This is a genomic window from Erythrobacter sp. 'gip.4 top 5' (assembly GCF_056495765.1).
Genome location: NZ_CP200270.1, coordinates 450,738 through 507,446, shown reverse-complemented (window position 1 = coordinate 507,446; position 56,709 = coordinate 450,738). Strand labels below are relative to the sequence as shown.

Here is a 56,709-nt window from a genome sequence, read left to right as displayed (position 1 = left end):
CTACACCGGCGATGGCAGCATGAACGCCGCGATCAGCCAATTGGAAGGCTGGGGCGGGCAGGTGCTGGTGCTGCCTGGCGGAACGATGAACCTGTTGCCGCTGCGGCTGCACCGATCGATCAATGTCGGCACTATTCTTGATGTCGTGGCCGGCGGCGGGGCGCGCCCGCTGCGGCCTCATTGCGTGCGGTGTGACGCCGGCATAGCGCTGGCGGGATTGCTCGTCGGGCCCGGAACCGCATGGAGCCGCGTCCGCGAATCGATGCGCAAGCTCGATCTGGCCGACATGGCCAAGGAAACGCTCGACGCGATCCGCACGACCAGCGGGGGGCCTAGCGTGCTTCTGCCGGACAATCGCCTGATGCGTGACGGGGGCTATCCGCTGGTTGAGCTGACGCCGGGTGAACATGGCGTGCAGATCGACGGGTATTTTGCCGCAGATGCAGCCGACTATGCCGGGCAGGCCTGGGCGCTGATGCGGCGCCGCTTTCGCGAAGGCCCGCATGACCGGTTGGGAATCGCGGACAGCACCGTTCTGACTACGGCCGACGGCAGCCCTCTTCCCTGTCTGCTTGACGGGGAACCGGCGGAATGTGCGTCAGGCTCGCGCTTTGTGGTGGCGCCGTGCGGCGTGGATTTGCTGGCAACGGCGCATGATGACTGAACTGCTGCGCCTGTTTCATCTGTCCGACATTCACTTCGGCCTTGAAGACCAGACCGCGATCGACTGGGTGCGGACCGAAATTGCCACGCGGCGGCCCGATGCGGTGGTGATCACCGGCGATCACACCATGCGTGCGCGCCACCACGAATTTGCCGCTGCCACCCGCTGGATCACCGCGCTGGATGCGCCGGTGACGATCAGCATCGGCAACCACGACATGCCCTATTTCAACCTGATCGCGCGGTTCTTCGATCCCTATGCCCGGTTCGAGGGGATGAAGTCATTGGTTGAGCGCAAGATTGATCTACCCGGTCTGGCGATCGTGCCGCTCAAGACGGTGCGGCGCTGGCAGCCGCGGCTGAACTGGTCGAAAGGCTGGGTGACAAAGCCCGCGTTGGACCGGTGTCTTGCCGCGCTCGACCGGCTGCCTGCCGGGACGCAGGCACTGGTTGCGGTCCACCACCCTCTGCGTGAAGCGGGGACGCAAGGCACGGCGCTGACCCGTGGCGGCACCAACGCCTTGCGCGAACTGGCGCGGCGCGGGGTGCTGGGGGTGTTGTCGGGCCATGTCCACGATGCCTTCGATATTGCCGAACCCACGCTCGATGGCACGGTGCGCATGATCGGGGCAGGCACCTTGTCCGAACGCACCCGCTCAACCCCACCCAGCTTCAACGAATTGACGTGGGACGGCGCCCGGCTGGAGGTTATCGTGCGCAACCTTGAAAACGTCCCGACGCCGGACATGATGATCGATGACGTGCCCGAAGATGCCATGCCGCCGCGTTCAGAAGGCGAGCCTGTCGCACCGGTTGACCGCGTGCCGCCGATCGATCCGCCGGTGTATTGATCGGCGCGACCAGCACCCGCAAAAGTAAAGGGCGGCACCCTTGCGGGGCCGCCCTTTGTTCGTATCCCTTGCAGGAAGGTTTAGCGCTTCGAGAACTGGAAGCTGCGACGGGCCTTGGCCTTGCCGTACTTCTTGCGCTCCACCACGCGGCTGTCGCGGGTGAGGAAGCCTTCTGCCTTCACGGCCGAACGCAGTTCCGGCTCATACCGGGTCAGCGCCTGCGCGATGCCGTGCTTCACCGCGCCGGCCTGGCCTGACAGGCCGCCACCGCGCACGGTGCAGATCACGTCATACTGACCGGCACGATCAGTGATCGTGAAGGGCTGGTTGATCACCAGACGCAAGGTCGGACGCGCGAAATAGGTTTCCTGATCGCGGCCGTTGATGGTGATCTTGCCGGTACCGGGCTTGACCCAGACACGCGCAACCGCGTCCTTGCGGCGGCCGGTGGCGTAGGAACGGCCCTGCGGATCGATTTCACGGTCGCGCAGCGGCATGGCAACGCGAGCGATTTCAGCAGCGTCGCCCTGCGGCACGCCAGCGGCGATGTCCTTCAGATCAGCCAGATCGGAGACGGTGGTGGTTTCGCCGGAGTTTTCAGGAGTCATTATGCAACGACCTTGTTCTTGCGGTTCATGGAAGCAACGTCGAGCACGGTCGGCTTCTGGCCGTCATGCGGATGCTCGGTACCGACATAGAGGTGCAGCGCACGCATCTGATCACGACCCAACGGGCCGCGCGGGATCATGCGCTCAACAGCCTTTTCCAGCACGCGTTCGGGGAAACGACCGCCCAGCACCTTGGCCGGGGTGGTTTCCTTGATGCCGCCGGGGTGACCGGTGTGCTTGTAATAGATCTTGTCGCCCATCTTGTTGCCGGTGAACTTCACCTTCTCAACATTGATGACGATCACGTGATCGCCGCAATCGACGTGCGGGGTGTAAATCGGCTTGGTCTTGCCGCGCAGAATGTTGGCGATGATCGAGGCGAGACGCCCTACCACGAGGCCGTCGGCATCGATGATGTGCCAGTTCTTCTCGACCTCGGCCGGTTTGATCGACCGGGTCTGCTTGCTGAGTGCCTTCATGGCATGTGTCCTTGGTTCAAAACTGTCCTGCCAGAAAATATCTGGCAAGAATCGCCGCCGACCATCACTGATCGGAGAGGAAGTGGGCGGCAAATGTCGCCGACCCCCGCGAAAGTCAAGCAAAAGCGCGGTTTACAGATAGGGTAAAATGATACCGTACGGGGTGACGGGCGCGATTCAGGCAGATTTCGGCACTACCGGGGTCAGGCGTTCGCCTGCCGCGAAGGCCCACGGCTGTGCCCTAAACTGTGCCCTAAACTGTGCATCGCCCAGACGGTTGCGGCGACGGTCAACGCGCCGACCAGCTGGTGCGCTGCGGCGATCCACAGGGACACGCCGCTCATCACGGTGGCGATTCCCAGCAGGACCATCGTGCCGATCGCGGCGTTGACGGCGATGCTGGCGAAGCGATCCGCCGTACGCACGATGCGCGCCAGCCACACCAGCGCCGCGACCGCGATCCAGGCCCACCAACGGTGCAGGAAGTGCAGCAAGAAAGGATCATGAGTCAGCGTCCAGATCGCGCCTAGGGCCCAGTCCATTTCGGGCACCAGACGCCCGTTCATCAGCGGCCAGTCGCTGGCGGCATGGCCTGCATTGAGGCCCGCCACCCAGGCGCCCAGCAGCAGCTGCACAAATAATATGCCCGCCACCACCGCTGCGCTCCGCGACAGGCGTGCGGGGCGCGCTGCAGAATCGCGGGCTTGCTTGCGCAGATCGCGTGCGGTCCACACCAGCCCTGCCAGCAGGAACAGCGCGGTCAGCAGGTGCGCAGAAAGCCGGAAATGGTTCACATCGGTGAGATCGGTTTCGCCGACGCCCGATGACACCATGAACCATCCCAGCGCGCCTTGCCCAAGGATCAGACTGAACATCGCCACCAGCCGCAGGCCATATCCTGCCGGGATCGCGCGGCGCGCTGCGAACACGATCAGCGGCAGCAGAAACGCAAGCCCGATAACGCGCCCCAGGATGCGGTGGAACCATTCCCAGAAGAAGATGAACTTGAATGCGGCCAGATCCATGCCCGCTGGGCCACTCTCAATCTGGTATTCGGCGGTCAGCCGGTATTTGGCGAATTCGGCCTGCCACGCGGCATCTGTCAGGGGCGGGAGGATACCGCTGACGACGTTCCATTCGGTGATTGAAAGGCCGCTTTCCGTGAGGCGGGTGATGCCACCGACGAGTACGATCCCCACCACCAGCAGCGCAACGATTTCCAGCCAGCGCGCAACTGCCAGCGGCCGGGCGCGGGTTTGCAGCGCGGACTGTGCCGGAGGCGAGACAGAGGAGTGCATGGGAGCGGAGGTGGCCATGATAGGTGGTTCCTTGTGCCGCAGCGCCGCCGAGTGCAAGCCTGTTTGCTGCAAAGCCCCGTGCGGACGGCGCAAGCCGGCAGCACAAACGCAAGGCGTGCGGGCGGTGCAAGGTGATCGTACCGTCTGCCGGATGCAACCGGGCTTGCAAGATGTAACAACATAACATACATCGCCAACAGATCATGCCCCAAAACGCTCTCCCTCCCGCGAGTCCGACCTCGCTGCGTCGCCGACTCGATCAGCTGGGAATCGGGCTGGCAGGTGTGTGTGCGGTGCATTGTCTGGCGACCTTGCTGCTGGTCTCGGCGCTGGGGCTGGGCGGGCATTTTCTGCTGGAAGAGAATATCCACCGCGTTGGCCTTGCATTGGCGTTGCTGGTGGCAGGCGGTGCCATCGGTTGGGGCTATATGCGGCACGGACGGCTGCTGCCGTTCCTGGTCGCACTGGTCGGTCTGGCGCTGATGGCGGCGGCTCTGGTAGTGCCGCACGGCGCCAACGAGTTTCTGCTGACACTGGTCGGCGTCGCACTGGTTTCAGGCGGCCATCTGCTCAACCTGCGCGCCGCAGGCTAATCCGCGCCAAACACGCAGGTTGCAGCCTCGGCGCGAGCGCCTATGTCCGCTGCCATGACCAAAAGCATCTTCCTGAACGGCGCCCCGCACCGCACCGCCGCCGCGACCATCGCTGATCTTGTGCGCGAGCTCGACCTCGTCCCTGAAAAGGTTGCGGTGGAGAGGAATGGCGAAATCGTGCCGCGTTCGACTTTGGGCGAAGCGTCGCTGACCGACGAAGACCGGCTCGAAATCGTGCATTTCGTCGGCGGGGGCGACCATCAGTCCGATACCTGGACGGTCGCAGGCCGCACCTTCCGGTCGCGCCTGATCGTGGGCACGGGCAAGTACAAAAGCTTTGAACAGAACGCGGCGGCGGTAGCGGCGTCGGGGGCGGACATCGTCACCGTGGCTGTGCGGCGCGTGAATGTCAGCGACCCCAAGGCGCCGATGCTGACCGACTTTATCGACCCCAGGAAAGTGACCTATCTGCCCAACACCGCCGGGTGCTTCACTGGCGAGGACGCGGTGCGCACGCTGCGCCTGGCACGCGAGGCTGGCGGATGGGATCTGGTGAAGCTGGAAGTGCTGGGCGAAGCGCGCACGCTCTACCCCGACATGCGCGAAACGCTGAAGGCGACCGAGGTGCTGGCCAAAGAGGGCTTCTTGCCGATGGTCTACTGCGCCGATGATCCGATTGCCGCCAAGCAATTGGAAGACGCTGGCGCGGTGGCGATCATGCCGCTGGGCGCGCCGATCGGGTCGGGCCTCGGCATCCAGAACCGCGTGATGATCCGGCTCATTGTGGAAGGCGCCAAGGTGCCGGTGCTGGTCGATGCGGGCGTCGGAACAGCCTCGGACGCAGCGGTGGGCATGGAACTGGGCTGCGACGGGATCCTGATGAACACCGCGATTGCCGAAGCCAAAGACCCGATTCGCATGGCCCGCGCGATGAAACTGGCGGTCGAGGCCGGGCGCGAGGCGTACCTCGCGGGCCGCATGGCGCGGCGGATGTATGCTGATCCGTCCTCGCCCTTGGCGGGATTGATTTGAGAAAACACGAGCGTGGCGCGCTGATCCGGCTGCGTAGCAGCCGCAAGCGCGACCGCGCGCCCGCAGCGAAGCGAGGATACCGCGCGCCGCAGGCGTGCGCACAAGAAAGCACCTAACCCTAAATTAACCACGCTGTGCGACGTTCTCCTTGTCGAAGGAGACACGCCATGATGATGCCGATTGCCGAAATGCGGGAATTCGCCGGGTTCGCCCCCGCAGAGCAGCGCTACATCAAGCGCAGTCTCGATATTGGCCTGGCGCGCACCGATGCCTTCCGGCGCTGGGGCCGCAGCGAAACCGAAAACACTGCGATCCGCCGGCAATATGTGGCCTATCAGGATCTCAAGACATTGCGCGCGCTGATCCCGCAGGATGGCACGCCGCACGAGGTCGAACGTTTCCTCGGCAAGCTGGTGCGTGTGGCGGCTTTTGATCTGGAACAGGAGCGGCTGGGATGCTTTTCAGCGTTCCGGTTCCTATACGAACGCCTGCTGGGTGCGGGCGCTCGGCCCTATCTTCCAGCGGCCTTCTGCGCTGCGAGCGCGCTTCCCTCGATCCGCCCCGAACGCCGCAAGCTGCTGTTGCAAAGCTTAAGCGAAGCCGCCGCCACCGCGCCCGGCTGGTCGCCCCGCGCACCGGGCTTCTATCCTGAATATGTGGACGACTTCGAAGCGGCTTAATACGGATGGGGGGATGGACACGCCCTCGCCCTATCACCCCCCGGTCAAACGCTCGCTGAGCATCGCGGGCCACGCAACCTCGATCAGCCTGGAACCGCTGTTTTGGGAGATGCTGCGCGCCGCCGCCAAAGCGGAAGGGCTGGCCATCGCGGCGCTGGTCGCCCGGATTGACGCTGAGCGGATCAAGTCATCCACCCCGCCGGGTTTGGCGAGCGCGATCCGGGTGTGGCTGGTGGTGAACAGGGTTTAGCGCAATGTTTCACGTGAAACATTGCTGCGAGGCATGGCATGGCAGGGCAAGCAGGGGGCTAAACCGATCTAACAAGGGTCTAACCCGCGCAAGCCAGGCTCTAATCATCCACCCGTTCGATATCCGCGCCGACCAGCTGGAGCTTCTCCTCCAATCGCTCGTAGCCGCGATCAAGGTGATACAGCCGCCGCACGGTCGTCTCACCTTCAGCGGCCAGCGCCGCGATGACGAGGCTCATCGAAGCGCGCAGGTCAGTCGCCATGACCTCCGCGCCGGTTAGACCGCTGACGCCCTTGACGATCGCGGTGCGTCCCTCGGTGGTGATGTCCGCGCCCATGCGCGCCAGTTCCGGCACGTGCATGAAGCGGTTTTCGAAGATCGTTTCCTTCAGCACGCTCGCGCCCTCGGCCCGCGCCAGCAGCGCCATCAATTGCGCCTGCATATCGGTGGCAAGGCCGGGATAGGGCGCGGTGGTGAGGTTCGTCGCCTTCAGCGCGCCGTTGGCGCGCACGTTGATGCCCTTCGCATCCCAATCGACGTGAACGCCGATGGATTGCAGCGCATGGATCGTCGCCATCATGTCATCGGCCTTGGCGCCTTCCAACCGCACTTCGCCCCCGGTGATCGCGGCGGCGCAGGCATAGGAGCCCGCTTCGATCCGGTCGGGCATGACACGGTAGGTCGCGCCGTGGAGTCGCTTGACGCCGTGAATGGTCAGGTTCGACGTGCCGATGCCTTCGATCTCGGCGCCCATGGCGACCAGCATATTGCACAAGTCGACAATTTCCGGTTCGCGCGCGGCGTTGAACAACCGGCTGGTGCCGTTCGCGAGCGACGCGGCCATCAGCGCGTTCTCGGTCGCGCCAACGCTGACCACCGGGAAATCAAAGTCCCCGCCCGGCATTCCGCCATCGGGCTGTATGGCCTTCACATAGCCCTGCGCCAGTTCGATCCGCGCACCGAAGGCTTCCAGCGCTTTCAGGTGCAGGTCGATCGGACGGTTGCCGATTGCGCAGCCGCCGGGCATCGAGACGGTCGCCTCGCCGCTGCGCGCCAGCATCGGGCCGAGCACCAGAATCGAAGCGCGCATCTTGCGCACCAGATCATAGGGCGCGACGTTGGATGTGATGCGGGTCGCCTCCATGCTCATCACCCGGCCGAAATCTTCCGGGCGCGTGCCCTGGATCACGGTGGTGACGCCGAACTGGTTCATCAGATGCTGAAACCCGTCAATATCCGCCAGCCGTGGCAGGTTGCGCAGAGTCAGCGGTTCCTCGGTCAAGAGCGCGCAAGGGATCAGCGTGAGCGCGGCGTTCTTGGCGCCGGAAATGGGAATAGTGCCGGAAAGGCGATTGCCGCCGCGAATAGTGAGTTTGTCCATCCCCGCAGCCTTAGCGAAAAGTGCTTTTGGCGCAACATGCGGTGCAGGCCCGGGATGAATGATTGACCTGGGTTGTGGCGCGAGGCACGGCATCGCACGATACGCGACAGACGATATCTGCCACGAAGGGTGACCCATGCCTCCCAAGCCGATCCGCAAAGCCGTTTTTCCTGTCGCCGGGCTTGGCACCCGTTTTCTGCCCGCCACCAAGGTGGTTCCCAAGGAACTGCTGCCGGTGGTGGACCGTCCGCTGATCCAATACGCCGTGGACGAAGCGCGTGAAGCGGGGATCGAGCAGATGATCTTCGTCACCGGGCGCGGCAAGACCGGGATCGTCGAACATTTCGACATCGCGTTCGAGCTGGAACAGACCATGACGGAGCGGGGCAAGGATCTGTCCGTGTTGGAATGTACCCGCGCTACGCCCGGCGATGTGATCGCGGTGCGCCAGCAGGTGCCGCTGGGCCTGGGCCACGCGATCTGGTGCGCGCGCGCAATTGTGGGAGACGAGCCTTTCGCCATCTTCCTGCCTGATGAGCTTATGGTGGCACGCGAAGGCGGCACCGGCTGCATGGCGCAGATGGTGGAAGCCTATAACGCGGTCGGCGGAAACCTGATTTCGGTCCTCGAAGTGCCGATGAAGCAGGTTTCCAGTTACGGGGTGATTGATCCGGGGGAAGCGCGCGGCGCGCTGACCGAAGTGCGCGGGCTGGTGGAAAAGCCTGCCGTGGCCGATGCCCCGTCGAACAAGATCGTCTCGGGTCGCTATATCCTCCAGCCCGAGGTTATGCGGGTGCTGGAAAGCCAGAGCGCGGGCGCAGGCGGAGAAATCCAACTGACCGATGCGATGGCCAAGATGATTGGCCAGCAGCCCTTCCACGCAGTGACGTTCGATGGCGCCCGCTATGATTGTGGCAGCAAGGTCGGCTTTGTTGAAGCGACGCTGGCCATCGCGCTGACGCGCCCCGACATGGGCGCCGAAGTGCGCGCGATCGCGCTGGATTTGCTGAAGTAGCACGCGAGGGGCCGCACTGCTGCCCCTCGCGCCACATGCCTATTCTGCCGCTTCGCCGGCCGGGACATCATCCGCATCGTTGTCGCGGGCAATCGCCTTTTGCTTGGCGGGCTTGGCTGCCGTGGGGGCCGGCGCGGGTGCAGGCGTTTCCGCCTCAGCCTCGGCCGCGCCTTTGACCAGGCCGGACAGCGACGAGCCATCCAGCCCCAGTTCCTTCATCAGTCCGTCGAGCACTGGCGCCTGAGCGCGGTAGGCAAGCGCGGCGGACACGGCATCGCTGGCAAGGTTGCCCGAACCGCTGCCACCGCCCGAACCGCCGGAGCCATTGCCATCATTGGCTGAGCGCCCGCCATTGGTGAGCCCGTCGACCTGCACGATCTTGATCGAATCGATAGCCTCCATCGGCTTGGCGCTTTCGCGGATGACTTCGGGCAGCACCTTGAGCAGTGCCATCTTGGTCTGGAGCGAAATCTGGTCGTTCGAGAGGATGTTGGCCGCCTCGTTGATTGCGCGTTGGCCGGCGGCTTCCACTTCGAACCGCACCCGCGCCGCTTCAGCGCGCAGCTTTTCGGCATCGGCTTCGCCCATCGCTTCCAGCTTCAGCGCTTCGGCGCGGTTGCTGGCCGCGTCCTTTTCGGCCTCGGCCTGCACCTTCACGCCGATGGCTTCGCGCTCGGCCTGCTTGGCGGCTTCGATCAGTTCGATCTTCTTTTGCCGCTCGGCGATTTCGCTTTCGCGGGCTGTGGCAACGCGCTCCTCGGCCTCTACCGCCTTGGCGCGGGCACCATCGGCTTCGGCCTTCGCCTGGCTCTCCTCGCGGGACTTGTTCTGCACCGCGATCTGCTGTTCCTGCCGGGCGATTTCGAGCGCGCGCTGCTGATCGATGCGGGCTTCCTCGACCAACCGGTCGGCCTCGATCTGCTGGGCATCGACCTGCTTCTTCGCTTCGATCCGGGCGGCGTCCGCCTCACGGTTGCGCTCGGCCTGCTCGCGCGCGATTTCGGCGGTTTGCCCTGCACGCCGCACTTCGACCTCGCGCTCCTGCTCCAGCCGCGCATATTCCTGATCGCGCGCAATTTCGAAGCTGCGTTGGCTGGCTTCGAGATTTTTGGTTTCGATCTGGACGCGGGTGTCCTGCTCGATATCGTTGCGCAGCTTCTTGCGCGCTTCGATCTGCTCGGTCAGCTTGGTCAGACCCTCGGCGTCGAAGGCGTTGTTGGCGTTGAAGTGTTCGATGGAGGTCTGGTCGAGCCCGGTGAGCGACACCGATTCCAGCTCAAGCCCGTTCATGGCAAGATCGTTGGAGCTGACCTGCTGCACCTTCTGCACGAAGTCGGCGCGCTGTTCATGCAGCTCGTTCATGGTCATGCCCGCCGCGACCGAACGCAGTGCGTCAACGAACTTGCCTTCGACCAGATCTTTCAGCGCATCGGGCTGCATGGTGCGCTGGCCCAGCGTCTGCGCTGCCATCGCGATGGCGTTGGCATCGGGGCGAACGCGGACGTAGAATTCGGCCTTCACATCGATCCGCAACCGGTCGAGCGTGATCAGCGCCTCGGCGTCACGGCGCACCACCGGCAACACCAGCGTGTTCATGTTGACCGGCATGGCTTCGTGGAACACCGGGAACACCAGCGCCCCGCCGTTCATCACGACCTTTTCGCCGCCCATGCCGGTCCGCACGAAGGCGGTTTCCTTCGATGCGCGGCGGTACATCCGGATCAGGACCACCAGCATGATGACAACGACAAGCAAGAAGATGCCGCCGATGATCCCGTAGCTGATCAGATCGCCCCCGGATGACACCAGATCGATGGATGTGGTTTCCGGTGTGGTTAAAGCCATGTGCGTTCCCTTTTTATTGGCCCAGCCCCAGCAGCGGGCTTTCATAGTGCACGCCGTAGAAGGTCTGCCCTTCGCGGCGCACCAGCAGGACAGTATCGCCTGCGTTCAATGCGAGTGTCTGGTCATGCGGTTCGACCATGACGAAATGGGCCTGCCCATGCCGGTCCACCACCTTCGCGCGCGCAGGGGACCCCGCACGGGCCGTGCCGATCTGGATTTCGGCATCGCGCCGCACCAGATCGTCGATGGCGATGGCGGTGGTTTCATCCTTGGGCAGGATCGCCGCCAGCGGGCGCATCGCCAGGCTGTTGAGCGGCAGCGCCGTCCCGCCGGCGGCCAGCGCGGCCCATCCGGCGGACAGCGGCGCGCCAAAGAGGCTCTCCAGCACCGTCTGCCCGATCACGCCGACGCAAGCGAACACGAACAGCAGCGCCGCGAGCCAGATCAGCAGCGGGACGCGGCCCAGCCCCAGCAACGTGGACAGCGCTTCGCCAAATCCGCCCGATTCAAGCCCGTCAGGCGCGTCGAATTCGCCCGCGCCTTCCAGCACTTCGCCCACGCCGGTGACTTGCAACAGGGCAATTAGCCCCAGCACCCCGAAGGCGATCAGGAACGGCAGGTTATGCGGCTCAAACAGGTTCACGCCGCAAACCCTGTAATGGCAAGGCGAACTTTGAATCCCATGATCTGAAAACTAGGGGAAAGACCCTTGAAGACAAAGCAGAATCGGACGCAGCTCGGTCGATTTTTCAGCCCGGCGTTACCCGCAGCGGCAAGGTCTTGAGACCGCCCACAAAGGTGCTGCTGGCGCGCTGGGCTACGCCCGCCGGTTCGACGCAAGCGACCCGGTCGAGGATCGCTTCGAACAGGATCCGCATCTCCAGCCGCGCCAGATGCAGCCCCAGGCACTGGTGCGCGCCGGCCCCGAAGGCGAGGTGCCGGTTGGGGAAGCGTGCAGCATCGAAGCGGCGCGGATCGGGGAATTGCGCCGGATCGTGATTGGCGGCGACATAATTGAGCATCAGCCAGTCACCTTTGGCGATGCGCTGCCCGCCAAGCTCGCAATCCTGCGCCGCGGTGCGCATGAAGTGCTGCACGGGGCTGGTCCAGCGAATCGCTTCCTCGACGATGCCCGGCAGGAGTGAACGGTCTGCTTTGACCCGTGCCCATTGCGCTGGATCACGTGCCAGCGCCTGCATCGCGCCCGCCGTGCTGGCGCTGGTAGTGTCATGTCCGGCCGTGGCGACGATGATGTAATACCCCGCCATGTCGCGCGGCGGCAGCGGCTGGCCGTCGACCGTCGCATTGGCGATGACGCTGGCGACATCGTCGGTCGGATTGGCCCGCCGTGCCTCGGCCAGCGCACCGAAATAATCCTCAAAGGTTTTCACCGCGCCCGCGACGATCTGCACCACCTGTTCGGGCGTCATCTGGTCGAGACCGCTGCCCGATAGGTCCTTGTCCTGCCCACCGAACAATTGCTGGGTCAGCATCTGCATCCGCGGCTCATCTTCGGGCGGCACGCCAAGGATCTGCATGACAACGCGCAAGGGGTAAGGGCCGGCGACCTCTTTTACGAAGTCGATCTCCCCACCCTGGCCGATCATCCGGTCCACCGTCGCTGCCGCCAGTGTGCGCAACTCGCCTTCCAGTTTGCCGAGGTTCCTCGGCATGAACCATTCCTGCGTCAGCTTGCGATATTTGGGGTGGATCGGCGCGTCGAACACCACCAGCGAATCGAACAGCCCCGGCGTATCGGGCTGCACTTTGGCTACCGGCGTTGTCGCGCGGATGTGATCAAAGGTGTCGAGCAGCCCGTCCCACCCGGCATAGGCATGGGGATCGATCACCGCCCGCGCCAGATCGCCGGGGAGGATGGCTGCCCCCCCATTTTGGGCTTCGCTCACGCGGCGGCTTCTTTCGCGGCGGCGGCGTATTCATCGCGCAATTCGCGCTTGTAGAGCTTGCCATTGGCCTCGCGGGGGAGATCGGGGCGGAAATCGAACAGCTTGGGCATTTTGATCTTGGACAGGCTGGCGGCAAGAAAGCTGCGCAGTTCCGCTTCCAGCGCGGCGCTGGCGTCTGCCCCTAGGTCCGCAGCGTGTTTGGGCTGCACCACCGCAACCACCTTCTCGCCCAGATCCGGGCAGGGCGCGCCAATCACCGCGGCGTCCATCACCCTGGGGTGCGTGACCAGCAGATTCTCGATTTCCTGCGGGTAGATATTCACGCCGCCCGAAATGATCATGTGGCTTTTGCGGTCGGTGAGAAACAGGAAGCCGTCGCTGTCCAGATGGCCGATATCGCCCAGCGTCATCCAGCCTTTCGGGTGCATCGCTTCAGCAGTCTTGGCCGGGTCGTTGTGATAGGTGGGCAGATTGTCGTTTTCAAAGAAGATAAGGCCATCGCCGTCCGGCCCCAGCTCTTCATTGTCCGGCCCGCAGACGTGCACCTTGCCATGCACCGCCACGCCGACCGTGCCAGGCTTGGCCAGCCAATGTTCGGACTTCACCAGTGTCATCCCGATCATTTCTGACCCTGCGTAATATTCGTTGATGATCGGCCCCCACCATTCGATCATGTCGCGCTTGATCGGCACCGGGCAGGGCGCTGCGGCGTGGAGCGCGCGCTGGTGGCTCGACAGATCGTACCGTGTGCGCACCGCAGGGTCGAGCTTGAGGAAGCGCACAAAGTGCGTCGGCACCCATTGGCTGTCGGTCACCTTGTAGCGTTCGATGGCTTTCAATGCCTCTTCGGGATCGAACTTCTCCATCATCACCACCGTCCCGCCGAGCCGGTGGACGATCGAGCACCAGCCGATCGGCGCGGCGTGATACAGCGGCGCAGGCGAGAGGTAGATCATTGAACCGTCCGCCGGCATCCCGGCACCCATGGTGGCAAGGCCCAGCAGCGGCACGAGCGCTTGCGGATCGGGGTCTTCAGGCGGCGCGGGGCGGATACCTTTGGGACGCCCGGTGGTGCCCGATGAATAAAGCATCACCATTCCGGCGCGCTGATCGGGAATGGGGTCGGGGCTTTGCGCAGCCAGCGCGGTGGCGAAATCCTCGGCATCGTCTGAATCCATCATCAAAACGGTAAGGCCGGGGCACGCGGCGCGGATGTCATCCAGAATCGCGCTGAAATAGCCGCTGGTGATCAGCACCGCCGCCTGCGCATCGCGGATGATATAGGCCGCCTCGGGCGCGGTCAGGCGCGATGAGATCGGCACCAGCATGGTCCCGGCGCGTTGCGATCCCCAGATCACGGTGAAATATTCGATCCGGTTTTCCAACAGCACGGCAAAGGCATCGCCGGTGCCGATCCCGTGGGCGCGCAAAAGGTGCGCAAAGCGGTTCGATTCCGCTTCCATTTCGCCATAGGTGATCTGGTTGCCCGATCCGGTCATGATGACAGCGGGGTGATCGGGGCGGGTCGCGGCGTGCGCCATCGGATGCATCGACATGTGTTCTCTCTCCCTTGCCGCTCAAACGGCTTGAAGAGGAAGTTACGCGAGGTGCGCAAGCTCGCAAGCAAAAACGGTATGGGAAATGCTACTCATCGTGCCGGGCAGGATGCAGGGGCGATCAGGGGCGGTGGGCGCAAAAAAAGGCGGCGGGTAAACCCGCCGCCAATGTTCGGACACCCTCTCCAATGTCCGGCCCGCTTACAGCGGGCAATCTCTTGCAGCTTGCGCTTGGCGTTTAGTCGCCGCCCATTCCGGTCAGGCGGGCATCGCGCGCATAGGCAAGCTGTGCTTCGCTCTCAACCATATACGGAATCGGATTGACTGCAAGCCCATCCACGCGGACCTCATAATGAAGGTGCGGGCCGGTCGAACGGCCGGTCGATCCGACATAGCCAATCAGGTCGCCCTTTTTCACGTTATCGCCTGCAGCAACGGCGAGGCGCGACAGGTGCGCAAACCGCGTTTCCATCGAAGCGCCGTGGTTGATGCTGATGAACAGGCCGTAGCTCGAAAACCAGTCCGCGCGGCCAATGACGCCATCAGCGGTGGCATAGACCGGGGTTCCGGTGGGCGCGGCAAGATCAATGCCGGCATGGGCGCGGCGGCCACCAAGCACCGGATGCGTGCGCATCCCGAACCCGCTGGTCAATGATGCGCCTTCCAGCGGCATGCGCGACGGAATGGACACGGCGCGCTGTTGGATGGGCGAAGAAAAGGCGGCCATATCGCCGCCGCTTCCCAATGTGGGGGTATTGCGTTCCAGCGCGGTCCAGCTGGCAAACAGCGACTTGAACCGGGTGTCGCCATTGTCGACCGCATCGCCTTGCGCTTCGCGGACCGGTTCGGCCATGTCGGCGCTGGCGGTGGTGGCAGAGTTTGCGGTGTTGGCAAAAGCCGGAGCGGCGGCGGAGACGAGGATGGCAGAGCAGGCTGACACAGCGAGCTTCATCACGTGGCGCACGGCAGATTTCATAATTGACCCGGTTCCCGATTGCGGCTTTTGCCGTTGGATTATCCCGGCACGTCAACTGCGCGCCTTTGTTGAGTCGGGGTTATCCGGACGGATCGTTAATGCGCAATCTCTGCATAGAATTCCCGCGATAAACCGGCTGCAAGACGCGCTGAGTCGTTAAATGGCGGTCGAACAAAACCGCGAAAATGCAGTTTGACGAGCGATTGCCAGAAAGATTCGGGATTTTTTTGGAACATTTTGGCGCAACGCAGAAAATGCTTCGTGCCAAGGCCGACGTGACGGATCTCATCGTCAAGGATGCGGGCGAGGATTTTTGCGCCGCGCACGTCACCGCTCGCCTGCACCCGCTCGAGCGTCGCCGGGGTCACATCGAGGCCACGCGCTTCCAGCACCATGGGCACCACCGCCAACCGGGCGGCGACATCGTGCCGGGTGCCGTGCGCGGCTTCCCACAGGCCTGCATGGGCAGGGAGTGCGCCATAATGGCTGCCGAGCTGCTCCAGCTTGCGTGCCAGCAGCGCGAAATGCATCGCTTCATCCGCCGCGACATCCAGAAAATCGCCGACGAATTCCGGTCCCATCTGCGCGCCGAAGCGCCCCGCCATGTCGAGCGCCAGATCAATCGCGACAAATTCGATATGCGCCAGACTGTGCCACAGCGCGATCCGCCCCCGCTCCGACCCGCCTTTGCGCCGTTTGGGCATCTGGCTGGGTGGGAGCAGTTCGGGCGCATCGGGCCAGGCGGGCTGATCCGGCATGGAAACATCGAAATCCCACGCCAGCGCGCCGCGCCGCCAGGCCCGCGCCACGTCACGTGCAGCGAAGCATTTGGCGCGCGGATCGGCGGTCAGCAGCGCGGCGCGAATGACATGGGCAACGGTTTGCATGGGTCTGGTCAGAGTGCTTTTGCTGCCGCGAGCACGTCTTCCGCGTGGCCGGCGACCTTCACCTTGGGCCAGATCTGCGCAATCTTGCCGTCTGCGGCTGCCAGATAGGTGGCGCGCACCATGCCCATGTAGGTTTTGCCGTACATCTGCTTTTCCGCCCAGACGCCGAGCGCATCGGAGAGGCCACCTTCTTCGGCATCGGACGCCAGCGGCGCAGTGAGGCCGTGCTTGGCGATGAACTTGGCGTGCTTCTTGGCCGGGTCTTTGCTGACGCCGAGCAGCTTCGTTCCCGCCGCTTCGAACTGGTCCTGTAGCGCGGAGAAATCCTTGTTCTCGGTGGTGCAGCCGGGTGTGTCGTCCTTGGGATAGAAGAAGATCACCAGCTTTGATCCGGCAAAGTCGGACGGCTTTACAGTGCCGCCTTCGGGCGTTTCCATGGCAATATCGGGGATGGCGTCACCAATGCTGGGAAAAGTGGTCATGCGGGGTTCTCCTGTTTGGTTTCGAGAATGTCTGTGTGCAGGATTTGTTTCCAGGCCTCTGCCACCTGTTGCCGCGCCGCAGCAAAGGCTTCCAGCAATTCATCGTACGTCGCGCACCCGCACGCCCGTGCCAGGGCCTGCGCACCGGACGGTGGCGGTTCCCTCCCGTCGGGGGCGAGCAGGCGCCCGGCCACCAGCATCCGGCTCATCAGCGCGTGCGGCTGGGCAAGGCCAGCGGGAATCAGGCCGGCCGTGATCAACCCTGAAAGCGCGGTGGCCAGATCGGGATCAAGCGCATCGGGCGCGGTCTGCGTGAGCGCGGTACCATCCGTCGCCGCGCCGCGCAGTTGCAGGTAATGGACAAGAAACTCGATATCGACGAGCCCGCCACGCGCCAGCTTGGCATCGATGGGGCCATTTTGCGGTTTGTGCTTGGCCATTTCGGTGCGCATCGCGAGCACGGCGCCGCGCAACGCCTCCTTGTTGCGCGGGGCGTGCAGCACCTCCGCCAGCACCGCCTCCAGTTCGGCGCGGGCTGTGGGCGATCCGTACAAAACCCGCGCGCGGGCCAGCGCCATGTGCTCCCACGTCCACGCCGCTTCACGCTGGTATTTGCCAAAGGCCGCGCAGCTGACTGCCAGTGGGCCTTGATTGCCCTGCGGGCGCAGCCGCGTGTCGACCTCGTACAGCGCGCCTTGTGCGGTCGGCACCGACAGTGCGGCGCTGACGCGGCTGGCGAGGCGGTTGTAATAGATCGTCGCCCCCAGTGGGCGCGGGCCCTCCGATTGCGCGGCGAAATCGCCGGTGAACAGATAGACGATATCAAGGTCCGACGCGTGCGTCAGCGCCCCGCCGCCCAGGCGCCCTAGGCCCAGGATCAGCAATTCGCTGCCAGCAATGCGCCCATGCTTGGCGGCGAATTCCTGCGCCGTCGCATCGGCGGCCAATTGCATCGCAGCTTCGGCGGTGCGCGACAAAGCGCGGGCGATGGCGAGCGGATCGGCCAGCCCTTCGATCAGCTGAATGCCCAAAGCAAAGCGGATTTCACCCGTGATAATCCGGATCGCATCGAGCAGCGCCTCGTAATCCGGGCGGATCGCCGCGCCCCGCATCCGCGCCATGATCTGCGGCACCGCGCCCGGCAGGTCGAGCGCGTCCTTGTCGATCATGGTGTCGAGCAGTTCGGGCTTGCGCGCCAGTTCATCCGACAAGGCGGGGGCGAGCGTCAGCGCGGCGACCAGCCGCTGGGTGAGATCGGGCCGGGCATCGAGCAGACGGAAGGTGGTGATGGCCGACGGCACGCTTTCGATGATGCGTTCCCACCTGGTCACGGCGCGCATCGGATCATCGGACTGCGCCATCGCTTTGAGCAGTGCAGGCGCCAGCCGGTCCCACGCCGCCACGGCCTGCGGGCTGCGGATCGCGGCATGGCGACCATCGCGCCAGGTCTCGATCCGCTCCGCCAGCACATCGGGTTCGGGAAAGCCCCATTGGCCAAGGCTGTGCGTAAGCGCGCTGACCGGCATGGCGACCGGCACCGCCACGGTTTCGGGCTGGCCGATCAGTTCTTCGTAAATGCGCCCGGTGCGGGTCGTCAGTTCGGTCAGCTCTGCCACCAGCGCCGCGCCATCCTTGAGACCATCAAGCTGCGCGACATTGTCCAGCGCTTCGCCTTCTGGCAGCGCATGGGTCTGGCGGTCGTTGACCATCTGCAAGCGGTGCTCGACCTGCCTTAACCGGTCATAGCCTTCGCCCAGGGTCACGGCGTTTTCCTGCGCAATCCATCCGGCGGCCGCCAGCCGGTCAAGGCCTGCGCGGGTGCCGCGTACCCTCAGCGAGGCATCGCGCCCACCATGGATCAGCTGATGGGTCTGGGCGTAGAATTCGATTTCGCGGATGCCGCCGCGCCCGCGTTTTACGTCGAAGCCGGGGCCGGGAGCAGGCGGGCCTTCATGGCTGTGGCGGATGCGCAGGGTGAGCGCGCGAATCTCTTCGATCGCGCCAAAATCCAGTTGCCCCCGCCACACGAACGGCAGGATCGCTGCGAGGAACGCCTCGCCCGCCGCGATGTCGCCTGCCGCCGCCCGTGCGCGGGTGAAGGCGGCGCGCTCCCACGCCAGCGCCGCGCCCTGATAATGCGTCATCGCCGCGCCGACCGGCACACACAGAGGGCTGATCTCGCTTGCAGGTCGCAGCCGCAGGTCGACCCTGAGCGCATAGCCATCGGCGGTGCTGGCCGAGAGCAGCGCGACGATCCGCCGCGCATAGCGCTGCGCCGCGTCACCCGGATCATCGGCAGGCCGGCGTGTGAGACGGTCGCGGTCGAACAGCAGGATCGGATCAATGTCGGACGAATAGTTGAGTTCGCCCGCGCCCTGCTTTCCCAGCGCCAGCGCGATGAAACCATCGGTCGAGTCGCGGTCAGTGCGTTCGCTGATCGCGGTGCGGATCGCACGGTCGAGCGCGCGGTCGGCAAAGGCGGTGAGTTCGCGCACCACCTGCGGTAGGGCGAAGGCTCCGGCCAGATCGCCCACCGCCAGCGCGGCCGCCAGTGCGAGCCGTTCACGCCGCAGCGCGACCTCAGGCTCAACCGCGCCTTGCGCCCGCGCCCATTCGAGCGCGGGTTCGCTCTCCCCGGCAGCGAGCAAGGCGGCAAGCTCGGGCTGGCGATCCAGCGCGCGCGAAAGAAAGGGCGCGTGGGTGCGGGCGCGGTGCAGTGCGCTGTCCCAATCGGGGTTCGGGTGATGTCCCATCGCCTGCCTCTTTGGCCCCGGCCTGCTGTGGCTGCAAGGGGCCCCGTGCTTGGCCCCATGTTTGCCCCCCTGCTTGCGCCCCACGCTTGCGCCATATGCCACGCTCTGCGATGGGCGGCGTCTGTTTGTGACATATTCCGCTGGAGAGAACATCGCCATGGCCACCAGATATTCCGCGCTTGGCGCGATCACGGCAGGGGCGCTGGCCTTGGCCGGATGCCAGACGACAACCGGCAGCCAAGGCGTCGCCGCGCTGGATATTCCCGCGACCCAACCGGGCCAGCTGTCGCAAGATACCATGAAGAACGTCACCCGCACTCTGTCGAGCGATGCCTTTGAAGGCCGGATGCCCGGCAGCGCGGGCGAGGACAAAACCATCGCGCTGATGACCGAACGGTTCAAGGCCGCTGGCCTCCAGCCCGGCAACGGCAATTCCTGGGTGCAGGAAGTCCCGCTGGTGGAGATCACCGGCAAGGATTACGCCCCGCTCGCCATCACCGGCAAAGGCGCCAACCTCAGCTTCGATTTCGCCAAGGACTGGGTTGGCGTGACCTATCGTGAGGATGCCAGCACGACGCTTGCGAACAGCGAACTGGTGTTCGTCGGCTATGGCATCAACGCCCCCGAACGCGGCTGGAACGACTATGCCGGTGTCGATGTGCGCGGCAAGACAGTGGTGATCCTCGTCAATGATCCCGATTGGCAGGCGAGCGGCCTTCAAGGCCCGTTCAATGGCAAGGCGATGACCTATTACGGGCGCTGGACCTACAAATATGAAGAAGCCGCAAGGCAGGGTGCGGCCGCCGCGCTGATCGTCCACCAGACGGCCCCTGCGAGCTATGGCTGGAACGTGGTCGAAAGCTCGTGGAGCGGCCCGCAGGCCTATGCCCAGCGCGGTGAGAATGCTCCGCCGCTGACGCAGATGAACGGCTGGCTGACCGAAGATGCGGCGCGCACAGTGCTCTCCGCCGCCGGACAGGATCTGGATGCCCTGATCCGGGCAGCGCAGGTCAAGGGTTTCAAGGCGGTGCCGCTGGGCCTGACGGCAGCGACCCGTTTTGCCAGCGACTTCCGCAGCATCACCTCGCACAATATCATCGGCATCCTGCCCGGCAGCGAGGCGCCGAACGAATACGTGATGCACACCGCGCACTGGGATCACTTGGGCCGCTGCACCCCCGCGCCCGATGGCGACGATATCTGCAACGGCGCAGTGGACAATGCCACCGGCACCGCCGCGCTGGTCGCCTTGGCCGAGGCGCATGCCAAGGCTGGCCCGGCGCGCCGCAGCCTGGTGTTCCTTGCGGTGACGGCGGAGGAATCAGGCCTGCTCGGCGCGAAATACTATGCCGACAACCCGGTGTTCCCGCTTGCGCAGACCGTGGGCGGGATCAACATGGACGCCTTTCAGGTGGCAGGTCCGGCCAAGGACGTTACGGTCGTGGGGCCGGGCAAATCGCAGCTCGATCAGTTCCTTGACGCCGCGTTGAAGGCCGATGGCCGCGTGGCGACGCCCAATCCCAAGCCCGAGGCCGGTTACTATTACCGGTCCGATCACTTTGCCTTCGCCAAGCTGGGCGTGCCGATGCTGTATATTGATGGCGGCGAGGATCTGATCGTCGGCGGGACCGAGGCCGGAGCCGCCGTGGCTGCGGACTACACCGAAAACCGCTATCATGGCCCCAAGGACGAATTCAACGAGGCTTGGGACTGGTCTGGCGTGATGGCCGACCTGCAGCTTTATTACCGCATCGGCCGGACGCTGGCGACAAGCAACAGTTGGCCCAACTGGAACGACGGTGACGAGTTCAAGGCCGTGCGGGACGCGGATTGCGCGGCTTCGGCAAACGGCTGCTGAGCGCATAATGTCACCGCTCATGCCGCCCGAGTGGGCGCCGCAAGCCTGGCTGTGGATCGGTTTCCCGCACTTGGCCGAGGAATGGCCGGGTTGGCTCGAGCCTGCACAAGAGCAGATGGCGGCGTTTGCCTCTGCCGTGGCGGAGAGCGGGCAGCAGGTGCGCCTGCTGGTGCGTGACGCGGCGAACGAAGCCCGCGCGCGCCAGCTTGTCAGCAGCAAAGTCACGCTGGAACGGCGCGTCTATGGCGATGTCTGGCTGCGGGACACCGGGCCGCTGGTGGTGCTGGGCGCGGACGGCACGCCCCGTGCGCAGCGGTTTGCCTTCAACGGCTGGGGCGGCAAATATCTCATGCCCGGCGATCAGGACATCGGCGCGGCGATGGCACGCGATACGGAACTGCCCGTCACCGCGATTCCCATGATCCTGGAAGGCGGCGCGGTGGATGGCGATGGCACCGGGCTGGTCGCCACGACCGAGCAATGTCTGCTCAATCCCAACCGCAACCCGGCGATGACCCGCGCGGCAATCGAAGCGGAACTGGCCGCGCATCTGGGCTTCACCCGCGTGGTGTGGCTGGGCGATGGCCTCATCAACGACCATACCGATGGGCATGTCGATAACTTGGCGCGCTTTGTCGGGCCAAACCGGCTGGTGGTGCCGCAGGCGACCGGTGCCAACGATCCCAATGCCGCGATCTACGCCGATGCCGCCGCGCGGGCCGAGGCTGCTGGCGTCGAGGTGGTGCGCATCCCTTCGCCCGGCCTGCTGACCCGCGATGGTGTGATTGAACCCGCAAGCTATGTGAATTTCGCCATCACCTCGCATCTGGTGGTGGTGCCGACCTTCGGCAGCCCGCATGATGCCGAGGGTGTCGCCGCAATCGCCGCGCTGTTCCCCGATCGGGACACTATCGGCTTGCCGGGCGAGGCGGTGCTTGCAGGTGGCGGCGGCTTCCATTGTGCCAGCCAGCAAATGCCCGCCGTGCCCGCGAATTAACGCTTCGTTAGGGAATTGGGGCGAGAGTGCGGACTTATGAACCGAGCCCTTGCTTTCCCTCAGCCGCTTGTCGTCACCACTCGTACTGATTCGCTGGAATTGGCGCGCCGGGCGACTGTACTCGGTTGTACGGCTGCGCTGATCCTCGCAGGCCAGGCGCTGCCGTTCTGATTTAAATCAGGCGAGCAAACGCCGCGACCGCAGCGCCGCCGAGAATGACGCCGACACTCGCACGCCAGACAGGATCGCTGACCCGCCCCGAGACCCGCGCACCGAGCCAGTTGCCGCCGATAATCATCGGCAGCATCAGTAGCGCGAACACCAGCAATTCCCACCGCAAGATGCCAAGCCATGTCGCGCTGGCGAGCCCGGCGCTGGCGGCAATGGTGAAGATCAGCTGCATTGATGCCTTGATCGTCGGCCGCGGCAGCGCGCGCCCGGCGTAGTAGGGCACCACCGGCGGCCCCGGCATCCCGGCATAGCCTGTCATCAAACCGCTCAGCAGTCCCACGCTGCCAGTGACTATGGCCCCCGGCACGCCTTCGCCCCGGCGTGGGAGCAGGATGGCGATAAAGGCGCTCAGTGCGATGAGCGCAATCACCAGCCGCGCCACGTCCTTGCCCGTCAGCGACAGCGCCCACAGGCCCAGCGGCGTGGTCAGCACTACAGCCCCGCCGATCGCCCAGGCGGTCGGCTCGGCCTCGCGCACCAGCGTGCGAATTTCGGTCGCGCCGATCATCAGCGACAGCGCATTGGCCAGCACCACCGCTTCGACCGGCGGCAGAGCGAGCGCCAGCACCGGCACCAGCAGGATCGCCATGCCAAACCCGGTTAGCCCCCGCACGAAGGCGGATCCCAGCGCTGCCACCAGCGCGACCGCGATCTGCAGCGCGGTAAAGCCCCCGAGGATTTCCACTGGGCGGTGCGTCAGTCGGCGGCGAGAGTGGGCGCGAGATCAGGCGGCGTGATTTCGCGGCGCAGCATCGCGATGGCATCATCAAGGCTCATCACCTTCTGATGTTCCGCGCCCAGCGTGCGGACCGCGACGGTGCCTTCCTCGGCCTCGCGCTTGCCGACCACCAGCAGGTGCGGAACTTTGGCGAGGCTGTGTTCGCGCACCTTGTAGTTGATCTTCTCGTTGCGCAGATCGGTTTCGACCCGGATGCCCGCTGCGCGCAATTTCGCTTCGACCGCTCCAGCGTAGTCATCCGCGTCCGAAACAATGGTCGCCACCACGGCCTGCACCGGGGCGAGCCATGCAGGCAGGCGTCCGGCGAAGTGTTCGATCAGGATGCCGATGAAGCGTTCGTAAGAGCCGAAGATCGCGCGGTGCAGCATCACCGGACGGTGCTTGTCACCATCCTCCCCGATGTAGTGCGCATCAAGCCGCTCGGGCAGCACCCGGTCCGACTGGATCGTGCCGACCTGCCAAGTGCGGCCAATTGCGTCGGTCAGGTGCCATTCCAGCTTGGGGGCATAGAATGCGCCTTCGCCGGGAAGTTCCTCCCATTCCAACCCATTCGCCGTCAAAGCGTCGCGCAATTCCTGTTCGGCCTTGTCCCAATCCGCTTCGGTGCCAAACCGCTTTTCCGGGCGCAGGGCAAGCTTGATGTCATAGGTAAAGCCGAAGTCACGATAGACCGAATCGGCGAGCGCGAGGAAGGCCTGCACCTCGCCCACCACCTGCGCTTCGGTGCAGAAGATATGCGCATCGTCCTGTGTGAACTGGCGCACGCGCATCAGCCCGTGCAGCGCGCCATGGGGCTCGTTGCGGTGGCAGCAGCCCATCTCGCCCAAGCGGATCGGCAGATCGCGATAGGAGGTGATCCCCTGCTTGAACACCATCACGTGCGCAGGGCAATTCATCGGCTTGATCGCCAGCCATTCGGCATCATCCGCCACCTTGGGAGACGCAGCGCCGCTGTCTTCATCGACCTCGGGGACCATGTCGGGCACCGCAAACATGTTCTGCGCGTACTTCCCCCAGTGGCCCGATTGCGTCCACTGGCGCACGTCCATCAGCTGCGGGGTCTTGATCTCGCGGTAGTCTGCGCCGTCCATCTTGCGGCGCATATAGGCTTCCAGCTCGCGCCAGATGCGGTAGCCCTTGGGGTGCCAGAAGACAGAGCCGTGGGCTTCTTCCTGCAAGTGGAACAGGTCCATCTCGCGCCCCAGCTTGCGGTGATCGCGCTTGGCGGCTTCTTCGAGGCGCGTGAGGTGCGCGTTTAGCTGCTTCTTGTTGAGCCAGCCGGTGCCATAGATGCGCGTGAGCTGCGCATTGTTCTGATCGCCGCGCCAGTATGCGCCAGCCACGCGCATCAGCTTGAACGCATCGGGATCGAGCTTGCCGGTGGACGGCAGGTGCGGGCCGCGGCACATATCGAGCCAGGCGCCATCGTCGTTTGGGCTGCCGCTCCAGTAGACCGTCAGCTCCTCGCCCTCGGGCAGTTCCTTCGCCCATTCGGCCTTGAAGGTCTCGCCCGCGCCGGCCCACCTGGCGATGAGGTCTTCGCGGCTCCACACTTCGCGGTGCAGCGGCTTGTCAGCGCGGATGATGCGGCGCATTTCGTTTTCGATCGCGGGCAGATCGTCCATGCTGAACGGCTCGCGGCTGTCGGGCGCCTTCACGTCGTAATAGAAGCCATCGTCGGTCGAAGGGCCGAACGTGATCTGCGTGCCGGGGAACAGCGATTGCACCGCTTCGGCCAGCACGTGGGCGTAATCGTGGCGGGCAAGTTCAAGCGCATCGGCTTCGTCGCGCGACGTGACCAGCGCGAGTTGCGCATCGCCGTCGAAGGGCCGGGTCAGGTCGCGTAACTCGCCATCGACGCGCGCGGCCAGCGCCGCCTTGGCAAGGCCGGGGCCGATCGCGGCGGCAATATCCGCCGGGGTGCTACCGGGCGGCACTTCGCGCACCGATCCATCGGGCAGGCTGATCTTGAGCAGTTCGGTCATGTTCTAGCGTCCGTCTCGTTTGGCGCGCCCTGCCACAAGCAGGCGTGCACCGGAAGAGCGGTGTTGGGCAAAGAACCGATTCGGGAAGAACACCGCGCCACCCCGAACCGGGCGGCGGGCGTCAGGCCTAACCCGCGCGCCGCCGCCCCCGGATAGTCCGGGTGGTGGTGCGGGTGGAGGCAGACAGCATGGTCATCTCGTCATCTTTACCCTCCATACCACTGCGAGTCACGCCGAATACTGGCCGCCTCGCTGCGCTCTGTCCTTGGCCCCGGCGTCAGACGTGAGCCGTCAGCCGCCAGAGCGTCAACGCGATCGAGACGGGCCGCTATGATCCCCCGCTGCCGCTGGCCTTCACCATTGCCGATCTGTTCGGCCTGCCAATTGAGGCGATCTTCACCCGCGATTAAACCGCCAGCTTGCCCGATCCCTTTTCGGTGGTGATCCGCTTGGTCCCCGCCAGCGTGGTCGAACGCTGCTTCACCCCGGTGCTGAACCGATATTCGGTCGTTGCCCGTGCCGGGGTCAGTTCCACCACCATGTAGCCGCGCTGCGCGGTATCGGCCCAGACCAGCTGTTCGTTCTCGGCCACCAGCGCAGCTGCCAGCGTATCGGGCTTCATGAAGCTCAGATAGCTTTCAAACCCCGGCGAACTGACCGAGCACACGCCCAGTTCCACGCCGACCTTGGCGCCATCCTGCGCCAGATCGAAGGCCCAGCCATTATGCGTGTCGCCGGCCAGCACAATCAGGTTGGCATCGGCGGCGAGTGCAGCCTGGAACACTTTTTCGCGCGCGGCGGGGTATCCATCCCACGCGTCCATGTTGAGCGGCAGGCCCACCTTGCTCGCCATCGCGGCGGCGGCGAGGCGCTGGCGCACGAAATCGGGCAGGCCATCGCCCCCCATCCCGGCGAAGGCCTGCGGGCTCTTGAGGTTGCCGATCAGCACCTGCTGCACCAGCACCTGCCAATGCGTGCCCTTGGCCGTCGATGTGGCAAGGCCCTCTGCCAGCCATGTGTCCTGCGCAGCGCCCAGCAATTGGCGGTCCGGATTGGACCAGTCGCCATCCCGGAAGGCATTGAGCGCGGCCATCGCGGCTTGCGGATCGGTTTTTCCGGCCAGCACCTTTTCGAGGCTGAACTGCTGCTCGCGCCCCTCCAACCGGGTGTCGAGCCGGAACAGCGTCGCCAGATCGCCGACCTGATAGGCGGCATAGGGTGCGTCGGACACCGGCATCCATTCGCGATAGGCCTGCTTGGCCGCGGCCTTGCGCACGCTCCATTCGCCCTCGGTTTCGGGCTGGTGGTTCTGCGCGCCGGTTTCATACGAATCATTGGCGCTTTCGTGATCGTCCCAAACCGCGATCATCGGCAGCACCTGATGCAGGCGCTGGCAATCGGGATCGGCTCGGTAGGTGGCGTAACGAAGACGGTAATCAGTCAGCGCGATAATCTCGGTGGCAGGCGTCAGCACCCGCTCGGCCACGCCTTGCCCCGGATTGGGGTAATTATCGGCGCCATATTCGTAAATGTAATCGCCCAAGTGCACCGCCAGGTCGGCGTCGTTGGCCTCGACTGCATGGCCATAGGCATTGAACCAGCCGAATCCGAAATTGGAGCAGGAAAACACCGCAAGCCGGAACTTCGCGGTGGTGTCCACCGGCAGCGTACGGGTGCGGCCCGTGGGCGAGGCGGTGCCATCGGGCGCGACAAAGCGGTAAAAATACCACCGATCCGGCGCAAGGCCCGTGGCGATCCCTTTGGCACACCAGTCGCGCTGCGGCGAGGCGGTGACGCTGCCTTCGGCCAGCGGCTTGGCAAAACTCTCGGTTTCGCTCACCTGCCAGGTCAACATGGTGTCAGCCTCACCGACATAGCGCGTCCACAGCAGCACCGAATTGCCCGAAGGCTCGCCGCTGGCGACATTGTGGGTGAAGCCGGTGCCAAAACTGCGCGCGGCAAGCGGCGTGGCGGCCAGCGCCGTGGCGGCGCCTGCGAGGTTGAACAGGTGGCGGCGGGTCAGCGCCTTGGGCGAGGGGGCCGGCTGGGCGGCAGTGTCGGTTTTGAACATCGGGTCCTGCTTATTTCCTTCCCATTGCGCTGCTGTGACAGTCGCCGTGATCAAATGACACTGTCAGAATGGTTGCCTTTGCGCAGGCGGGCAAGGCATGAACACGCGCATGACACCGATCCTGCACCACACGCTTTACGATGGGCGCCGCATCGCCTTCCGTTATACCGCCGGAACTGGCCCCTGCCTCGTGTTCCTGCCCGGCTACATGTCCGACATGAGCGGCAGCAAGGCGAGCGCGCTGTTTGCCGAGGCGCAGGAACACGGCCGTGCCTGCCTGTTGCTCGACTATTCGGGCTGCGGACAGAGCGCCGGAGAAACGATGGGGGGTGACTTTGCGCAAGGGAAGCTGAGCCGCTGGCGCGACGAGGTGCTGGCGCTGGTCGAAAGCTATGTCAGCGGGCCGGTGCTGCTGGTGGGGTCCTCGATGGGCGGCTGGCTGATGCTGCTGCTGGCCGAACATCTCAGGCACCGTCTGGCCGGGATGATCGGGATTGCCCCCGCGCCCGATTTCACCCGCTGGGGTTATACCGACGAACAGCGCGCCACGCTGGCGGCAGGCGAGACGATCTTCGAGCCTAATCCCTATGGCCCCGAGCCCACGCCCACCCATGCCACGTTCTTCGCCGATGCCGAATGTCACCTGCGGCTTGAGAACGGTATCGACCTCACATGTCCGGTGCGCCTGCTGCACGGAAAGGCGGACGCCGATGTGCCGTGGGACATCAGCTTGCGGCTTGAAGCGGCGCTGCGTTCGGACGACATACAGGTAACCCTGATAGAAGACGGCGATCATCGCCTGTCGCGGGAAAGCGACATTGCCGCCCTCAAGGCCATCGTGGCCGAATTTACCGGATAACGCCTTGTGTCCCTTCTCCTTGCCCTGCTGCTTCAGGTTGGCCCCAACCCCATGATGGGGGGCCTGCCAAACGACGATCTTGTGCGCGACCGGCCCGCTCGTGAAAATTTGGCTCGCCCTGACGTGGCACAGGACGAATTGAACGCGACCAGCGCATGGCTGGAAACCTGTCTCGATCAACTGGCAGAAGACCCGGCCCGCGCGCATTCGACCGCTCAGATTCGCCGGAGCGAAACCAGAGGCGCCGACCGCGTACTCGCCAACCACTGCCTCGGCACGGCTTCGAGCGAACTGGGCCTGTGGGACGATGCACGCACCGCTTTTCTGGCGGCGCGCGATGAAACGCCTGCCGACGAAAGCCGCGCCCGGGCGCGGTTTGCCGCGCTGGCCGGGAACGCTGCGCTGGCGAGCGGCGATGCGCTGGGCGCGCTGACTTTGCTGACCGAGGCGGGGATTGATGCCCGCCAAGCGGGTTCCGCGCCGCTCGAAGCGATTGCCGCAACCGATCGTGCCCGTGCCTTGGTGGCACTGGGGCGCGGCGAGGAGGGGCTTGCCGCGCTGGAATCAGCGACGACGCTCGCGCCCGAACGCGCCGAAAGCTGGCTGCTCAAAGCCACGCTGCTGCGCCGGCTCGACCGGCTGACGCAAGCCCAGACCGCGATCGAGCGCGCGGCTCTGCTCACCCCCGGCAATGCCGAGATCGGGCTTGAAGCCGGCGTGATTGCGGTGCTTTCCGGACGTGACGCTGCGGCGCGGGCGAGCTGGCAATCGGTCCTTGCCCTTGCGCCGGGCACGCCCGCCGCGGCGACGGCCACGGATTACCTGGCCCAGCTTGGCCCCATAGCAAAACCGGCGGCTGACACTACCACCTTGCAGGAGGAACCCCAGCCATGACCCGATTTTCCGTGCTCGATCTGGTGCCGGTCCGCGAAGGCGGCACTTTGACGCAAGCCTTTGCCGCCACCACCGAGCTAGCCCGCGCTGCCGACGCGCTGGGATGTGACCGGTTCTGGGTGGCTGAACATCATGCGATGGACGGGATTGCAGGCGGCGCGACTTCCGTGGTGCTCGCCCATATCGGCAACGCGACCAGCCGCATCCGGATCGGATCGGGCGGGATCATGCTGCCCAATCACACGCCGTTTCAGATTGCCGAACAGTTCGGCACGCTGGACGCGCTGTTCCCTGGGCGGATCGACCTGGGGCTGGGCCGCGCACCCGGCGCTGGGCCAGAATTGCAGCGCGCGCTGCGCAAGAACCTGCATCAGGCGGCGGAATATTTCCCGCAGGATGTGGTTGAACTGCGGGCGCTGCTGACGGGCGACTACGACCTGCCCATCTATGCTACGCCCGGTCTGGGCGCGCAGGTGGAATTGTGGATGCTGGGATCGAGCCTGTTTGGCGCGCAGCTCGCCGCCAAGCTCGGTCTGCCCTATGCTTTTGCTGCACATTTCGCCCCCGATCACCTCGACACGGCGCTGACAGTGTACCGCCGCGACTTCCAGCCGTCCGATGCACTGGCCAAGCCGCACGTGATGGTGGCGATGAACGTCTTTGCCGCCGAAACCGAAGCCGAAGCCCGCCTGCTCGCCTCCAGCCAGCAGCAAAGCTTCGTGCGGCTGCGCACCGGCACGCCGGGCAAGCTGCCCCCGCCGATCGCGGGCTACACCGACACCCTGCCTGCCAGCGCACAAGCAATGATGGCCCATATCGGGCAGGCATCAGCAGTCGGCACGCCCGTACAGGTCCGCGATCAGATCGCCGCCTTTGTTGCCCGCACCGGGGCGGACGAGATTCTGTTGTGCGGCGCCACCTATGATCCGCAGGCGCGCATCCGCAGCCTCGAACGCACGCTGGAGGCCTGCGAAACCGTGCCTGCCGCGTAATCGCAAGGCATGATCGCGCTTGCACCAGACGCACGAAAACGGGTATCGCGAGAGACACGATAACAACAATCCGGCATAACAATATTGCGCAAAAAAGGCGCGCCGGATCGCAGGATCAGCAGGAGCCTACCATGGGGTCGAAGACCGTCACCACCGCGCCCGAAAACGCTCCGGCCAAAGGCGCAAAGCCTGCGTTGATCAAGGCCTTGCGGCTTCAGCTTGAAGCCTCGCTTTTGCCCGGTGACGCCCCGGTGGAGAAGGCGGCGCTTGATGACGCGGCTGGCTGGCTGCTGGCCGCTGCTGCCACGCGGGCGCCCGGCCAGGCGATTGTTCAGCTTGAGTCCGCAACGGGGGAGCGGCGTCACCTGCGGATCGCTATCGTCAATGACGACATGCCGTTCCTGGTCGATTCGGTTGCCGCGACCATCGCTGCACAGGGCCTTGCGATTGATCGGCTGTTGCACCCTGTCGTTGCGGTGACACGTGATGACACGGGCGCGATTACGGCGCTTGGCAAAGGTGACGCGGCGCAGGCGGGCGCGCGCGAATCGATGATCTATATCGAAACCCCGCGGGCTGACGCGCGCCAGCGCCGCGAGCTGCGCGATGCGCTGCAGGCCACGCTGGGCGATGTTCACGCAGCGGTGAACGATTGGCCCGTGATGAAGGCCGCCATGGCGGACGATGCGGCGCTGGCCGGGGCACTCGACGCAGAGGCGGGCGCGCTGCTTGGCTGGCTGGGCGGCGGGATGCTGACCCAGCTTGGCCACCTGACCCGCCACCGCGACGGGACCACGACTCAGCGGCTCGGCATCTGCTGCGCCTCGGCGCAGGAACTGTTGGCAGAAGTGAGCTACGAACGGGCCTTCGAATGGTTCGATCGCCACGCGGCAGAAGGGCGCCCGCAGGCGCTGTTGGCGATCAAGGCCAATGTCCAGGCCCGCGTCCATCGCACCAGCCCGCTTGATCTGTTCATCGTGCCGCTGCGTGAGAACGGCGCGATTACCGCGCTTTCGATCCATGCGGGGCTGTGGACCAGTGCGGCGCTGAATGCGCGCCCGAGCGAGGTGCCGGTGCTGCGCGCAATGGTGACCAACATCACCGCACAAGCCGGTTTCGATCCGGCGGGGCACAACGGCAAGGCGCTGGTGCATGCCTTTGCCTCGCTTCCCAATGACCTGCTGACGGCCTTTGACCCGGCGCAGGTTGCTGACCTTGTCACCGCCAAGATGGCGCTGATCGACCGCCCGCGCACGTGCCTTATCATGGTGCGCGCCACGCTGGAGCGGCATGTCTTTGCCTTCGTGTGGCTGCCGCGCGATCAGCTGTCGACCGATGTGCGCCTGCAGGTTCAGGCGATGCTGCTCAACGTCCCCGGTGCAGCCCTGCTGGACTGGAGCCTTGAGGTGGAAAGCCGCGGGCTGGCGCTGCTGCGGTTCCTGATCGATGTGCGCGCCTGTGCCGATCTGCCCGATGATGCGGCCATCGAAACGCAATTGACCGAACTGCTGCGCGGCTGGAACGAGGCGGTTGCAGGCTTTCTTGCCCAGACCGAGGACGAAGGCCGCGCCGCTGCGCTGGCGGCGCGCTATGCCCCGGCTTTCCCGACCGGCTATCGCCTCACCTACGGCGCGCACGAAGCCGCGCGCGATATCGCCAAGCTGCGGACCTTGGCGCTGGGGGATGACGGATCAGCGCATCCAACCCGCGCCGTGCGGCTTTACCGGCTGGATGATGATGCGGCCGACACGCTGCGGCTGAAGGTTTACGTGCTGAAGGGCGCGCTGGCCTTGTCCGATGCGGTGCCTGCGCTTGAGCATTTCGGGTTTCGGGTGGCGGCCGAAGTGCCGACCTTCCTGACCGATCCGGGGCTGGGAACGATCCACGAATTCCTGCTCACTGTGCCTGTCGGACGCGACGCAGGCGCGCTGCTCGACCGGGCGGCGCTGATCGAGGATGCGCTGGCGGACGTGCTGGGCGGCGGGGGTGAGGATGATCCCTTCAACCGTCTGATCCCGGCAGCCGGGCTGGCTCCGCGCAGCGCCAACTGGCTGCGGGCGATCTATCGCTATCTGCGCCAGACCGGCGTGAGTTACACGATCTACACCGTGGTCGATGCGCTGGTCGCCGCACCGCAGGTGACCCGCGCGATGATCGATCTGTTCGCCGCACGCCATGACCCTGCGTTTGCGGGCGACCGCGACGAGGCAATTGCCGCTGCGCAAAGCGCCTTCACCCGTGGCCTCGGCAAAGTCACCGCGATCAATGATGACCGGTTGCTGCGCCTTTACCGCGCCGTGATCGATGCGGTGCTGCGCACCAACGCCTTTGCCCCCGCGGCTGCCGAGGCGCTCGCGTTCAAGCTCGATTCGGCTCAGGTCCCCGGCTTGCCCAAGCCACTGCCGTGGCGTGAGATTTTCGTCTATTCGCGGCGCGTGGAAGGCATCCACCTGCGCGCAGGCGCCGTGGCGCGTGGGGGCCTGCGCTGGTCCGACCGGCGCGATGATTTCCGCACCGAAGTGCTGGGTCTGATGAAAGCGCAGCGCGTGAAGAACGCCGTGATCGTGCCGACCGGCGCCAAGGGCGGGTTCTATCCCAAGCAGTTGCCTTCACCCGCGATTGACCGGGAAGGCTGGGCGGCAGAGGGCCGCGCATCTTACGAAATCTTCATCCGCACGCTCTTGTCCATCACGGACAACATCGTCGGCGGCAAGGTGGTGCACCCGGCCTGCGTTGAGGTGCTAGATGGCGAAGACCCCTATTTCGTGGTTGCTGCGGACAAGGGCACCGCAACCTTCTCCGATATCGCCAACGGCATCGCACAGGCGCGCGATTTCTGGCTGGATGACGCCTTCGCCAGCGGCGGTTCGAACGGATATGACCATAAGGCAATGGGCATCACCGCGCGCGGCGCCTGGGTTTCGGTCCAGCGCCATTTCCGCGAAATGGGGATCGACGTGCAGACGCAAAGCGTCACAGTGGCGGGCTGCGGCGATATGTCCGGCGACGTGTTCGGCAACGGGATGCTGCTGTCCAAGGCGCTCAAACTGGTCGCTGCCTTCGATCACCGCCACATCTTCATCGACCCCGCGCCCAACCCGCTGGCCAGCTGGAAAGAGCGCAAGCGGATGTTCGAACTCCCCCGCTCAAGCTGGGAAGATTACGACACCAGCCTGATCTCCAAGGGCGGGGGCGTGTTTGCGCGCAGTGCCAAGTCGATCAAGCTGTCAAAGCAGGCGCGTGATGTGCTGGGAATCGACGCCAAAACGATTGAGCCCGAGGCGCTGATCTCCGCGATCCTGCGCGCGCCGGTGGACCTGATGTGGTTCGGCGGGATCGGCACTTACGTCAAGGCGGCCCATGAAAACCACATCCAGGTGGGCGACCCGGCCAATGACAGCCTGCGTGTCGATGCCGGCGAAGTGCGGGCGCGGGTGATCGGCGAAGGCGCGAACCTTGGCGTGACCCAAGCGGGACGGATCGCGTTTGCGCTGGCAGGGGCCAAGGGCATCGGGGGACGGATCAACACCGATTTCATCGACAATTCAGCCGGGGTTGATTGTTCGGACAACGAGGTCAACATCAAGATCGCGCTGGCCGCGGCCACGGCTTCGGGCAAGCTTACGCCGAAAAAGCGCAACACGCTGCTGGCCGCGATGACGGACGAGGTTGCTGCGCTGGTGCTGGAAGATAACCGCTTGCAGGCGCTCGCATTATCAGTGGCGGAAAGCCGCGGGGCGGTGGTGACGCCGGCCTACATCCGCTTGATCGAGCGGCTGGAGGAAGTCAGCGATTTCGACCGCCGCACCGAAGGACTGGCCGATGGCGAGACCTTGTCGCGCCGCGCAGCAGACGGGCAGGGGCTGACCCGGCCCGAGCTTGCCGTGCTGTTGTCCTCGGCCAAGCTGGCGTTGCAAGCTGCGATCGAGGCGAGCGGTCTGCCCGATGATCCGGTGCTTGAACCGGTGTTGCTGGCGCGCTTCCCCTCCGCGATGCGCAAGACCTATGCCAGCACAATTCGCGGCCACCGGCTGCGGCCCGAAATGATCGCGACCAGCCTGTCGAACCGCATGGTCAACCGGCTGGGCATGGTGCATCCCTTTGAACTGGCCGAAGAAGAAGGCGTGGGCCTTGCCGATGTCGCGGCGGCTTTTGTCGTGGCCGAGCGTCTGTTCGGGCTCGATCCGCTCTGGCGCGAGCTTGATGCCGCCGACATTCCCGAAGCGGCCCGGCTGGCGCTGTTTGACCGCTTGGCGGCAGCGGTCGGCAATCTCATGTCGGATGTGCTGCGCACCGCTTCGGGCAAGGTGGCGGCCGGCGCCATGATTGCCGAATTGCAGGACGGCGTGGCTGCGCTGGTCGCGGGACGCGACGAATTGCTCACGGACGAGCCGCGCGCGCGTTCGCGGGCGTTGCGCGACAGTTTCGTGGCCGAAGGCGCGACCGAGGCGCTGGCCGCCAAGGTCGCCAATCTGTTCGATTTCGACGGAGCGGTGGGCCTTGCCCAAGGGGCGCTGGCCACTGGGATCGAAACCAAGCTGCTGACCCAGGCCTTCACCGATATCGGCGCGCTGATGGGCCTCGACTGGGCGCAGGGGACGGCGGCTTACATGAGCCCGTCAGACGTGTGGGAGCGGTTGCTGGTGTCGGGCTTGGCGCGCGATTTCCAGCAGATGCGGATCGAGTTCTTGCGGCGGCTGATGAAGCGCAAGGGTGCGACGGATGACCCGCGCGGCGCGGTGGCCGCATGGGCACAACGCAATGCGCAAGGCGTGGCGCAGTTCCGCGCCATGATCGCCCGTGCCCAGGCGCACCCGCCGGTGGGCGCGGCGATGCTGGCGCAAATCGCCAGCCAGGCGCGCAATCTGCTGGAGAGATAGCGGCCACGTCTTGTCGTTCTCACGGTTCGGCGCGCTTGACCCTCGGGCGGATTGTCCCACATCAAGGCGCGCATAGCGCCGAAGGGACACAAGCCCAAAGGGACACAAACAAGGCATGGCATCCACCATTCACAACGAAGATCATCACGGGGATGTGGTCATCGTCGGCACCGGCCACGGCGGGGCGCAGGCGGCAATTGCCCTGCGTCAGCACGGGCATGACGGATCGATCCTGATGATCGGGCGCGATCGCGCGCCGCCCTATGAACGCCCGCCCCTGTCCAAGGAATATCTGGCCGGGGACAAGGGATTTGAACGGATTCTGATCCGGCCCGAATCGTTTTGGGCGGACAAGGGCATCACCCTGCACCTCGGCGCGGCGGTGACGGCTGTGGATGCTCAGGCGCATCGTCTGACCTTAAGCGATGGTACCGGCGTGACCTATCGCAAGCTGATCTGGTCAGGCGGGGGCGATCCGCGCCGCTTGCCAGTGCCCGGCGCCATGCTGCCGGGTGTGTTCACCGTGCGCGACAAGGGGGATGCCGATGCGATGATGGCAGCGCTGTCAGGCGGCGCCAAGCGCGCCGTGGTGATCGGCGGCGGCTATATCGGGCTGGAGGCGGCAGCGGTGCTGCGCAAGCTGGGCTGCGAGGTCACGCTGATCGAAATGCTCCCCCGCCTGCTGGCGCGTGTGGCGGGCGAGGAATTGTCCGATTTCTATGCCGCAGAACACCGCCGGCAGGGCGTCGACCTGCGGCTGGAGACCGGCGTGCAATGCGTGCTGGGCGAGGATGCGGGCCGCGTGACGGGTGTGCGCCTCGACAATGGCGAGGAGGTGGCGTGTGACATGGTGGTCGCGGGCATCGGCATCGTCCCCGCCGTCGCGCCGCTGATCGCTGCCGGAGCGGCGGGAACCAACGGGGTCGATGTGGACGAATTCTGCCGCACCACGCTGGACGATATCTACGCCATCGGTGACTGTGCAGCCCACGCCAATGCTTACGCTGACAACGCCGTGATCCGGCTGGAATCGGTGCAGAATGCGCATGACATGGCCGTAACCGTCGCCAAGGCGATCATGGGCGTGAAGGAACCTTACCATGCGTTGCCGTGGTTCTGGTCCAATCAGTATGACCTGAAATTGCAGACCGCAGGGCTAAACCTCGGCTTCGATGCGACCGTGCTGCGCGGCGATCCGGCGACGCGCAAGTTCACCGTGGTGTATATGCGGGCAGGCGTGCCGATTGCCTTCGACTGTGTCGGCACGATGAAAGACTACGTGCAGGGCCGCAAGCTGCTGGAAAACGGGGTCGGGAAGATCGCGCCTGCGCTGCTGGCTGATCCGGATGTGGCGCTCAAGGAGTTTCTGTAAGGCGCTTTTGGCCACCTTCGGTGGCGCAGGGGTGTCTGGATCGCGCGCTAGCGCGATTGCGAACAAAGCCGCGTTAGCGCCCACCCGGCGGCTTCGGCGACGACCGGATCGGGGTCGGTGGTTAACGCCTGCACTTGCGGTGTCAGCGCGGCATTGCCGCTGTTGCCGGCTGCATAAAGGCAGTTACGCACGAACCGGTCCCGCCCGATCCGCTTGATCGGCGAGCCCGAAAACAGCCCCCGGAAGCCGGCATCATCCAGCGCCAGCAATTCGGACAGGCGCGGGGCGACCAGTTCGGCGCGGGGCAGGAATTCGCGGATCGCCTGCGCCTGCGCCGCAAACTTGTTCCACGGGCAGACCGCCAGGCAATCATCGCAGCCATAGATGCGGTTGCCCAGCGCTGCGCGGAATTCTTCGGGCACCGGCCCTTTGTGTTCGATGGTGAGGTAGGAAATGCAGCGGCGCGCATCCAACTGGTAGGGCGCCGGGAAGGCATCGGTCGGGCAGGCGTCCAGACAGGCGCGGCAGCTACCACACTGGTTGCCGTGCGGTGTGGCGGGAGCCAGATCCAGCGTCGTGTAGATCGCGCCCAGAAACAGCCAACTGCCGTGGGTCGCACTGACCATGTTGGTATGCTTGCCCTGCCAGCCGATGCCTGCCGCTTCGCCAAGCGGTTTTTCCATCACCGGGGCGGTGTCAACGAACACCTTCACTTCTGCCTCCGGCACCTCGGCCACCAGCCAGCGGGCCAGCGCCTTCAGCCGCTTTTTCACGACATCGTGATAATCGCGCCCTTGCGCATAGACCGAGATGCGCGCGTGCGTGTCCGATCCTTCGAGCGCCAGCGGATCATGCGCGGGGGCATAGCTCATGCCCAGCGCGATCACGCTGCGCGCGGCGGGCCACAGCCCCTGGGGGGAGCGGCGATGGTCCAGCCGCGCCGCCATCCATTCCATGCTGCCATGGTGGCCTTCGCCCAGCCATTGTTCCAGCCGGGCTGCGCGTAACGGATCCTCTCCTGCCCCGGCAAAGCCGCAGGCGGCAAAGCCCAGCGCCGCCGCCTGCGCTGCGATCCGGGCCGCCAGATCATCTCTTGCCGGGGCGTTAACCATATTTGGAGAGGCTCCCGTTTAATCTCACCGCCTAACCACGCAAGGCATGGACATGGCGGTAAGCGATCACACATTGTTGGGCAATCGGGCTGAAGGTTTCAGCGCCGTTCCGATCGATGCGCGCCCGCTCGCGATCGAAGCGCGCGGGCTGGTCAAAAGCTTTGATGGCACCCGCGCGGTCGACGGTGTGGACATTTCTGTCCCCGAGGGCGCGATCTACGGCATTCTTGGTCCCAACGGCGCGGGCAAGACGACAACGCTGCGGATGCTGCTGGGCATCATTGATCCCGACGAAGGTGTGCGCCGCGTGTTCGGGCATGATCGCCCGCATGATATTGGCCGGTTGATCGGCTACCTTCCTGAAGAACGCGGGTTGTACCCGGCGATGAAATGCATCGAGGCGATTGCCTTCATGGGCGCGCTGCGCGGCCTGCCGCTGAAAGAAGGGCGCCGCCGCGCAGCCGAGCTGCTTGAACGCCATGACCTTGGCTATGCAGCCGCACGCCAGATCCGCCAGCTTTCCAAGGGCATGGCGCAGACCGTACAGCTGCTGGGCACGCTGGTGCACCAGCCCCGGCTGGTGGTGCTGGACGAGCCTTTTTCCGGTCTCGATGCGATCAATCAGGGCAAGCTGGAACTGATGATCCGCGCTCTGGCGGACGATGGCGTGACCGTGATCTTCTCGACTCACGTGATCCATCATGCCGAACGCCTGTGCGAAGGCGTCGCTATCATTGCCGGCGGCAAGGTGCCGTACGCTGGCAGTGTTGAAGAAGCGCGAGACCGGATCCCGGCGCAGGTGCGGCTGGAAACGCGGGCACGCGAAGGCGCATGGCTTTCCGCGTTGCCTACCGATGCGAAGCGCAACGGAGATTTCTTCCAGTTCCCGCTGCCTGCCACCGGGATCGAGCCGCTGCTGCGCCAGCTGATCGAGGGCGAGGCCGGCATTCTGTCGCTTTCGATCGAACGGGCGGGCCTGCACGATGCCTTTGTCGCCATCGCAGGCGAGGCTGCGGCTCGCCAGCTTGACGCTGATGCTGCCATTAATTTCGGGAAAGTCCGCGCATGACCCCCACTGAGACACCGCGCTCGCGCCTCACCACGCTGGAAGCCGCATGGGTTATTGCCCGGCGTGATTTTGTGGCGGTGCTGTTCAGCCGCGCGTTCCTGTTCTTCCTGCTCGGCCCGCTATTTCCGGTGCTGATCGGAGGATTGGCGGGAAGCATCGGCGGGCAGGTGCAGCGCAATGCTGTCAGCATCGAAATCGGGATGGCGCTTTCGGCCGAGGACAGCGCGGCGATGATCGCCGCCGCCGATGTCCTGCGCCCGCAACTGGGGGGCCAGGTGCCCGAACTGCGGGTGATCGACGAAGCGTCGCAGGACAGCAAGTTCGACGCCCGCGCCTTCATGGATGAACGCCGGGGCAACTTCGCGGCGATTCTGACCGGCAGCCTCGCCGCGCCGCAACTCATCGGCACGCAAGGCCAGGTCGATCGCTGGTCCGGGCCGATCGAATTGATCGCGGCCACCGCCACCGGGGCATCGCCCACGCGCTTCCCCACCGCCACCAGCGAAGTGGTCGCCACCAGCGCCGCGTCCGAACGCACCAACCGCGTACGCACCGCGCAGGCCGCGCAGATGGTGCTGTTTTTGCTGACCATGCTGCTGGGCGGTATGGTGCTGTCCAACCTCGCCGAGGAAAAGGGCAACAAGATCATCGAAATCCTCGCCGCGGCGCTGCCGATGGACGCGGTGTTCATGGGCAAGCTTTTCGCGATGCTGGGCGTGTCATTTGTCGGGATTGCGGTGTGGGGCACGGTCGGCTGGGGGTTCTGGGCGATTGCCGAAGACGCGATCGTCACCGTCACGCAGACCAATTTCCGCGAATTGCCCGGCCCGGCGGTCGGCTGGCCGATGTTCCTGGGCCTGAGCCTCGTCTATTTCACCATGGCCTATCTGCTGCTCGGCTCGCTGTTCCTGACGATTGGCGCGATGGCGAGTTCGGTGCGGGGAGTGCAGACCCTGTCGATGCCGGTCACGATGCTGCAATTGATGGTGTTCTTCCTCTCGGCGGCGAATATCGGCCAGACCGGCACGCCGCTGGAACTGGCATCGGTGGCCTTTCCGCTGTCGTCGCCCTTTGCCATGCTGGCCCGCGCTGCGCTGGGAGACACCTTGTGGACGCATGCGCTGGCGCTGGCGTGGCAGGGCATCGCGGTGATGTTGCTGATCAAGGGCGGATCGCTGCTGTTCCGCAAGCGCGTGATGAAGTCGGGCGGGGCCGGGCGCGTCAAGAAGCGCTGGTTTGCGCGCCGTGCCTCTGCTTCGCCGGAGCCTGCGGAATAAGTTTCCCTTCGCAACCGACCATTGACATGGCGGTCAGTTAAGGCAGGATGCGAGTCGGATCGGAGCGGCCCGTGCCAGAGGCTGCCTGACGGGAGACAGACATGGCCACCATCGCCCCCAATGCAGCCCCAAATGTGCAGCGTCCGCAGGTGCGGCGTGAACCCTCCGCCTACGAGGCCTTGAGGGCGCATTTCGCCGCTCACCCCGAAGAACGGCCCCAGCATACGCACCCGTGGGATGTGAGCCGTTCGGACATCTATTCCGAAGATCGCTGGCAGCCCATCTTTGCCGAAATGCGCAAGGCCGGGCCGCTGCACTACATCCCCGAAAGCCCGTTCGGCCCCTATTGGGCGGTGGTGGGCCACAAGGCGATTCAGCATATCGAGGCGCTGCCTGAAACCTTCTCGTCCAGCTGGGAGCATGGCGGGATCACCATTCTTGAACCGCTGAGCGCAGCCGAGGCCGAAGCCGCGGGCGGCGCGGCGCGCGAATTGCCGATGTTCATCGCAATGGACCGCCCGCAGCACACCGGCCAGCGCCGCACGGTCGCGCCCAAGTTCACGCCATCGGCCATCACCGACATGGAAGCGGAAATCCGCGCCCGCACCGGCGAAGTGCTCGACCGCCTGCCGCGCGGCGAGGTGTTCGACTGGGTCGATACTGTCTCGATCGAACTGACCACCGGCATGCTGGCCATCCTGTTCGGCTTCCCCTGGGAAGACCGCCGCTTGTTGACCTTCTGGTCGGACTGGGCGGGCGATACGGAACTGGCCACCGTGCGCGAAATGGACGAGTTGCGTTGGGGCGTGCTGCAGGAAATGGCGGCCTATTTCCAGTCGCTCTGGATCGAACGCACGATGGATACCGAGCCGGGCAATGATCTCATCTCGATGATGCTCCATTCGCCTGCGATGAACCAGATGCGGCCCGAAGAATTCATGGGCAATCTGGTGCTCCTGATCGTGGGCGGCAATGATACCACCCGCAACACCATGAGCGGCATCATCCACGCGCTCGATAAGTTTCCCGATCAGCGCAAGGCGTTCGAGGAACAGCCCGAACTCATCCCCAATGCGGTGCAGGAATGCTTGCGGATGCAGACGCCGCTGGCCCATATGCGCCGCACCTGCACCGAGGATGCCGAGGTGTTCGGCCAGACCATCAAGAAAGGCGACAAGGTGGTGCTGTGGTACCTTTCCGCCAACCGCGATGAAGAGGTGTTTGCCGATCCCGACACACTTGATCTGGCGCGGGACAATGCGCGGCGGCATCTGGCTTTTGGCTATGGCATCCACCGCTGCGTCGGCGCGCGGCTGGCCGAATTGCAACTGAAGGTGCTGCTGGAAGAACTGCACAAGCGCCGGATGCGGGTCCACGTTGCGGGCGATGTCGAGCGGGTGCGCGCCAATTTCGTCCACGGCTTCCGCAAGCTTGAGGTCGAGATCACCACGTTCTGATCTGAGGTGGCCTGATTGCAGGTGGTCATGCCGGGGTGAAACCTCCGGGGCGTTCCGGGCGTATTCAGGACGGAGCCTATATGCTGTTCACCATGGAAAACCGCCCGATGACCCCGCCTGCCATCAACCGCCGCCGCCTGCTGGCCATCGGCGCCGCTCTGCCCTTCATCGCCGCGTGCGGCACCGCGCCGGCGGAGGCAAAGTCCTTTCCCAAGGGCAAGTCCGATGCGGCTTGGCGCAAGCAGCTGACCAAGCAGCAGTTCTATGTCTTGCGCGAAGAGGGTACCGAGCGCGCCTACACCTCGCCGCTCGACACCGAAAAGCGCAAGGGGACCTTCGTGTGCGCAGGCTGCGCCAACCCGGTCTATGCCTCGGCCCATAAATATGACAGCGGCACCGGCTGGCCGAGCTTTTATCAGGCGATTGACAAGCAAGCGGTCGGCACGTCGACCGATTACAAGATCGGCCTCCCCCGCACCGAAGTGCACTGTGCCGATTGCGGCGGGCATCTGGGGCATATCTTCGCTGATGGCCCCAAGCCCACGGGCAGGCGACATTGCATCAACGGGGTCGCAATGACATTCGTGCCCGCCTGAGCCCGGGCGCTTATGTGTCCAACAGCGCCGGGGCTTGCAATACGGCGGCCAACCGCGCGAATTCGCCCAGCGTGAAGGTGTCGTCGAACACCACGCCATACTCGTGGTCGCGCCGCCAGCGAACCTTGGCGCGCACTTCGCGCTTGGTGCCTGTCAGTTCTGGCGCGGAAATGCGGATGTTCTGATCAATCGCCAGCAGCCGATCACACGTCAGCCGGGCGCCTTGTTGCGACAGATTTTCCACGTCCGCTGCAAAGCTGCCGGCCAGCGAATGGATCGTGACCGGAAAGCAGATGCCCAGTCTCAGACCGCGCTTGGGATACTCGCTCGATTCGGTGATCAGCCGCGCAACCTCGACCGGACTTACGAAGGTGAAGCCCGCCTCGTTGTCGCGCTGCCACACGCGCGTGATTTCGTAGATCGCACCGGCGGGCATGTGCAGCGCATAGGCGGTGCAGCCCGGCAGAGCGTGGAACAGCCGGACGCTGACGCCGCTTTCCGACACATCACGGATCACACAGACAAATTCGCCCTGCGCGGAAATCAGCTTGGCAGCGCGAATCAGCAGGGTGAAGCGCGGCGCGGTGCGCAGCTCATCGCCGGCGCCTTGCGGCACACCTTCCAGTTTCGCGGTATTGGTCCCGATGTCCATGCCTGATGTCCCAACCCGACAGCCCCTGGTCCTGGCACTGGCGAGACGCGCAATGTGGGGCGGAATACCCCACGCTTCACCCAAAGGCTTACGTAGAAGGCGTTAAGGGGAACATAATAAGGCCTACCGGATCGGCCGCTATGTCGGCGTCAGGCAACCTATCTGGTGCGGGCGGCGGGACTCGAACCCGCACGAGCAAAGCTCAGGGGATTTTAAGTCCCCGGCGTCTACCATTCCGCCACGCCCGCATGGCCATTCCCTTGGCACAATTTGCAGGTTGATGGCCAGAGGTTGCGCAAGGCTTGCCAGCCGAAGAATCCTCGCGCATTTCGCCAAAAGGTTTCACACAACGCGGGGGCGCATCATGGCGGGCGAAGCATCTGATGCGCATTCGGTGGTGGCGACCCTCCAGCCCGCGATCTCGCTGCTGGGCCTGGGCATTGCCGCCGCGCTCGCGAGCCGCGCCCTGCGATTGAACCCCATCGTCGGCTATCTTGGCCTCGGGCTGGGGCTGGCGAGCCTTGGCATGGCGAATGATTTTAGCGGACCCGTCGTGGCTGCGATGGCCGAAGCCGGCGTGATGTTCCTGCTGTTCAACCTCGGCCTGCACTTTTCGCTGGGACGGATCCGGGCCGAGGCGGGCAATATCTTCGGCTTTGGTGCCTTGCAGATGCTGGTGGCGGGCGGGGCCTTTGCCGCACTGTTCGCCGCTCTTGGCTTGCCGCCGATGTTTGCGGTGATTGCCGGCTTTGGCATGGGCCTGTCGAGCACAGCGGTGGTGATCGGCCTGATTCGCGAGCGCGATCAGGAAGATTGCCCGGTGGGCCGCGCCGCGCAATCGATCCTGATCTTTCAGGACATCGCCGCCATTCTGCTACTAGTGACGGCCGGCGCACTGGCAACCGGCGGGGCTCTGGCGCCCGCAATGGGCCTCGCCGGGGTCAAGGCGCTGGTGGCCTTTGGTATCGCGGTGCTGTTTGCGCGTTACCTCACCGAGCCGCTGTTCGGCCTGATCGCCCGCGCCGGCACGACCGAGGTTTACACCGCGACTGCGCTGTTCATTGCGCTGGCCGCCGGGTGGGCGACCGGGATGGCGGGACTGTCCCTGACGCTGGGCGCGTTTCTGGGTGGCATGGCCGTGGCCGATTCGCGCTACCGCATTCTGGTGCAGACCGAGATCGACGCCTTTCGCGGGCTGTTTCTGAGCTTTTTCTTCATCTCGGTCGGCCTCAGCATCGATCCCGCGTTGCTGGTGGCCGATTGGCCGCTGGTCATCGGCGTGACGCTGGGCCTGATTGCGCTCAAATGCGCGTTCAACGTGGCAGCGGCGCTGCTCAACCGCTGGTCGGTGCCGGGTTCAATCCAGCTCGGGTTTCTGCTGGGCCAGGGGAGCGAGTTTACCCTCGTGCTGCTGGCCTTGCCTGCGGTGGCGGGGCTGGCCGAACCACGGCTGGTTTCAGCGTTGGTAACCGCTATTGCGATCAGTCTGGCGGTCACGCCGCTGATTTCGAATATCGGGCGCAAGCTGGCAGGCCGCTTGCGCGCCGGGCCGGCCGACCGGAAGCTGGCGGGCGATAATGCGCCGGTGCTGATCATCGCCATGACTCCGGCGGGGCGCGCTCTGGCCGATGCGCTGGAATACAACGCCATCGGCTATCTGGCGCTGGAGACGGACCACGATCGCTTTCAGATGGCGTTGGCTGATGGCTACCAGGTCCACCGTGCCAACCCCGCCGATCCGCGCAGTTGGGATGCGATCGGAGTCGATCGTCGGCGCGTGCTGGTCGTGGCGACAGGCGATACGGCCATTTCGCGCGAGCTGACCCCGCTGGCGGAACACAGAATGCCTGACATTGCGCGGATCATCGCGGCGCCGGGACCGGAAGAGGCCAGCGAAATGGCAGCGCTGGGGATGCTGCCGGTCGACATGAGCCTGAGCGGCGGGGGCGAGCGGTTGATTGAACTGGTGTTCGCCGCGCTCGGCCACAAACGCGAACTTCCGGTGCCGGGTCTCGCCAAGGACGGCGTGTCGCGCCCATTGGCCGCATGACGAAGCGTCGCAATGTTTCACGTGAAACATTGCGACAATCCCCGCACAGCGGCAGCGTCTGCCTTACGTGTTCAGACGCTCGCGGATTTCCTTGCCGGCCTTGAAATAGGGTACGCGCTTTTCAGGCACGTCCACCGTTTCACCGGTACGCGGATTGCGCCCGCTGCGCGCTTCGCGCTCGCGTGTCGAAAAGGCACCAAAGCCACGCAGTTCCACCCGGCCTCCTTCGGCCAGCCGCTGGGCGATTTCGTCAAAGAAGATATCCACCACCTGCTCGACCTCATCGGCGCGCAGGTCGGGATTGTCCTTGTGCAGTTCAGCCAACAATTCGGATCTGATCATTGCGATCTCCCGGCGCTGAGGGACGGTTGAACCGCCATACGCCGCAAATGGGGGAATACCCCGGTGTTTCGTGTGTGTGCCCCCGTCCCCTAAAGGCAGCCCCTTTAATCCCAGCCTTGCAGCAGATGCAACCCACCGTTTGCAAGTGTGAACAAACTGTCAGAATTCGGGAAATTCTGCAATGGGCATAAATGTCAGGGAATTGGGTCTTCAGGAGATCAGCGCGCAATCCGCAGGATCAAGGCCGAGACGCGCCATCTTGCTGCGGATTTCGGGCCATTCTTCGAGCAGGAAGAGTTCGCGCTCTGTAATCCGCAGCCGCTCGGCCGCGCCGCGCACGACATACATGCCCACGCCGCGCTGCACTTCGACAAGACCGTCGTTCTGGAACTGCTGATAGGCCTTGGCCACGGTGAGCGGATTTGCGCCCTGCTCGGCCGCCAACGCCCGTACCGAAGGCAGCATCGCCCCTTCAGCATAAACCCCATCAATAATCGCCGCAGCAATCTGGTCGCGCAGCTTAAGGTAGACGGGTCGGTTGGAGTTTGGCCGGTTGGCGTTCATGGCAGATCGATCTCTTACGAGGTGCATCAGTGCCATAATACAGCCATGCGGTCAAGTTGAGGGCCCGATGGTTTCATGCGCAACAAAAGCTTCACATGACCAATTGAGGCGTTAGGTTGCGCTGCCATTGCGGCGGTGTGGTGAGGCACCTTCCTAAACCATTCGATGGGGATCGAACCAAATGATCGATATTTCGCTGTGGGGTTACGGTGAGTGGGCCGCAACCATCGCCACTGCTGTGCTTGTGGTCTTCCTGGCTGGCGGCGCATGGGCCGTCACCCGTCCCGGTGAAGAGGTGCTGGGCCACCCCAAGGGCCTTTACATGCTGTTCTTCGCCGAGATGTGGGAGCGGTTCTCCTACTACGGCATGCGCGCCTTGCTGACGCTCTACCTGGTCAAGCACTGGCTCTATTCCGATGGCAGCGCCAACCTGATCTATGGTGCCTACACCTCGCTGGTTTACGTCACACCCGTGCTCGGCGGCTGGCTAGCGGATCGCTATCTCGGGCAACGCAAGGCGGTGGTGTTTGGCGCGGTGCTGCTGACGCTGGGCCATTTCTTCATGGCGTTTGAAGGTGATGGGTCGGGATATGGCAGTGATCCCACACTCAACGTGTTCTGGCTGGCGTTGGCGCTGATTATCGTCGGCTCGGGCTTTCTCAAGGCGAATATCTCGGTGCTCGTCGGACAGCTTTACACCCGCACCGATATCCGCCGCGATAGCGCCTACACTATTTTCTACATGGGGATTAACCTCGGCGCGACCTGCGGCGTGCTGATCGCGGCCTTCCTGGGTGAAACGGTCAGCTGGGCGCTGGGCTTTGGCCTTGCCGGGGTCGGCATGCTGCTGGGCCTCGTCGTCTTTGTGGCTGGAAAGTCGCTGCTGAAGGGCAACGGAGAATCGCCTACCCCTGCCAAGCTCAAGCAGAAGGTGGCGGGCATTCCGTTCGAATGGCTGCTTTACGGCGTCGGCGTCGCGGGCGTCGGAGTGATCTGGGCGCTGATCCAGTTCCAGTCCGCGGTTGGCTGGATCCTGCTGCTTTCAGGTGTGGTGCTGCTGGCCTACGTCCTGATCGAAGCGTTCAAGCTCGATAAGGACGCGCGCGACCGGGTGTTCGCGATGATCTTCCTGATCCTGCTGATGCCACTGTTCTGGGGCCTGTTTGAACAGGCGGGCGGTTCGCTCAATTTGTTCACCGATCGTCATGTCGATCGCGGCAGTGTGCCGACCACATTCTTCCAGTCGATCAATTCGATCTACATCATCCTGCTCGGCCCGGTGTTTGTGACCTTGTGGCAATTCCTGGCGCGGCGTGGGATCGAACCCTCGACGCCGGCCAAGATGGGCCTCGGGATCGTGCAGATGGGTCTCGCCTTCATTGTCATGGTGTGGGGGGCGGAGAACTTCAACGTCACCAACGCGGCGGGTGAAAGCCTGATGCCGGTGCTGTTCCTGTTCCTGTTCTACCTGCTCGCCACGACCGGGGAGCTGTGCCTGTCACCTGTTGGCTTGTCGGCGATCAACCGTCTGTCGGCCCGTCACATGGCGAGCCTGATGATGGCGGCCTTCTTCTTCGGCACGGCAGGCGGCAATTATGTCGCCGGCTTCATGGGATCGTTGATGGGCGAAGGCGAAGGGGGCAACATGACCCGCGAAGGTGCGCTGGAAGCCTATTGGACCATGGGTTTGGTGGCGACCGGGATCGGCGTGCTGATCGTGATCGTAAGCCCGCTCGTGAAAAAGCTGATGCATCTCGATACGCTGCAGGACGATGATGTCGGGGGCGATCTGGAAGGGCAGGCCGTGGCCGGGCTCGAAGCGCAGCAGGCGGGCGTTCACCCCGCGACGCGCCCCGCCGAGTAACGCTGGCCTGACGTTTTAATCGTCCAACCACATGGACAAGCTTCCCGTTTCCCGTCACACGAGTGGCTGGGAAACGGGAAAGGTTTTCGATGATTTCACAATTTACGCTGCGAGCGCGCATGGGCGCGCTGGCGACCTTGGTGAGCGCGCTGGCGCTGTCTGCCTGCGCCACCACGGGCAGCACAGGCGATGCCTCCAGTGCTTCCAGCAAGTCCGATAACAAGGCCTTTGCCGCCGCTCCGGCTGGCGATCCGGTCTTCGCGTCGACCTACACGCCGTACCCCAATGCCGCCACAGCGATCCGCGGCGCGACAATCTATGATGGCAAGGGCGGCCGCATCGAAGGCGGCGTGGTGTTCATGTCGGGCGGCAAGATCACTGCGATCGGCGGCCCCGACACCCCGATCCCGGCCGATACCGTGGTCCTCGACGGCACCGGCAAGTTCGTCACGCCCGGCATCATCGACATTCACTCGCACCTTGGCGACTACCCCTCGCCCGGCGTGCAAGCGCATTCCGATGGCAACGAGGCGACCAGCCCGACCACGCCCGAAGTGTGGGCCGAACATTCGGTCTGGCCGCAAGATCCTGGATTCAGCCGCGCGCTCGCCAATGGCGGGGTGACGGCGCTGCAAATCCTGCCGGGCTCTGCCAATCTGATGGGGGGCCGTTCGGTCACGCTGAAGAACGTGCCGGCGCGCACGGTGCAGGGGATGAAGTTCCCCGGCGCGCCCTACGGCATGAAGATGGCCTGCGGGGAGAACCCCAAGCGCGTCTATGGCTCACGCGGGCGGATGCCTTCGACCCGGATGGGCAATTTTGCGGTCAACCGCGAAACCTGGCTGGGCGCGATCGATTACGCCAATGATGCGAAAGCAAAGCGCGATCTGGGAAAGGAAACGCTGGTGGGTGTGTTGAAGGGGGACATCCTGATCCACAACCACTGCTACCGCGCCGATGAAATGGCGCTGGTGCTCGATATGGCCAAGGAGATGGGCTACAAGGTCAGCGCCTTCCACCACGCGGTCGAAGCCTACAAGATCGGCGATCTGCTGCGCGAAAACGATGTGTGCAGCGCGATCTGGGCCGATTGGTACGGATTCAAGATGGAAAGCTATGACGGCATCCTGGAAAACGCCGCCTTTCTGCAACGCGAAGGCGCCTGCGTGGTAATCCACTCGGATGACCAGAACGATATCCAGCGGCTCAATCAGGAAGCGGCCAAGGCGCAGGCCGCGGGCGCGCGGGCCGGGATCGATATTCCTGATGCCACCGTGATCCAGTGGCTCACCTACAACGCTGCCAAGGCGATGGGCATCGAAGACCTGACCGGCAGCCTCGAAACCGGCAAGATGGCCGATGTGGTGCTGTGGAACGGCGATCCGCTGAGCGTGTATTCCCGGCCTGAAAAGGTCTGGATCGACGGCGCGCTGATGTTCGATGCGATGAACCCCAAGACGCGGCCGGTGAGCGATTTCGAGCTTGGCCAGCCCGGTGAAGGAGATGTGAAGTGAAGCGCGTCCTTACGCTAGCGGTGAGCGCGCTTGCCCTTTCCACCCCTGCCTTGGCGCAGGACGTCACCATCACCAATGCCCGCGTCGTGATCGGCGACGGCAGCGCCCCGATTGAGGGCGGCACTGTGGTCGTACGCGGCGGCAACGTGGTCTATGCCGGCACCGCCAGCGGCGCGCCTGCGGGTGGTACGGCTGTTGACGCAGGCGGCGCGTGGGTCACGCCCGGCCTGTTCGCTACTGTGACCTCGCTCGGCCTTGCCGATGTGTCCGCCGTGGGCGAGACCAATGATATCACCGCGCGCGGATCGCCGTTCAGCGCCGCGCTGGATGCCTCGACCGCAATCAACCCCACCTCGCAGCACATCCTTGTGCACCGCGCCGCGGGGATCACCCGCGCAGCGACCACGACGCTGCCGTCAGGATCAATTTTTGCCGGGCAAGGCGCGATCATCGATCTCGATGGCGATTCGCGTCCCGTCATGCAGGCGAAGGCATTCCAGATGGTGACGCTGGGGGAAAGCGGCGCGGACAATGCCGGCGGCAGCCGGGTCGCAGCCCATGCCCTGCTGCGGGCGGCCTTGCGCGAGGCGCAGGCGCTGGTCGGTAAGACCGGCATCCCCGAAACCACTGAAATCGGCAAGGCCGACGACGTGCTGCTCAGCCGCTTCGATGCCGAGGCGCTGGTGCCAGTGGTGACGGGCAGCCAGAAGCTGTACGTCGCGGTCGACCGGATGGCCGATATCCGCGCCGTGCTGGCGCTGAAGCAGGAATACCCGCGGCTTGATCTGGTGCTGGTCGGCGCAACCGAAGGCTGGCTGGTGGCGAGTGACATCGCAGCCGCCGGGGTTCCGGTGATCGCCAACGGGTTGATCGACCTGCCTGAAACCTTCGAACAGTTGGGCGCGACTCAGTCCAACGCCGGACGCATGGCCGCAGCAGGCGTGAAGGTCGCCATCAACGCGGCAACGATGCAGGATCCGCGCCGCTTGCAGCAGGTGGCGGGCAACCTGGTGGCGCTGACCCGGATGCCGGGTGCCAGCGGCATGGAATGGGGCAAGGCCTTCGCCGCGATCAGCTCCGTCCCCGCCGACATCAGCGGCATGGGCGGCAAGGCCGGCGTGTTGAAACCCGGCGCCTTGGGCGATGTGGTGCTGTGGACCGGCGATCCGCTTGAAGTCGGTTCCGTGCCGACGCGGGTGTTCATCAGCGGGGTCGAGCAGGATCTCACCAACCACCAGACGCGTTTGCGGGATCGCTACATGGACCTTGATGAAAGCGACCGGCCCAAGGCTTACGATTGGTGATGCCGCGGAGAACGAAGACCGGCGCTGCCGCCGCGTCGCTCCTGCTTGCCCTGCTTCCGGCGTCGGCACAGGCGCAGGCGCAGGCGCAGGACGGGGCAGGTGCGGGGAACGCGCAAGACCCAGCATGGCATTCGCAGCAGCAGACCTATCTTCTCGGCCTCAGCCCCGAAGAGGGATGGCATTTCGAACAGGGCGGCGTGCGGTGGCGCTGGCTTGCGTACCGGGCATCCGATCAAAAGCCCGCCGTCACGGATGTCGTCACCGTCCATTACGAAGGCAAGCTGCTCGACGGGACGGTGTTTGACAGTTCCTATGCGCGCGGTGAGCCTGCCACGTTCCCGCTGGGGCGGCTGGTCAAAGGTTGGCAGATCGCGATCCCGCGCATGGGGGTGGGCGAGACGATCGAAATCGCCATTCCTGCAGACCTTGCCTATGGTCCTGTCGGGCGTGGGCCGATCCCGGGCAATGCAACGCTGGTGTTTAAGGTGGAGTTGATCGCCATCGCGGACTAGGCCTGTGACGTTTTTGGGGGAGCTTGCGCGAAATGAGTGATGCTTTGTGGAGCCTGATTGCGGCGAACATCGCCTTTGTCGGCACGCATTTCGCGATGTCGCATCGCTTACGCGCACCGCTGGTCAAGACATTGGGCGCAGGCGGCTTTCAGATTGCCTATATCGTGGTCAGCTTTGCCACGCTGGCGTGGGTCTATTTTGCCTTCATTGCCGCGCCGCCCGCTGACTTGCCCGGTTCAGGCGAGGCGGGCTGGATTGCGACGACGATCATCACCTGGCCCGCCATGATCCTGCTGGCGGGGTCTTTCATTGGCAATCCCGCTCTGCCGACACCGATGGCTGAGGCGCAGGCCCGTGCGACCCCTGCTGGCGTCTTCAAGGTCACGCGCCATCCGATGATGTGGGGCATCGGGCTGTGGGCCCTATCGCACATGGTCCTGTTCTGGAGTACCCGCACGATGGTGACCGCGCTGGCGATGGGTATCCTCGCGCTGGTGGGCGCGAAGTTTCAGGACGCCAAAAAAGAGATGCTGATGGGTGAGGCCTGGGCGCAATGGGAGAGCAAGACCTCTTACTGGCCGCGGCTTGGCCAGTTTCTCAGCGTCGGCGCGGTGCCGCTGATCGCGGGCACGGCGCTTTGGCTGGTGGGCAGCTGGATCCACCTGTGGCGCGCAGGCATTCCAGCAGGGGTGTTCCGGTGGCTGAGTTGATCACTCGCCCTTGAACACCGCTGCGCGCTTCTCGATCAGCGCGGCGACACCTTCGGCATGGTCAGCGGTGGTGTGCATCATCGCCTGCGTGTTCGCGGCGAGTTCCAGCGCGGTGTCATAGCTGATCTGCTGGCTCTGCCGCAGCAGGTTCTTGGTGTGGCGCAGCGAATGCGGAGGGAGCAGTGCGATCCGGCCTGCCAGTGCGCGGGCCTCGTCCATCAAGGCCTCGGGCGCGACCACGCGGCTGACAAGGCCCCAGTCCTTCGCGGTGGCCGCATCGATCACATCGCCGGTGTAGAACAGCTCGGCGGCGCGGCTCATCCCGATCACGCGGGGCAGGATCCACGTGCCGCCATCGCCCGGAATGATCCCCAGCTTGAGGAAGGTGACGCCGAACTTGGCATTTTCCGATGCGATGCGGATATCCGCAAGGCAGGCGACATCGCAACCCAGGCCGATTGCAGGACCGTTGACCGCCGCGATGGCCGGCACACGCAAGCCATAAAGTGCACGCAGCATCTGGTGGATATTGTCGCGGTAGCCGTCCGAGATCGCAGGCGTCGTGCCGCCGAAGGTGCCGGTCTTGTTCTGCATCGCCTTGATATCGCCGCCTGCACTGAAGGCGCGGCCCGCGCCGGTCAGGATCACCACGCGGCATTCCATGTCGCGGTTGATCGCGTTGGCCACCGTCACGAATTCATCCCCGTCGCCCGGCGCGCCCAGCGGGTTCATGCTCTCTGCCCGGTCGAGCGTCAGGATGGTGATGGGTCCATCTTTGGTGACTTGGATCAGGGACATTGGGTGCCTTGTGCGATAGGAGAGTAATTCAGCTTGCGTATAGGCGGGCGGTCGCAAGGGCAAGCGCAGGTGCCTGTGGTCCTTGCTATTGATAGGGGCGAAGCGGAGAACTCCATTGCCCACACTGACTCTGCTTGCCGTCCCTTCCCCGCTGCTGAGCGCCGCGCTTGTGCTGGCCGCGCCGCAGTCTGCTACGCCGCCGGTCATCCCGCTGCAATGGAGCCTGCTCGCCGCGCAAGACGCCGCTTCCCTCCCGCAGGATGAAACCGCCCCCCCCCCGCCCGAAGGCGAAATTGCAGACGACGCACCGATCAACGAGATCGTGGTCGAAGGCTCCTATGGTCCGCCCGAGAATGACCCGCTGGAACGCATCAACGAAGACAGTTACCGCATCACGCAAGCCGTGGATCAGGCGCTGGTTGAACCGATCGCCTATGCCTATCGCGACGAGCTGCCCGAACCGATCCGCGATGGCCTGGGCAATGTGGTGCGCAATCTGGCCGAGCCGAGCAATGCGCTCAATTTCCTGCTGCAAGGCAAGGTCGGCAAGGCGTTTGAAACGCTGGGGCGGCTGGCGATCAACACCACGGTGGGTGTGGGCGGGTTGTTCGATTTGGCGGGCAAGAAGGCTGATCTGCCCTATTGCCGCAACGGCTTTGCCAACACGATGGGGGTCTATGGCGTCGGGCCGGGGCCCTATGTGTTCATGCCACTGGTCGGCGCGACCAGCTTGCGCGATTTTATCGGCAACACGCTGGATCAGGCCTTGCTGCCCTATGCGATTGGCAAGCCGTTCCGGGGGCCCGAATTTGCCGCGAGCTACTTCGTGGTCAATGCGCTTGACCGGCAGCTGGCGCTCGACGCGGAACTGGTGGAAATCCAGTCGTCGGATGACCCTTACGTGATGCGGCGCGAGACCTATCTTGCCAAGCGGGCGCGGGATATTGCCGCGCTGAAGGGCGAAGCGGTGCCAGAGGAGCAAGATCGCAATTCCGAGGACGCCCTGCCGCCGCAGAGCATGCTCACCCTGCCTGAACGCTTATCCATTACGGCCAGCACACCGCCGCCCGAAGGACGCTGAAGCGCCGGCCTAGGCCCGCGCTTCCTCGCCTGCACCAACACCGCCGCTGTTGTGCTTCAGCGCCTTGAGCACCGTATCCACGATCTGCGGCGCGTTAAGGCCTGCCTCGTCATACTGCTTCATCGGGTCGTCGTGATCGATGAAGGTATCGGGCAGACGCAGGGTGCGGATTTTCAGCCCGGCATCGGTCAGGCCGGCGTCGCTGGCGAAAGTCAGCACGTGCGCGCCCAGCCCGCCGACCGAGCCTTCTTCCACGGTCACGATCACTTCGTGGGTGCGCATCAGGCGGGCGATCAGGTCTTCGTCGAGCGGCTTGGCAAAGCGCATGTCGGCCACGGTGGTGGACAGCCCCTTGGCCTCCAGCGCGTCAGCCGCCTTCACGGCTTCGCCGAGGCGCGAGCCGAGCGAGAGAATCGCAACCTTGCTGCCTTCGCGCACGATGCGGCCCTTGCCGATTTCCAGCTTCACCGGAACTTCGGGCAGGGGCACGCCGGTGCCATTGCCGCGCGGATAGCGGAAGGCGATGGGCCCCGCGTCATATTCGGCCGCGGTGTAGGTCATGTGGACCAGCTCCGCCTCGTCCGCGGCGGCCATGACGACCATGTTAGGCAGTGTGGCGAGATAGGTCACATCGAAGCTGCCCGCATGGGTCGCCCCATCCGCACCGACCAGCCCGGCGCGGTCGATGGCAAAGCGCACCGGCAGGTTCTGGATGCACACATCGTGCACCACCTGATCATAGGCGCGTTGCAAGAAGGTCGAATAGATCGCCGCGAACGGCCGCATCCCTTCTGCGGCAAGGCCAGCCGCGAAGGTTACGGCGTGCTGTTCGGCAATGCCCACATCAAACGTGCGGGTGGGGTGCGCCTTGGCGAACTTGTCGACCCCGGTGCCCGAAGGCATGGCCGCCGTGATCGCGCAGATGCGGTCATCGCTCTCGGCCAGCTTCGCCAGCGTCAGGCCAAACACGTCCTGATAGGCCGGGGCGCTCGGCGCGCTTTTGGCCTTTTCGCCGGTAACGACATTGAACTTGGGCACGCCGTGATACTTGTCGGCCGAGTTTTCCGCCGGGGCATAGCCCTTGCCCTTTTCGGTGACGACATGGATCAGCACCGGGCCTTCGGAGGTGTCACGCACGTTTTCGAGCACGGGCAGCAGGTGATCGAGATTGTGCCCGTCAATCGGGCCGACATAATAGAAGCCCAGTTCCTCGAACAATGTCCCGCCGGTCACCAGCCCGCGGGTGAATTCTTCCGCCTTGCCGATGGTATCGTGCATCCGGCGGCTCATCTTCTGGATCACGCGCGATGCGAGGCTGCGGATGCCGAGATATTCGCTCGAAGACACCATGCGCGCAAGATAGGCCGAAAGCCCGCCCACCGGCGGCGCGATCGACATATCATTGTCGTTGAGGATGACCACCAGCCGGTTGCCCGCCTGCGCGGCGTTGTTCATCGCTTCATAGGCCATCCCGGCGCTCATCGAACCATCGCCGATCACCGCAATGCCGCGCCCCTGCTTACCCTGAAGCTTGTTGGCGATGGCAAAGCCCAGTGCCGCGCTGATCGAGGTGGAGGAGTGCGCCGCGCCGAAGGGATCATATTCGCTTTCGGACCGCTTGGTGAAGCCTGAAAGCCCGCCGCCCTGCCGCAGGGTGCGGATGCGGTCACGCCGACCAGTGATGATCTTGTGCGGATAGCATTGGTGGCCCACGTCCCACACCAGCTTGTCATCGGGCGTGTTGAAGACATAGTGGATCGCCACGGTCAGTTCGACCACGCCCAACCCGGAGCCGAGATGGCCCCCGGAGGTGCTGACCGCATCGATCATCTCGGTGCGCAATTCGTCAGCCAGTTGGCGAAGCTGTTCGGGCTTGAGGCGGCGAAGGTCGTCGGGTGTGTTAACCTGATCGAGCAAAGGCGTAATAGGCGACTGTGTCATACCCTGAAGCCTTACACAGGGAAAACACGCCTGTCGATGCAGCGTTGAGGCCTATCAATTCGCAAAAAACGGGTTTCGTTCTCGCGGGAACCGGTCAGGCGCAGGCCTTGCACAGGCCCCTGATCTCCAGCACCGGACGCTCTGCCTTGAAATTGCGGGCGGCAGCAATGGCGCGGACCGCGCGGCTCACGTCCTCGTCATCAACATGGGCCGCTTCGCCGCATTCGTCGCAGACCAGAAAGATGCAGTCATGCGCGCAGCCCGGATGGCTGTTGGCCAGAAAGGCGTTTGCGCTTTCCACCCGCAGCGCCAGGTTGTTGGCCACGAAAAGGTCAAGAATGCGGTAGACCGAATTGGGGGCCACCCGCTTGCCGCGCGCGGCGGACAGATTGTCGGCAATGTCATAGGCCGAAACCGGCCGGTCGTGCTGGGCGAGTTCGGCAAACACCGATTCGCGCATGGCAGTCCACTGTTCGCCCGCTGCCACCAGCGCGCGAGCGGCCTCGGCAATGAGTCCGGGGCCGCTGTGTTCGTGATGGCTGTGCTGATGTGCCTGCTGTCCCATACGCAGCCATATAGGCGCGCACAGAGCAATCGCAAAGCGGGCTTGTGCGGAACGGCCTAGCCTGCGTCGCGCAGGAAGCTGGCCCGGTACATGGTGGGGAACATGGTCTTCAATGCCGCAACCTTGGGCGCATCCCAACGCCGGATGTATCCGTGGTTCGGGTTGGCGGCCATGAAATCCTGATGATAGGCTTCGGCGGGATAAAACGCCTTGTAAGGTTCGATCCGGGTGACAATCGGGCTTTTCCAGAGGCCCGACTTGCCCGCCTGCGCAATGTACGCCTTGGCCACAGCGGCCTGTTCGGCATTCATCGGCACGATAGCGCTGCGGTAATGCGCGCCGACATCGGGGCCCTGCCGGTTTTTAAGCGTCGGATCGGCAATCACAGAAAAGTAGATCCGCAGCAGTTGGTCATACCGCACCACCGCCGGATCATAGGTGATCTTCACGCTTTCGGCGTGATCGGTCATGCCGCTGGTGATGATGGCGTATTTCGCGCTTTTGGCCGTTCCGCCGTGGTAGCCCGCAACGGCCGCGGTCACGCCCTTCACGTGGCTGAAGACGCCTTCGACGCCCCAGAAGCAGCCGCCTGCAAAAACAGCGGTCTTGAGGCCCTTGGTTTCCTTGGCGACGCGTGTGGCGGCGGGCGCGTTGACGGGTTCTTCGGCGGCAATGGCGGGGCCAGCGCAGGCACCCAGGCCCAGCGAAGCGGCCGCCAGCAGCAAGGAAAATCTTTTCATGGTGTCAGCGTCCTTCGGGCGCGATCACAAAATCCGCGGTGGTCGCCGTGGCATGGTTCACCCGCGGCTGCGCGGCCTGCGCTGCCGGCGCCAGCTCGCCGCTCCAACTGCCTGCGTTTGCGCCGAGGATCAGAGCCGCTCCGACAGCGAAGCCGATGCCGAAATTGCGATACAGGTCAGAAGAAAACAGACGCATAAGAAACTCGTGATGGTTAGGGATGCCGTGCGGTTCTTATGCCCGCTGCGGAATTGCAGAAGGATGAACATGACGGTCAGGGCCGGTTAGGACGCAGCCTTAACTTAGGTATGGAACGGCCGAAAATAAGCCGGGTTCACGGTTGTTCCGTGCCCGCGCGTGCGCCGCGTGCGACGGAGCGAGTGTAGCAGCATGGCGCTTTCCTACGAACGGCAGGCGCCGCTAGGTGCA

Annotated in this window: 50 protein-coding genes, 1 tRNA gene and 1 pseudogene (1 of these 52 cut by a window edge); 27 read left to right on the top strand and 25 right to left on the bottom strand. The window is 64.6% G+C overall.

What is annotated here, in order from left to right; genetic code table 11:
- Together ACRANW_RS02445 and ACRANW_RS02440 are read left to right on the top strand one after the other, a co-directional pair.
- On the top strand, positions 1–664 hold the 3' portion of the coding sequence (locus ACRANW_RS02445) for a diacylglycerol kinase family protein (protein ID WP_479432979.1). 191 nt of this gene lie to the left of the window's left edge; only the last 664 of its 855 coding nucleotides appear in the window; the start codon falls outside the window, past its left edge; the stop codon is at positions 662–664.
- On the top strand, positions 654–1,514 hold the full coding sequence (locus ACRANW_RS02440; protein WP_479432978.1) for a metallophosphoesterase family protein: 861 nt from the start codon (positions 654–656) through the stop codon (positions 1,512–1,514). The genes ACRANW_RS02445 and ACRANW_RS02440 overlap by 11 nt, the downstream gene beginning before the upstream one ends.
- Before the next feature lie 80 nt (positions 1,515–1,594).
- Here ACRANW_RS02440 and rpsI read toward each other — a convergent pair whose 3' ends face one another.
- From rpsI to ACRANW_RS02425, 3 genes are all read right to left on the bottom strand, one after another.
- Positions 1,595–2,122 carry a 30S ribosomal protein S9 gene (gene rpsI, locus ACRANW_RS02435; protein ID WP_479432977.1) on the bottom strand — a complete coding sequence of 176 codons (528 nt, stop codon included), beginning with the start codon at positions 2,120–2,122 and terminating at the stop codon, positions 1,595–1,597.
- Positions 2,122–2,601: a 50S ribosomal protein L13 gene (gene rplM, locus ACRANW_RS02430; RefSeq protein WP_479432976.1), complete on the bottom strand. Its 480-nt coding sequence runs from the start codon at positions 2,599–2,601 to the stop codon at positions 2,122–2,124. Before rplM ends, rpsI begins: the two co-directional genes overlap by 1 nt.
- A 203-nt stretch (positions 2,602–2,804) precedes the next feature.
- Positions 2,805–3,917, bottom strand: coding sequence for a COX15/CtaA family protein (locus tag ACRANW_RS02425; RefSeq protein WP_479432975.1), 1,113 nt, complete (start codon positions 3,915–3,917; stop codon positions 2,805–2,807).
- 185 nt (positions 3,918–4,102) lie between these two features.
- On the opposite strand from ACRANW_RS02425, the gene ACRANW_RS02420 reads away from it, so the two are divergent.
- The 4 genes from ACRANW_RS02420 to ACRANW_RS02405 all read left to right on the top strand — a co-directional run bounded on the left by ACRANW_RS02420 (position 4,103) and on the right by ACRANW_RS02405 (position 6,454).
- A complete protein-coding gene (locus ACRANW_RS02420) occupies positions 4,103–4,492 on the top strand; it encodes a MerC domain-containing protein (protein WP_479432974.1) in 390 nt (129 codons plus the stop codon).
- Positions 4,493–4,546: 54 nt separating this feature from the next.
- Positions 4,547–5,524, top strand: coding sequence for a sulfur carrier protein ThiS (gene thiS, locus ACRANW_RS02415; RefSeq protein WP_479432973.1), 978 nt, complete (start codon positions 4,547–4,549; stop codon positions 5,522–5,524).
- 167 nt (positions 5,525–5,691) lie between these two features.
- Entirely contained in the window at positions 5,692–6,204 is a 513-nt protein-coding gene (locus tag ACRANW_RS02410; protein ID WP_479432972.1) for a hypothetical protein, read from the top strand.
- 13 nt (positions 6,205–6,217) lie between these two features.
- Positions 6,218–6,454: a ribbon-helix-helix domain-containing protein gene (locus ACRANW_RS02405; RefSeq protein ID WP_479432971.1), complete on the top strand. Its 237-nt coding sequence runs from the start codon at positions 6,218–6,220 to the stop codon at positions 6,452–6,454.
- 100 nt (positions 6,455–6,554) lie between these two features.
- Here the strand turns inward: ACRANW_RS02405 and murA are convergent, their stop codons facing one another.
- Complete coding sequence (gene murA / locus ACRANW_RS02400) at positions 6,555–7,835, bottom strand: UDP-N-acetylglucosamine 1-carboxyvinyltransferase (protein ID WP_479432970.1); 1,281 nt, start codon at positions 7,833–7,835, stop codon at positions 6,555–6,557.
- 136 nt (positions 7,836–7,971) lie between these two features.
- Between murA and ACRANW_RS02395 the strand changes: the two genes are divergently transcribed.
- Entirely contained in the window at positions 7,972–8,850 is an 879-nt protein-coding gene (locus ACRANW_RS02395) for a UTP--glucose-1-phosphate uridylyltransferase (RefSeq protein WP_479432969.1), read from the top strand.
- Positions 8,851–8,889: 39 nt separating this feature from the next.
- Here the strand turns inward: ACRANW_RS02395 and ACRANW_RS02390 are convergent, their stop codons facing one another.
- The 8 genes from ACRANW_RS02390 to glnE form a co-directional block, all read right to left on the bottom strand.
- Positions 8,890–10,587, bottom strand: coding sequence for a flotillin family protein (locus ACRANW_RS02390; protein ID WP_479433991.1), 1,698 nt, complete (start codon positions 10,585–10,587; stop codon positions 8,890–8,892).
- 121 nt (positions 10,588–10,708) lie between these two features.
- Positions 10,709–11,338, bottom strand: coding sequence for an OB-fold-containig protein (locus ACRANW_RS02385; protein ID WP_479432968.1), 630 nt, complete (start codon positions 11,336–11,338; stop codon positions 10,709–10,711).
- A 106-nt stretch (positions 11,339–11,444) separates the two neighbouring features.
- Complete coding sequence (locus ACRANW_RS02380; RefSeq protein ID WP_479432967.1) at positions 11,445–12,602, bottom strand: cytochrome P450; 1,158 nt, start codon at positions 12,600–12,602, stop codon at positions 11,445–11,447.
- A complete protein-coding gene (locus ACRANW_RS02375; RefSeq protein ID WP_479433990.1) occupies positions 12,599–14,152 on the bottom strand; it encodes an acyl-CoA synthetase in 1,554 nt (517 codons plus the stop codon). Before ACRANW_RS02375 ends, ACRANW_RS02380 begins: the two co-directional genes overlap by 4 nt.
- A gap of 244 nt (positions 14,153–14,396) precedes the next feature.
- On the bottom strand, positions 14,397–15,134 hold the full coding sequence (locus ACRANW_RS02370; protein ID WP_479432966.1) for a M23 family metallopeptidase: 738 nt from the start codon (positions 15,132–15,134) through the stop codon (positions 14,397–14,399).
- A gap of 95 nt (positions 15,135–15,229) precedes the next feature.
- Complete coding sequence (locus tag ACRANW_RS02365) at positions 15,230–16,021, bottom strand: ferritin-like domain-containing protein (RefSeq protein ID WP_479432965.1); 792 nt, start codon at positions 16,019–16,021, stop codon at positions 15,230–15,232.
- Positions 16,022–16,029: 8 nt separating this feature from the next.
- Positions 16,030–16,503 (bottom strand): peroxiredoxin, encoded by a 474-nt coding sequence (locus tag ACRANW_RS02360; RefSeq protein WP_479432964.1) that lies wholly within the window; start codon positions 16,501–16,503, stop codon positions 16,030–16,032.
- Positions 16,500–19,256 (bottom strand): bifunctional [glutamate--ammonia ligase]-adenylyl-L-tyrosine phosphorylase/[glutamate--ammonia-ligase] adenylyltransferase, encoded by a 2,757-nt coding sequence (gene glnE / locus ACRANW_RS02355; RefSeq protein ID WP_479432963.1) that lies wholly within the window; start codon positions 19,254–19,256, stop codon positions 16,500–16,502. Before glnE ends, ACRANW_RS02360 begins: the two co-directional genes overlap by 4 nt.
- Positions 19,257–19,413: 157 nt before the next feature.
- On the opposite strand from glnE, the gene ACRANW_RS02350 reads away from it, so the two are divergent.
- From ACRANW_RS02350 to ACRANW_RS02340, 3 genes are read left to right on the top strand one after another with little or no spacing between them, the layout of a single operon-like run.
- Positions 19,414–21,114, top strand: a complete 1,701-nt coding sequence (locus ACRANW_RS02350; protein WP_479432962.1) for a M28 family metallopeptidase — start codon at positions 19,414–19,416, stop codon at positions 21,112–21,114.
- 7 nt (positions 21,115–21,121) lie between these two features.
- Positions 21,122–22,111, top strand: a complete 990-nt coding sequence (locus tag ACRANW_RS02345) for an agmatine deiminase family protein (protein ID WP_479432961.1) — start codon at positions 21,122–21,124, stop codon at positions 22,109–22,111.
- A 36-nt stretch (positions 22,112–22,147) separates the two neighbouring features.
- The gene (locus ACRANW_RS02340) at positions 22,148–22,282 is read left to right on the top strand and encodes a hypothetical protein (RefSeq protein ID WP_479432960.1); all 135 of its coding nucleotides are present in this window, start codon (positions 22,148–22,150) and stop codon (positions 22,280–22,282) included.
- Position 22,283: 1 nt separating this feature from the next.
- Here ACRANW_RS02340 and ACRANW_RS02335 read toward each other — a convergent pair whose 3' ends face one another.
- Both ACRANW_RS02335 and thrS read right to left on the bottom strand, forming a co-directional pair.
- A complete protein-coding gene (locus tag ACRANW_RS02335; protein WP_479432959.1) occupies positions 22,284–23,027 on the bottom strand; it encodes a TSUP family transporter in 744 nt (247 codons plus the stop codon).
- Positions 23,028–23,038: 11 nt separating this feature from the next.
- A complete protein-coding gene (gene thrS / locus ACRANW_RS02330; RefSeq protein ID WP_479432958.1) occupies positions 23,039–25,066 on the bottom strand; it encodes a threonine--tRNA ligase in 2,028 nt (675 codons plus the stop codon).
- A 290-nt stretch (positions 25,067–25,356) separates the two neighbouring features.
- Between thrS and ACRANW_RS02325 the strand changes: the two are divergent.
- Positions 25,357–25,476, top strand: a pseudogene (locus ACRANW_RS02325) (helix-turn-helix transcriptional regulator); the annotation flags it as partial.
- Here ACRANW_RS02325 and ACRANW_RS02320 read toward each other — a convergent pair.
- On the bottom strand, positions 25,473–27,137 hold the full coding sequence (locus ACRANW_RS02320; protein WP_479432957.1) for an alkaline phosphatase D family protein: 1,665 nt from the start codon (positions 27,135–27,137) through the stop codon (positions 25,473–25,475). The pseudogene ACRANW_RS02325 and the gene ACRANW_RS02320 overlap by 4 nt on opposite strands.
- 97 nt (positions 27,138–27,234) lie before the next feature.
- Between ACRANW_RS02320 and ACRANW_RS02315 the strand changes: the two genes are divergently transcribed.
- From ACRANW_RS02315 to ACRANW_RS02295, 5 genes are all read left to right on the top strand, one after another.
- Positions 27,235–27,996, top strand: coding sequence for an alpha/beta fold hydrolase (locus ACRANW_RS02315; RefSeq protein WP_479432956.1), 762 nt, complete (start codon positions 27,235–27,237; stop codon positions 27,994–27,996).
- A 6-nt stretch (positions 27,997–28,002) separates the two neighbouring features.
- On the top strand, positions 28,003–28,890 hold the full coding sequence (locus tag ACRANW_RS02310; protein WP_479432955.1) for a tetratricopeptide repeat protein: 888 nt from the start codon (positions 28,003–28,005) through the stop codon (positions 28,888–28,890).
- On the top strand, positions 28,887–29,882 hold the full coding sequence (locus tag ACRANW_RS02305) for an LLM class flavin-dependent oxidoreductase (RefSeq protein WP_479432954.1): 996 nt from the start codon (positions 28,887–28,889) through the stop codon (positions 29,880–29,882). The genes ACRANW_RS02310 and ACRANW_RS02305 overlap by 4 nt, the downstream gene beginning before the upstream one ends.
- A gap of 131 nt (positions 29,883–30,013) precedes the next feature.
- Positions 30,014–34,762 (top strand): NAD-glutamate dehydrogenase domain-containing protein, encoded by a 4,749-nt coding sequence (locus ACRANW_RS02300; protein WP_479432953.1) that lies wholly within the window; start codon positions 30,014–30,016, stop codon positions 34,760–34,762.
- A 115-nt stretch (positions 34,763–34,877) separates the two neighbouring features.
- The gene (locus tag ACRANW_RS02295) at positions 34,878–36,134 is read left to right on the top strand and encodes an NAD(P)/FAD-dependent oxidoreductase (protein WP_479432952.1); all 1,257 of its coding nucleotides are present in this window, start codon (positions 34,878–34,880) and stop codon (positions 36,132–36,134) included.
- Between the two features lie 47 nt (positions 36,135–36,181).
- Here ACRANW_RS02295 and queG read toward each other — a convergent pair whose 3' ends face one another.
- A complete protein-coding gene (queG, locus tag ACRANW_RS02290; protein ID WP_479432951.1) occupies positions 36,182–37,246 on the bottom strand; it encodes a tRNA epoxyqueuosine(34) reductase QueG in 1,065 nt (354 codons plus the stop codon).
- 46 nt (positions 37,247–37,292) lie between these two features.
- Here queG and ACRANW_RS02285 point away from each other — a divergent pair, with 46 nt between their 5' ends.
- The 4 genes from ACRANW_RS02285 (at position 37,293) to msrB (ending at position 41,645) form a co-directional block, all read left to right on the top strand.
- Positions 37,293–38,315: an ABC transporter ATP-binding protein gene (locus ACRANW_RS02285; RefSeq protein WP_479432950.1), complete on the top strand. Its 1,023-nt coding sequence runs from the start codon at positions 37,293–37,295 to the stop codon at positions 38,313–38,315.
- On the top strand, positions 38,312–39,592 hold the full coding sequence (locus tag ACRANW_RS02280; protein WP_479432949.1) for an ABC transporter permease: 1,281 nt from the start codon (positions 38,312–38,314) through the stop codon (positions 39,590–39,592). Before ACRANW_RS02285 ends, ACRANW_RS02280 begins: the two co-directional genes overlap by 4 nt.
- A 101-nt stretch (positions 39,593–39,693) precedes the next feature.
- Positions 39,694–41,049, top strand: a complete 1,356-nt coding sequence (locus tag ACRANW_RS02275) for a cytochrome P450 (protein ID WP_479432948.1) — start codon at positions 39,694–39,696, stop codon at positions 41,047–41,049.
- Between the two features lie 80 nt (positions 41,050–41,129).
- A complete protein-coding gene (gene msrB, locus ACRANW_RS02270) occupies positions 41,130–41,645 on the top strand; it encodes a peptide-methionine (R)-S-oxide reductase MsrB (RefSeq protein ID WP_479432947.1) in 516 nt (171 codons plus the stop codon).
- Positions 41,646–41,655: 10 nt separating this feature from the next.
- On the opposite strand, the gene ACRANW_RS02265 is transcribed toward msrB, so the two are convergent.
- Both ACRANW_RS02265 and ACRANW_RS02260 read right to left on the bottom strand, forming a co-directional pair.
- Entirely contained in the window at positions 41,656–42,297 is a 642-nt protein-coding gene (locus ACRANW_RS02265) for a PilZ domain-containing protein (RefSeq protein WP_479432946.1), read from the bottom strand.
- A gap of 163 nt (positions 42,298–42,460) precedes the next feature.
- Positions 42,461–42,545: transfer RNA gene (locus ACRANW_RS02260), tRNA-Leu, on the bottom strand.
- Positions 42,546–42,661: 116 nt separating this feature from the next.
- Between ACRANW_RS02260 and ACRANW_RS02255 the strand changes: the two genes are divergently transcribed.
- Positions 42,662–44,347, top strand: a complete 1,686-nt coding sequence (locus ACRANW_RS02255) for a cation:proton antiporter domain-containing protein (protein WP_479432945.1) — start codon at positions 42,662–42,664, stop codon at positions 44,345–44,347.
- Positions 44,348–44,410: 63 nt separating this feature from the next.
- Here ACRANW_RS02255 and ACRANW_RS02250 read toward each other — a convergent pair whose 3' ends face one another.
- Together ACRANW_RS02250 and ACRANW_RS02245 are read right to left on the bottom strand one after the other, a co-directional pair.
- The gene (locus ACRANW_RS02250; RefSeq protein WP_479432944.1) at positions 44,411–44,689 is read right to left on the bottom strand and encodes an integration host factor subunit beta; all 279 of its coding nucleotides are present in this window, start codon (positions 44,687–44,689) and stop codon (positions 44,411–44,413) included.
- Positions 44,690–44,899: 210 nt separating this feature from the next.
- On the bottom strand, positions 44,900–45,253 hold the full coding sequence (locus ACRANW_RS02245; protein ID WP_479432943.1) for a GntR family transcriptional regulator: 354 nt from the start codon (positions 45,251–45,253) through the stop codon (positions 44,900–44,902).
- Positions 45,254–45,434: 181 nt separating this feature from the next.
- Here ACRANW_RS02245 and ACRANW_RS02240 point away from each other — a divergent pair, with 181 nt between their 5' ends.
- The 5 genes from ACRANW_RS02240 to ACRANW_RS02220 all read left to right on the top strand — a co-directional run bounded on the left by ACRANW_RS02240 (position 45,435) and on the right by ACRANW_RS02220 (position 51,157).
- A complete protein-coding gene (locus ACRANW_RS02240) occupies positions 45,435–47,117 on the top strand; it encodes a peptide MFS transporter (RefSeq protein ID WP_479432942.1) in 1,683 nt (560 codons plus the stop codon).
- An 89-nt stretch (positions 47,118–47,206) separates the two neighbouring features.
- Positions 47,207–48,631 carry an amidohydrolase gene (locus tag ACRANW_RS02235; protein WP_479432941.1) on the top strand — a complete coding sequence of 475 codons (1,425 nt, stop codon included), beginning with the start codon at positions 47,207–47,209 and terminating at the stop codon, positions 48,629–48,631.
- Positions 48,628–49,935, top strand: coding sequence for an amidohydrolase family protein (locus ACRANW_RS02230; RefSeq protein ID WP_479432940.1), 1,308 nt, complete (start codon positions 48,628–48,630; stop codon positions 49,933–49,935). Before ACRANW_RS02235 ends, ACRANW_RS02230 begins: the two co-directional genes overlap by 4 nt.
- Positions 49,935–50,447 (top strand): FKBP-type peptidyl-prolyl cis-trans isomerase, encoded by a 513-nt coding sequence (locus ACRANW_RS02225; RefSeq protein ID WP_479432939.1) that lies wholly within the window; start codon positions 49,935–49,937, stop codon positions 50,445–50,447. The genes ACRANW_RS02230 and ACRANW_RS02225 overlap by 1 nt, the downstream gene beginning before the upstream one ends.
- Before the next feature lie 32 nt (positions 50,448–50,479).
- A complete protein-coding gene (locus tag ACRANW_RS02220) occupies positions 50,480–51,157 on the top strand; it encodes an NnrU family protein (protein ID WP_479432938.1) in 678 nt (225 codons plus the stop codon).
- On the opposite strand, the gene ACRANW_RS02215 is transcribed toward ACRANW_RS02220, so the two are convergent.
- Positions 51,158–51,955 carry a crotonase/enoyl-CoA hydratase family protein gene (locus ACRANW_RS02215; protein ID WP_479432937.1) on the bottom strand — a complete coding sequence of 266 codons (798 nt, stop codon included), beginning with the start codon at positions 51,953–51,955 and terminating at the stop codon, positions 51,158–51,160.
- A 115-nt stretch (positions 51,956–52,070) separates the two neighbouring features.
- Between ACRANW_RS02215 and ACRANW_RS02210 the strand changes: the two genes are divergently transcribed.
- A complete protein-coding gene (locus ACRANW_RS02210; protein WP_479432936.1) occupies positions 52,071–53,036 on the top strand; it encodes an MlaA family lipoprotein in 966 nt (321 codons plus the stop codon).
- Between the two features lie 9 nt (positions 53,037–53,045).
- Here ACRANW_RS02210 and dxs read toward each other — a convergent pair whose 3' ends face one another.
- The 4 genes from dxs to ACRANW_RS02190 all read right to left on the bottom strand — a co-directional run bounded on the left by dxs (position 53,046) and on the right by ACRANW_RS02190 (position 56,478).
- Positions 53,046–54,977, bottom strand: coding sequence for a 1-deoxy-D-xylulose-5-phosphate synthase (dxs, locus tag ACRANW_RS02205; RefSeq protein WP_479432935.1), 1,932 nt, complete (start codon positions 54,975–54,977; stop codon positions 53,046–53,048).
- 94 nt (positions 54,978–55,071) lie between these two features.
- Entirely contained in the window at positions 55,072–55,542 is a 471-nt protein-coding gene (locus ACRANW_RS02200) for a Fur family transcriptional regulator (protein WP_479432934.1), read from the bottom strand.
- Between the two features lie 56 nt (positions 55,543–55,598).
- Entirely contained in the window at positions 55,599–56,282 is a 684-nt protein-coding gene (gene msrA, locus ACRANW_RS02195) for a peptide-methionine (S)-S-oxide reductase MsrA (protein WP_479432933.1), read from the bottom strand.
- 4 nt (positions 56,283–56,286) lie between these two features.
- Positions 56,287–56,478, bottom strand: a complete 192-nt coding sequence (locus ACRANW_RS02190; protein WP_479432932.1) for a hypothetical protein — start codon at positions 56,476–56,478, stop codon at positions 56,287–56,289.
- Between the last annotated feature and the right edge of the window lie 231 nt (positions 56,479–56,709).

Excerpts from the sequence above, each read along its gene's own strand:
- ACRANW_RS02440 (WP_479432978.1), top strand. The coding sequence starts at position 654 with ATGATGACTGAACTGCTGCGCCTGTTTCATCTGTCCGACATTCACTTC.
- rpsI (WP_479432977.1), bottom strand. The coding sequence starts at position 2,122 with ATGACTCCTGAAAACTCCGGCGAAACCACCACCGTCTCCGATCTGGCT.
- rplM (WP_479432976.1), bottom strand. The coding sequence starts at position 2,601 with ATGAAGGCACTCAGCAAGCAGACCCGGTCGATCAAACCGGCCGAGGTC.
- ACRANW_RS02425 (WP_479432975.1), bottom strand. The coding sequence starts at position 3,917 with ATGGCCACCTCCGCTCCCATGCACTCCTCTGTCTCGCCTCCGGCACAG.
- ACRANW_RS02420 (WP_479432974.1), top strand. The coding sequence starts at position 4,103 with ATGCCCCAAAACGCTCTCCCTCCCGCGAGTCCGACCTCGCTGCGTCGC.
- thiS (WP_479432973.1), top strand. The coding sequence starts at position 4,547 with ATGACCAAAAGCATCTTCCTGAACGGCGCCCCGCACCGCACCGCCGCC.
- ACRANW_RS02410 (WP_479432972.1), top strand. The coding sequence starts at position 5,692 with ATGATGATGCCGATTGCCGAAATGCGGGAATTCGCCGGGTTCGCCCCC.
- ACRANW_RS02405 (WP_479432971.1), top strand. The coding sequence starts at position 6,218 with ATGGACACGCCCTCGCCCTATCACCCCCCGGTCAAACGCTCGCTGAGC.
- murA (WP_479432970.1), bottom strand. The coding sequence starts at position 7,835 with ATGGACAAACTCACTATTCGCGGCGGCAATCGCCTTTCCGGCACTATT.
- ACRANW_RS02395 (WP_479432969.1), top strand. The coding sequence starts at position 7,972 with ATGCCTCCCAAGCCGATCCGCAAAGCCGTTTTTCCTGTCGCCGGGCTT.
- ACRANW_RS02390 (WP_479433991.1), bottom strand. The coding sequence starts at position 10,587 with ATGCTGGTGGTCCTGATCCGGATGTACCGCCGCGCATCGAAGGAAACC.
- ACRANW_RS02375 (WP_479433990.1), bottom strand. The coding sequence starts at position 14,152 with ATGCATCCGATGGCGCACGCCGCGACCCGCCCCGATCACCCCGCTGTC.
- ACRANW_RS02370 (WP_479432966.1), bottom strand. The coding sequence starts at position 15,134 with ATGAAATCTGCCGTGCGCCACGTGATGAAGCTCGCTGTGTCAGCCTGC.
- ACRANW_RS02365 (WP_479432965.1), bottom strand. The coding sequence starts at position 16,021 with ATGCAAACCGTTGCCCATGTCATTCGCGCCGCGCTGCTGACCGCCGAT.
- ACRANW_RS02360 (WP_479432964.1), bottom strand. The coding sequence starts at position 16,503 with ATGACCACTTTTCCCAGCATTGGTGACGCCATCCCCGATATTGCCATG.
- glnE (WP_479432963.1), bottom strand. The coding sequence starts at position 19,256 with ATGGGACATCACCCGAACCCCGATTGGGACAGCGCACTGCACCGCGCC.
- ACRANW_RS02350 (WP_479432962.1), top strand. The coding sequence starts at position 19,414 with ATGGCCACCAGATATTCCGCGCTTGGCGCGATCACGGCAGGGGCGCTG.
- ACRANW_RS02345 (WP_479432961.1), top strand. The coding sequence starts at position 21,122 with ATGTCACCGCTCATGCCGCCCGAGTGGGCGCCGCAAGCCTGGCTGTGG.
- ACRANW_RS02340 (WP_479432960.1), top strand. The coding sequence starts at position 22,148 with ATGAACCGAGCCCTTGCTTTCCCTCAGCCGCTTGTCGTCACCACTCGT.
- thrS (WP_479432958.1), bottom strand. The coding sequence starts at position 25,066 with ATGACCGAACTGCTCAAGATCAGCCTGCCCGATGGATCGGTGCGCGAA.
- ACRANW_RS02320 (WP_479432957.1), bottom strand. The coding sequence starts at position 27,137 with ATGTTCAAAACCGACACTGCCGCCCAGCCGGCCCCCTCGCCCAAGGCG.
- ACRANW_RS02315 (WP_479432956.1), top strand. The coding sequence starts at position 27,235 with ATGAACACGCGCATGACACCGATCCTGCACCACACGCTTTACGATGGG.
- ACRANW_RS02305 (WP_479432954.1), top strand. The coding sequence starts at position 28,887 with ATGACCCGATTTTCCGTGCTCGATCTGGTGCCGGTCCGCGAAGGCGGC.
- ACRANW_RS02300 (WP_479432953.1), top strand. The coding sequence starts at position 30,014 with ATGGGGTCGAAGACCGTCACCACCGCGCCCGAAAACGCTCCGGCCAAA.
- ACRANW_RS02295 (WP_479432952.1), top strand. The coding sequence starts at position 34,878 with ATGGCATCCACCATTCACAACGAAGATCATCACGGGGATGTGGTCATC.
- queG (WP_479432951.1), bottom strand. The coding sequence starts at position 37,246 with ATGGTTAACGCCCCGGCAAGAGATGATCTGGCGGCCCGGATCGCAGCG.
- ACRANW_RS02285 (WP_479432950.1), top strand. The coding sequence starts at position 37,293 with ATGGACATGGCGGTAAGCGATCACACATTGTTGGGCAATCGGGCTGAA.
- ACRANW_RS02280 (WP_479432949.1), top strand. The coding sequence starts at position 38,312 with ATGACCCCCACTGAGACACCGCGCTCGCGCCTCACCACGCTGGAAGCC.
- ACRANW_RS02275 (WP_479432948.1), top strand. The coding sequence starts at position 39,694 with ATGGCCACCATCGCCCCCAATGCAGCCCCAAATGTGCAGCGTCCGCAG.
- msrB (WP_479432947.1), top strand. The coding sequence starts at position 41,130 with ATGCTGTTCACCATGGAAAACCGCCCGATGACCCCGCCTGCCATCAAC.
- ACRANW_RS02265 (WP_479432946.1), bottom strand. The coding sequence starts at position 42,297 with ATGGACATCGGGACCAATACCGCGAAACTGGAAGGTGTGCCGCAAGGC.
- ACRANW_RS02255 (WP_479432945.1), top strand. The coding sequence starts at position 42,662 with ATGGCGGGCGAAGCATCTGATGCGCATTCGGTGGTGGCGACCCTCCAG.
- ACRANW_RS02250 (WP_479432944.1), bottom strand. The coding sequence starts at position 44,689 with ATGATCAGATCCGAATTGTTGGCTGAACTGCACAAGGACAATCCCGAC.
- ACRANW_RS02245 (WP_479432943.1), bottom strand. The coding sequence starts at position 45,253 with ATGAACGCCAACCGGCCAAACTCCAACCGACCCGTCTACCTTAAGCTG.
- ACRANW_RS02240 (WP_479432942.1), top strand. The coding sequence starts at position 45,435 with ATGATCGATATTTCGCTGTGGGGTTACGGTGAGTGGGCCGCAACCATC.
- ACRANW_RS02235 (WP_479432941.1), top strand. The coding sequence starts at position 47,207 with ATGATTTCACAATTTACGCTGCGAGCGCGCATGGGCGCGCTGGCGACC.
- ACRANW_RS02225 (WP_479432939.1), top strand. The coding sequence starts at position 49,935 with ATGCCGCGGAGAACGAAGACCGGCGCTGCCGCCGCGTCGCTCCTGCTT.
- ACRANW_RS02220 (WP_479432938.1), top strand. The coding sequence starts at position 50,480 with ATGAGTGATGCTTTGTGGAGCCTGATTGCGGCGAACATCGCCTTTGTC.
- ACRANW_RS02215 (WP_479432937.1), bottom strand. The coding sequence starts at position 51,955 with ATGTCCCTGATCCAAGTCACCAAAGATGGACCCATCACCATCCTGACG.
- dxs (WP_479432935.1), bottom strand. The coding sequence starts at position 54,977 with ATGACACAGTCGCCTATTACGCCTTTGCTCGATCAGGTTAACACACCC.
- ACRANW_RS02200 (WP_479432934.1), bottom strand. The coding sequence starts at position 55,542 with ATGGGACAGCAGGCACATCAGCACAGCCATCACGAACACAGCGGCCCC.
- msrA (WP_479432933.1), bottom strand. The coding sequence starts at position 56,282 with ATGAAAAGATTTTCCTTGCTGCTGGCGGCCGCTTCGCTGGGCCTGGGT.
- ACRANW_RS02190 (WP_479432932.1), bottom strand. The coding sequence starts at position 56,478 with ATGCGTCTGTTTTCTTCTGACCTGTATCGCAATTTCGGCATCGGCTTC.